This window comes from Rhodococcus sp. OK302 (genome assembly GCF_002245895.1).
Classification (GTDB): domain Bacteria; phylum Actinomycetota; class Actinomycetes; order Mycobacteriales; family Mycobacteriaceae; genus Rhodococcus_F.
Genome location: NZ_NPJZ01000001.1, coordinates 740,880 through 798,550, shown reverse-complemented (window position 1 = coordinate 798,550; position 57,671 = coordinate 740,880). Strand labels below are relative to the sequence as shown.

Below are 57,671 nucleotides of genomic sequence, written 5' to 3'. Positions count from 1 at the left end.
GGTCGCGGTCCGGTAGACGTAGTAGCCGTCAGGCTCGACTCCGTCGTAGCCGGGTGGCAGGAACAGGTACTTTCCGCCCTCTCCCTTGTCCGGCCCGGCGATCCCCATATCCGCGACATAGCGGAACCAGAAATCGTCGACGACGCACAGTGAGTTCGTCGGCGGCTCGATGACCACTGGGCCGTCGTGGAGATCGATGAACATTGTCCCGTAGGCAGTTTCGGTATTCGGCGTCAGGAAGTAGCTGTTCGAGTTCGCGCGTGGATCGGTGAGGCCGAGAACATTGAGCCCGTCTACCCCGACACTGCGGAATCCGCGTCGCATCGCGACCAGGGATGCTCCCGGAACGGCATTGAGAAACACGTCGACGCCGCGTATGAAGTCCAGACCGTCGTACAGCTTGCGTGTGGTCTCGGGTAGAGGTACACCGTCGAAGAAATCGAATGTTCCGAGAGGCGTTGTAATCTGATCGGGGATTCCGATTCCCGCTGGGCTGTCGCTCATGCTGGCACTCCTATTCCGATGGTGAGTTCCAGCATCACTCGTGCGCATCGCAGACGCTTCACCTGTCAGGGATGAATCTGTTGCGCTCACGACTTTCATCCCTTTCGTGTGAGGCCTGATCGGACACCTCTCCCTATTGTCTAGCGGGAGAGAAAGAGGCACGCATGGGTTCTGTCATCGGCGATCTACTGCCACTTGCTGTGGGTGTTGCAGTTTCACCCATACCGATTATCGCAGCCATTTTGATGCTCTTGTCGAAGCGAGCTGGCAGTACCAGCATTGGTTTCGCATTGGGATGGGTGCTCGGAATTGTTGTCGCAACAGTGATATTCGTATTGCTGTCCAGTAGTTTGCAAAAATCCGACGACGAGCCATCTGTGGTCGTTTCATGGATCAAACTCGCGTTGGGCGTCTTGCTCCTGGTGTTCGGCGCCATCCAATGGCGCGGCCGCGGTGGTGAACACGCAACTCCGAAGTGGATGCAGGCCATCGACGATATGACGGCGGCCAAGGGATTCGGCCTCGGGTTTGCCTTGGCTGCGATCAATCCGAAGAACCTGATGATGTGTATCGCTGCCGGCATTTCAATCGGTTCAGCGACACTGCCGACGGGGCAGGTAGTCGTTGCCATCGCAATCTTTGCCGTCATTGCGGCATCGACGGTGTGTGTGCCCGTGATCGGATATCTGGTTGCTGCAGATCGTCTGCGTACTCCGTTGGCCCAGTTGAAGGTTTGGCTTCAGAGCAACAACACGACGGTGATGAGCGTACTGATCTTGGTTATCGGAGTTGTGCTGATCGGCAAAGGAATCGGCGGTCTCTGACCGGAGGAGGTAGGAATGGGATCGCTTTTATTGCAACAGATTCCGCTAGCGCTCGGAATTATCATGAGCCCTTTGGCCGTTGTTGCCGTTGTTGCCGTGCTGTTTTCGGATCGCGCTCGGATCAACAGCATTGCGTATCTTCTCGGCTGGTTTCTCGGGATCATTGTGTCGCTGGCGGTTTCATTTGCAGTGTTGACGGCGTTGCAAGTTCGTCAACGCAATGAACCGCCACTGTGGGTGCCCATACTGCACTTGATACTCGGTGCGGTTCTCCTTACCGGAGCCTGGTTCGTGTACACCCGCAGTCGTAAGAGAGTGCTGGCGATGGCAGCTGCGTCCGGTCCCGGTGATGTAGCAGCGGCAGCACCGCAATTACCCAAGATTTTGGAGTCGGTGGAACATTTCACGCCGGCGCGGTCCGGTGTTCTGGGCTTCGGTCTTTTCGTTCTCAATCCCATCGACATGTCCTGTGCCATTGCGGCGGCAATGAACTTTCGGTTGAGTAGTGCGTCCCCGTCCGCGGAGTGGTCCGCCGCTGCTGTGTTCGCGCTGGTATCGGCCAGCTCGGTAGCGATTCCGGTGGCACTGCTCCTGATCAAGAAAGAGAAGGCAGCGGAGCCGCTCCAAAAGATTCGCACCTGGATAGCAACCAACACTCACTTGCTGAACGTCGGACTCCTCGTCCTGATTGCGGCGATGCAGATCAGTAAAGGAATCCAGGGGCTATGAGCCCGCAACATGCCCGCAGTCCGTTGGTGTTCGGCTCGTTGGCCGGATATCAACGATCGTGGCTTCGGCCGGACATCATTGCTGGTCTCACGGTGTGGGCCGTCCTGGTCCCGGAGGCATTGGCCTACGCCACCATCGCGGGAGTTCCTCCTGTTATCGGACTGTATGCAGCTGTGCCGGCGCTCATCCTGTATGCCGCTGCGGGTAGTTCGCGCCATCTGATCGTCGGTCCGATGTCCGCCACAGCGGCATTGTCCGCTGCGATGATCGCTCCCCTTGCTGGAGGCGATGATTCACGATTCCTCTCACTGTCCGTGGCGCTGGCGATCGTCACCGGACTAGTGGGGCTGTTCGCCGGATTTATTCGGATGGGGTTCATTGCGTCGTTCATCTCCGAGCCGGTGCTCAAAGGATTCATTGTCGGCTTGGCCCTGACCATCATCATCGGGCAGGTACCCAAGTTGCTCGGAGTGGAGAAGGGGGAAGGGAACTTCTTCGTTCAGGCCTGGTCGGTGCTGCGCGAGTTGGGGAACGCTGACGGTCTCACGGTATTCGTCGGATTGCTCAGCTTGGCAGCTGTTTTGGCGGTCAAGCGCTGGCTTCCGCTGGTACCTGGCTCATTGCTCGTTGTCTTGTTGGGCATCGCTGCTGTTGCATTGTTCGGCCTCGACGATCGGGGAATCGACATCGTCGGACACATCGATGCCGGTCTGCCGAGCGTCGGGCTTCCGTCGGGGGTGCGCGCCGAGGACTATCTGGATTTGATCGGGCCCGCGGTCGGTGTGTTGCTCATCGGCTTTGCCGAAGGCCTGGGTGCAGCAAAGACTTACGCAGCAAAAGCCGGATACACGGTGGACGCCAACCGGGAGTTGACTGGGTTGGGTGCTGCGAATCTGGGGGCGGGCCTCTGTTCAGGCATGGTTGTCAACGGAAGCCTTTCCAAGACAGCGGTCAACGGCGGTGCGGGCGCAAAGACTCAGGTCAGCGGCTTGGTGGTTGCGGTACTGACGGTGGTGACACTGCTGTTTCTCACTGGTCTATTCGAAAAACTTCCGGAAGCGACGCTCTCAGCTGTGGTGATCGCCGCAGTGATAGAACTTGTCGATTTTTCTTCTCTCGCAGCGCTGTACCGGGTCTGGACGCGGCGATTGGGCAGCATCTACGGGTTGGCGGCTCGCGCAGATTTTGCCGCTGCCATTGCGGCGATGTTCGGCGTACTGCTCTTCGATACGTTGCCCGGGTTGATCATCGGTATCGCGGTATCGATGTTGTTGCTTCTCTACCGTGTGTCCAAACCCCACGTGGCAGCACTGGCGAAGGAGGGCACACGTTGGGTGGATATCAGCAGTCATCCCGAGTTGAAACCTGCCGACGGCGTGATCGTGGTGCGGGTGGAAGCGGGCTTGTTCTTTGCCAACGCAGACCATGTTCGGGATCAGATCGACGCCCTCGTGACCGAGGATACGAGCATGATCATCCTCGACGCCGAGACATCACCGTTCATCGATGTGAGCGGGGCTCAGATGTTGGCGCAGCTGCGCGATTCGTTGGAGCGCAAGAACATCACGTTCCGCGTGGCCCGTGATGTGGGACAGTTTCGGGATGTTCTCGCGGGAGCTGCCGGCGGCGTGAAAGTTGACGTGTACCCGAGCGTCGCAGAAGCTATGGCAGATCCGTCACCCGCGTAGCCAGATTCCCAACGGTCCATCGTCTTTGGCGACGGAGCTCACGATCACGCTCGCCACCACGATGATGCCGGAGAAAATGAACAGCCAACTGATGAGTGTGAACATCACACCGAGAAGGCCGAATTGGTCCTGAGAAGTATGGGTGATTCGGGGAGGAAGAGGGTGCTGGCGACATGTAAGGCACTGAGGCCTGTGGCCGTCAAAAGTCCGGAGCCGATACACATTCGGGTGGTCATCCGGTTTGCGGTCAGTAGCATGGGTACCGCAGTCCAGGCCAGCCCCCACACAACGTAGGTGGACGCGAACTCGAGAAGGCGACCCGCCGCGGGAAGCGTTTTCAACTGATGGCAGATCACCGCTGCGGCAACCGAAGTGGCAATCACGAGGACCACCGCCAGCCAGCGCCAGGCCTGTCGAAGTGTAGCAATTGGTACATGCCAGATTCGTCCGTACATTCGTCCTAGTGCTCGGGCGTAGGACGTGGAACTCACCAGCAACATCAGTAGCCCGAGAACTCCGAAAGCTGCTGTGGTGCCGACACTCGCGGAATCGGTCGGCGGCAGGTCTATACCCAGATCGTCTCGGGCAGTCGCTGCGAGCGGTTGCAATCGTTGGAACGTCGATGCCGCAATCATGACCGGTAGTAGCGAAGTGAAAGCCTGGGCCGCGAGAGTCATTGCGCTGTCTACCAACCCGACTTCGAGGATATCCAACGAGATTCGAGATGCCAGGCGTCGCCGCGGAGTGATGGTCACCCACACCTTCATGCGGTCCCTTGTATCGCTGTAAATCCGCGGCGGCAACTGTGGGCGCATCAGGTACGTCGGCTCAGATGAGCCCGCCGCGCCGCGCGGCTTTGAGGGCGTCACGGCGATTGCTGACGTCGAGTTTCCGGTAGATCCCGCGAAGGTGCGTCTTGATGGTGTTGACGGACAGGAACAAAGTTTCGGCAATTGATTCCGTCGTATCGCCCGTGGCGAGTTCACGTAGGACGGTGTATTCACCCGGCGTCAGAATGGGCGCGCTGACCAGTTCCTGCGGGTGCAGTTGCGATCGTACGCGTTCGGCAAATGGTTCCTGATCTCCGAAGTGGCCACTGAAATCGTCGAGAATTCGCCGCAACGAATGGCCGTAGTCGAGGAAAGGGCGTAACAAATTTTCGTGTTCGGCAATGCGTAAGGCGTTGTGCAGTGATTGAAAAGCCTTGCGGGGTTGCCGGTTTGCAGAGTGAATGCAGGATTGTACGACTGATGTGTAAATGTGGTGGCCGAGTAGTGGCCGGTGAGGTTCGTGCGTGACGGCTTCCAGTTCGATCTGTGCCTCGGTGTTTCTGTTGCCCGCAAGCCGTAGTGATGCACGGGCCAGATGCACTTCGGGGATCTCTCCGAGTTGGCGGGATGCGTCATGGATCAGTCGGCTTGCCCAGTCCAGTTCGCCCACGGAGAGGCAAGCGTTGACCACTGCGGGGAGGAGAGCCGAACTTGCTATCGAAAAGGTGCCCGATTCAACGGCATTGAGCATCGCGTCGCGAATCTCTGCAACTGTAGACCGGCGATCATCGGCAGTGTCGAGTCGCTGTAATCCGAAGGTGATGACGGTATGCCATCCGAACGCGGGGATGCTGACGCCGAGAACATCTGCTTGGCGACAGTTCTGGGCAGTCGGGATCGTGTAGGGGAGATCCGTTGTGTTGCAGAGATATGCAGCCAGAGCGGCGACGGAGGTCGACAGCTCGTATTCTGCGGTCCCCACGAGGTGATGTTTGAGTGCGTAGTCGAGGGCGTACGTCGAATGCGCGGTCATTGCCAGAGCATTGCCGTCCATGGCGGCGGCAAACCCGAGACCGGTCAAGGATTTCAAGACCAGGCGGGTGCGTCCCCGGAGCATTCCCAGCGCAGCTGCCTGGGTGTATTCGTTTGTTGCTCTGTCGAAATCGCAGTCCAGGAAGTATCCGGTCGCGAGTTGAAGGTGTGCGTAGGCTTCGACATCGGAATTTGTGCTGTGCTGTCGTTCTGCGAGCGAGCAGAGTGTGGCGTCGTGTCGAGAATCGGCAGTTACATAGAGAGATTCGAGGGTCAGTGCGCAGTACAGTGCATCTTCGTTCAGAAGGGATGCGTCGCCCAGAAAGTTCAGATACGTGCGGGCGGTTGTCGCGTCTCCGCAATGCAGTGCCGAAGCTGCAAGAAGCATTCGCGTACAAGGTGACTCGGCAACCGGAATCGGCGCTGACTCGAGTATTCGAACCAGATCGCTGCCGTATCCGTCCAGTACGATTCCTAGTCCGCAACGGTCGAGAAATGCGAGAATCCTTGCTGTGTCACCGATCCCGACCTCGAGCTCGAGCGCTTCCACTTCGTACTGATGAGTCTCGAGCCAGCCGGCCGCCTGTTGGTTGGCCAGGAGTCGTCCGCCGGGATCGACGCGCCGGAACTCAGCCCGGAGATGTTCACGCAATAGCGGGTGGTAGCGCAGCCAGGTTGTGTGATCGGCCGAATCGGTGCGTGTGAGCGGCAGATTGAACTGGATCAGCGAGTCGATTTCGGTTCCGGCATCGTTGTCGGTGAGGGCTTCGGCCAGATCGATGGAGAACGCGTCGACAACCGAAGTGCGAAGCATGAACGTCGTGAGACGCGGGGGGAGTGTGGCCAACACCTCGTCGACAAGGAAATCGGCGACAGGTCGTGGGGTGTGCGTGAATTCCTCGACGGCATGAGCCTTGTCGCCGCGTCCGCACAGGTAGGCGCCCGCCAATCGGACTACCGCGCCCCAGCCCTTGGTGAATGATTCGATGATCGCCAGCTGGTCCGCGGTCAGGCTGATGCCGTATTCGGCCAACAGCGTCGTGATTTCGGTGCTGTTGAAGGCGAGATTGCTCGTTTCGAATCGACTCAGCCGACCCTCGAGTGCTAGCCGATGCCAGGTTAAAGGGGGTTCGTACCGGGCCGCGAGAACAATCGACAGGTTTGGCGGGGCATTCGAGAGAACGTGATCGAGCGTCGAAATCGAGATGGGATCGTGCAGTGCATGAACGTCGTCGAGAATCAGCGTGATCGGGCGTTCACTGGCTGCGATTGCGTCCATGAAGCCGGAGAGCCAGAACTGCGGGGGCGCACCGCGCGCGTTGGGTTCGACATGCTGGGACAGGGCCTCACTCAGCGAGGTGCACAGGACGCGGGCATTGTTGTCGCGCTCAGCCAGAGTCAGCCAGCAAATCGCTGAATGGGATTGCTCGCGGGCCCAGTCGGCCAGTAGGAGCGTTTTGCCTGCGCCGGCCGGTGCGCACAGCAGGCTCACTGTGTTTGAGTGCGTGGACGCGGAGAGTTGCCGATGCAGGCGTGGCCTCGGTATTGCATGTGCAATAGCTGACGGTGGCCGGAACCTGCTCTGATGTTCACCCTCGGCCGCCATTCCACCTGGTTCGGGCGCTGGCACTGCCGATACACGAACCGAGCTTTTCATCGGACTCCTGGCGTCTGGGGAGTGGCACTATGAAATTACCCAATTCGGGCATTGCTTAATCAGCGTTTCGTCGGATCAGCCGTTTCCCCCTGTAGGTATCGGGTATTCGTGCCAGGGAATTCTGTGCTTGAAGAGGAGTTGAAATGCCAAAGGTTCGACGTTGCCGAACTGGTTTCGGGTGCGAAGCTCAAGGTGTACCCGGGTGGGTCGCACGGACTTGTGGGTGAGTACGAAGAGGCCTTGAGCGCGGACCTTCTCGATTTCATCCGGAAATGACAGCTCCGGCGGTGACGTGCACCGCCGGAGCCGTCATGACGTAAACCAGTGTCAGGCAGTGTGGCCCGCCCAGAAGTCGACTAGTACCTTCGTCAGCTCCTCGGGCTTCTCCTCGTTGGGGGTGTGGGAGGCCCCGGCAATAATCTCGAACTTCACGCCGAGACGCGCCGCGGCGTCAGCCTGGGCGTCCAGCGGAATGACGTCGTTCTCGCCGGCGGCGACGAGGATCGGCACGCCGGTCGCGCCCAACTCCTCGACGCGATCCGGCTCGGCGCTCATGGTGAGGGCGATCCCGGCGATGTTCGCGGTCTTGGTCGCCATGATCCGGCCTCGCAGGAACTCCTTGACCGGTGCCGGGAAGATGTCCTCGAAGGCGCCGAACATGGCCTGCCACAACGCCTCGTTGCCGCCCGCCCACAGCAGTTCCGGGATCTGGCCCATGTCGACCGCTCCGCCCAGATCCTGACCGTTCGGCGGCGAGTCGAGGATTACGTAGTCCAGGAATCGCGCCGGGTCGTTCAGCACGGCCGCGCGGGTGACGAGCCCGCCGAAGCTGTGGCCGAGGAGGTGGACCTTCTCGCCGGGCGCAAGTGCGTCGAGCACCTCGGCGAGGTCCAGGGCGAACTTGGCGATCGTGTACTCGCCGACCGCATCCCGTCCGTCCGGGCCATCCGAATCGTATTGTCCGAGCTGCGAGTACGAGATCAGGCGGTAGCCGGCGGCGGTGACGAACGGTGCCATCGGGAGGAAATCCTCCCGGGAGCCGGTGAAGCCGGGGACCATGACGACGGTGCCCTTGACGTCGGTGCCGGCGTCGGGTGTCGCCTCGAAGTAGGACAGCTCGCCGCGCGAGATCTTGATGCGGGACAAATTCACGGTCATGTCGCGTTCTCCTTGTTGGTGTTCACAAGCTTTTCGGTCGATAGGTAGGGCGTCATCAGCCACCACAGCACGAGGGTAGTGCCGCCTCCGAGAAACAGGCCGCCGATTGTGTCCGAGAACCAGTGGGCGCCGAGATATGTACGGTCCCAGATCATTACCGCGGTGGCTAGTACCGCGAGAATGACACCGAGCTGCCGCCGGCCCGGGACGCTCAGCAGTGCGATCAGCATGATGGCGGTACTGACGACGAACACGGTGTGTCCGGAGGGAAAGGACCCGTGGTCGACCCTCACTAGTGGCTCGAGTGGTCGAGGTCGGTCGACGACTTTCTTCACGACCTGGGCGACGACGCTGGTTGCCACAGTTCCGACGGCAATGAAGACTGCCGCGCGCGGCCGCTTGCGATACAGGAATGCACCGATCAGCAGCAGGAGGATCACGATGCTGCCGATCGGCCCGCCCAGGAAGTCGACGACCTTGGCGAAGCCGGTGAGCGCGCCTTCGCGACTGCTCTCCATGGTCCGTCGCCAGGAGTCGTCCAAGCTCTTCCATGGCGGTGTGATCACGTTCGACATGATGATCGCGGCCTCGACGATGCCGAGAATCAGCAGGACGACGCCCGAGATCAGCAGCCCCGGCGGCCGTGTGGCGGGGACCGGCCCGGAAGTGTTCCGAGCGGTCTCCGGCGGGCTGTTCACAAAAAGACTCCTTCGTGCCGTCGCGTGACTGGGTCTTTCGGCCACCGGGTCGAGGCTAGTCCCCAATACCGAGTGCCTACTAGGTTTGTTATCGCGATGTTATCCCCGACCTCTTAAGGTGAGACCGTGGACACCGGAGAGAAGGGCCGAAATATGACCGTCCGACCCCGGAAGGGCGGCAGTTACGCCGTCGGTCGGGCCCGACGAACCCGGATCCTGCACGTCGCAATGGAGGAGTTCGCCGAGAACGGCTACCGCGGTGCCTCGCTCGCCCGGATAGCCGAGCGTGCGGAACTCTCCCAGCCTGGCCTGCTGCACCACTTCCGCACCAAAGAAGAGTTGCTGGCGGCCACGCTGGACATGCGTGACGACATGGACGTAGAGCGCTTCACCGACGCGGACGGCGCGCGGCTCACCGGGATCCCTGCGATGGAGGCCCTCGCAGACCTCGTCGAGCGCAACCAGCGCATCCCCGGCCTCGTCCAGCTTTTCACCGTCCTGAGCGCCGAGTCCGTCACCGTCGATCATCCGGCCCACACCTGGGCCCACAACCGCTATCGGCGTATTCGAGCGTTCATCGCGGACGGTATCCGCGCCGGGATCGCGTCCGGAGAGTTCCGGGCCGATATCGATCCCGAGGCCCACGCGTTCCGGCTGGTTGCCATGATGGACGGACTCCAGCAGCAGTGGCTGGTGGATGCCGAGGCGGTGGACATGGCGGCGGTGTTCCGGATGTATCTGTACGAGACACTCGACGCGATGCGAGCCCGGTAGGCCTGGTCTTTCCAAAACAAAACCGCGCGGGGTGTGTGTCACACCCCGCGCGGTTTCGAATAATCGGACTCAGGCGGAAACGATCACCGATGAGCCGTGGCCGAAGAGGCCCTGGTTTGCGGTGATGCCGATGCGAGCGCCTTCGACCTGACGGCCTTCAGCTTGCCCTCGCAGCTGCCAGGTGAGCTCGCAGACCTGCGCAAGTGCCTGTGCGGGAACAGCTTCGCCGAAGCAGGCGAGGCCACCGGACGGGTTGACCGGGATGCGGCCACCGATGGTGGTGTCGCCGGCGCGCAGGAGGTGTTCGGCCTCGCCGCGCTTGCAAAGTGCGAGGTCTTCGATCCAGTCGAGCTCGACGGACGTAGCGAGGTCGTAGACCTCGGCCACGTCGACGTCCTCAGGCGAGATGCCGGCTTCTTCGTAAGCGGCGTAGCCGATGGATTCCTTGAACGTGCGCTCCGGTGCAGGCACGGCGGAGCTGGAATCGGTGGAGAAGTTCGGCATGTCCATGATCGTCTGCGGGAACGTCGGCGTGACCGTCGAAATCGCCTTGATGCGAACAGGTTCCGCGATACCCATCTTGCGGGCGTATTCCATCGACGTCAGCAGGATGGCTGCTCCGCCGTCGGAGGTAGCGCAGATGTCGAGGAGGTGCAGCGGGTTGGAGACCACGGGGGAAGCCAACACGTTTTCGACGGTGACCTCCTTGCGGTATCGCGCATTCGGGTTGTTCAGACCGTGCTTGGCATTCTTGACCTTCACGTTGGCGAAGTCCTCGGACGTTGCGCCGTAGAGATCGATGCGTCGACGCGCATTGAGCGCGAAGTACGCCGGGTTCGTCATGCCCATGAGGCGGAAACGCAGCCAGTCCGGATCGTCCCAACGCTCACCGGCGACGGGAGCGAGGAAACCCTTGGGGGTGGTGTCGGCACCGACGACCAACGCGACCTCACTGAGGCCGGCGAGGATGCGGGCGCGAGCCGTATCGAGTGCCTGGGCGCCCGTTGCGCACGCGGCGTACGACGTGGCGACGCGAGCGCCGTTCCAGCCGAGGGCCTGAGCGAAGGTGGCTCCGGCGACGTATCCGCCGTATCCGTTGCGGACGGTCTCGCCGCCGACGATGAAGTCGACGTCTTTCCAGTCGACACCGGAATCAGCGAGTGCGGCGCGAGCGGCGGCGACGCCGTACTTCACGAACGACTGGCCCCACTTGCCCCACGGGTGCATACCTACACCGAGTACTGCGACGTCTTTGCTCATGACTGCGACTCCTGTACTGCTGCTGCGACGGGCTTCCAGCGCCACGTCGTGCGGACTCCGGTTTCGTCGGTGTACAGCGGCTCGACAACCAGTTCGACGGTGTTGCCGACCTTGAGATCGTCGACGCCGTAACCGTCGGCCACCTGGCCGAGGATGACGAGGCCTTCGGGCAGCTCGACGGCTGCGAGGGCGAACGGCACGTACGGGTCGGAGCTGGGGATGTACGGCGGTGGCGGCTGGTACTGCGCGTCGGTGTACGACCAGACCGTGCCGCGACGCGAGAGCTCGGTGTCGGCGAATTCTTCACCTGAGCAGCTCGGGTTCTTGCAGAACGTGGTCTCGCGGGGGAAGGAAATGGTGCCGCAGGATTGGCACTTGGTGCCGATCAGAGCCGGTTCAGCGCCGGTCGTGAACCAGCCCTCAACTGCCGGCGTTGCAGTCTCGCTCATGCATACCTCATCTGTGGGCGTACCTGATCCGGAGATCGAGGCCGCTGTAGCCGCTTACTGAAACAAGTTGCAGTATTACACGATATGCAGCGCAGATGGGTCGAATTTTTCGGTCAGTGGGACGCCTTCCAGAGCCTGCGACGCGCTGATTTTGCCTGAGCTGCGGCGTTGATGATCGATAACGCCTCAGCCTGATCGAGGATCTTCTCGCGAATCCGTCCGTGGGCGGCCCCGCGTTCACGTTCTGCTTTGTCGATGGCGTGCCAACCGGCGCGATCGACGACGGCTGATTGCCGTGACCGGACCAATCGATCCAGGGCGGTTGCGTCGGCCGAGGGGCTGGTCAGGTTGCCGTTGTTGAAGTCGTCCACGAGCTTGCCGACGGTTTCCTGGGCGCAGGATTTGTTGGTGCCGATGAAGCCGCTGGGGCCACGCTTGATCCAGCCCGTTGCGTAGACACCGGGCGCTTCGAGGACACGGCCTCCGTCGTTGGGAATCACCGAGGCCCGCTCGTCGAACGGGACACCGGTGAGGGGGACGCCGCGATAGCCGATGGACGTGAGTACCAAGCCGGTGTCGATGGTTTCGGTGTCGCCGGTGGGTTCGATACCGGCGGCGCCGTCGCCGTCGACGAGTGTGTTGCGGTCGAACTCGACGCCGGTGACGTGGTCCTCGCCGGTGATGGCAGTCGGTGTGAGCAGGTAGCGCAAGGTGATTCGTTTGCTACCGACATCGACGTGATCGCGGTTCTTCAACGCCTCGAGGAGTTTGAGTTTCTGCTCGACGGCATGCGGCAGTGCGTCTGCGTGTTCGGTGGCCGGATCGAGAATCATGTCGTCGGGGCCGACGGACAGTTCGATGTCCGGCAGGGCCATCAGGCCCGTGAACTCGGGAACGGTGAAGGCGGACTGCGCGATTCCGCGTCGGCCGACGATGACTACCTCTTCGACGAGGCTCTTCCGCAGCGCTGCGAGCGCGTGGGCGGAGATGTCGGTGGCTGCGAGCTTCTCCGGGTCTGCCGTCAAGATGCGAGCGACGTCGAGTGCGACGTTGCCGTTTCCGATGATGACGGCGCGTTGATGCGAGAGGTCGAAGACGTCGTCGGCATGATCGGGGTGGCCGTTGTACCACGCCACAAAGTCTGTGGCCGAAGCTGTTCCGGGCAGATCGGCACCCGGGATGTCCAGGCCGCGATCGGACGAAGCGCCTACCGCGTAGAGGACAGCGTGATGGTTTTCAAGAAGTTCGTTGTGGGAGAGGTGATTACCGATCTCCACGTTCAGGTAGAACTCGAAACCCTTTTGTGCGGCGATCTTGTCGAACAGGCGGGTGACCTGCTTGGTCTTCTGATGATCGGGAGCTACGCCGGCGCGAACCAGGCCGTAGGGCACGGGAAGTCGATCGAAGACGTTGACCTGCACATCGGGCTGAGTCAGCAACTCGTCGGCCGCATACATCGCCGACGGACCGGAACCGACGATCGCAACACGCAGCGGTGGACGCCCCTGATCGACGGTGGTGGCCGGAATCACCTTGGCGAGCAGTGGCCGCGGCCGCTCCTCTTTGTAGAAATCCGCATTAATCTGCAAGAAAACACGTTGCGGGTCAGTCAGTTTCGACTCAGGCACAATCGCATCGACCGGGCAGGCCGATACGCACGCCCCGCAGTCGACGCAGGCCTGCGGGTCGATGTGCAGCATCTCGGCGGTGAGGAAATCCGGCTCGTCCGGCGTCGGATGGATGCAGTTGACCGGGCAGGCGTAGACGCAGGAGGCGTCGCTGCAGCAGGACTGTGTGACTACGTGTGACATGGCGGCAAAGTTCCGATCTAGGCTGCGGCGTTGTGTGTGCTGCGATGGGGCTCGCTGCGGAAACGTGATGCGCGGCCATCCATCTTGCAGGCCTTCCACACCAGGCGCGACGCGCGATTCATCAGGCCGGTTTCTGTGGCGAGCATGCGAACGTCACCGAAGTAGTTGCGCAGAGTCTGACGCGATTCGGGGAGTTCCCAGAACAGGTCCTTCTTCACGGATGCCGGGATGTCGAACTGCTTCCAGAAGGTCTTCGGCGGAATCACGATGGCGTCGCACAGGATTCGCATGACCAAGGGGAAGAGAAGTGACAGCACAAAGCGGCTGGGGCGGGACATCAGTGGGATGCGTCGGCTCAGGAGCTTGTGCGCAAACGAGATATGACGTGCTTCCTCGGCAACGTGAATTGCCATGACGGACGCCATGATCGGGTGAATATCACCGCCGGCGCGCAGGATGCTCTTCTGAATGTGATCGATCGGTTCCTCGCCGGCCAAGACGCCTACGAAGAAGATTTCGGGAAGTGGTCCGGCAGCGAGGGGGATGAACGGTGCCAGCATGCGCATCGGGCGGCTCATGCCGGGAGCGTCGACGCCGATGCGGTTCACCATTTCCTGGAACATCATGGTGTGGTTGCACTCTTCGACGGATTCGTGGGTGCAGTAGCGGGCCTCGGCCGACTGATTGGGCAGCGAGAAGACGTACTGCATCATGCCGCGGATCAGGATGTTCTCGAATTGGAGGCCGACCTTCGCGACGTTGGCCTGCCGCCACATCCCGATCTCGATCTGCCTGGCCTCGCTCTGCGCCTGGTACCAGGGGTGGGCGCCCAGCGGGTCTGTCTCGGCCGGGAGGATCCAGCGGGGGTCGTTGGGGGTAACCGCGAGTTCGGGGGAGTCCCAGTCAATATCGAGGTAGGGGTCGAAGCGCTTGTGTACCGATCCCTCGGACAGGAGGCGGAGTGTCTCGTTGTACGAGTCGTCGGAGGCTTCCGCGTTCTTGTCGAACGCCGTCGTGAGCGTCATATTCGTCTCCCTCTTCGGTGGTATCGAGGGCCGGTTCGTGTGATCGCAGGCACTCGGTCTGCGTTTAATGTAACCGCAGGTATCAGGAAAAGCTAGCCCTCTTCGGCCTGGTGGGGCTGGGCCGCATAACTTACTGTTGAGTAGCTTCATGAACCCGCAGACAGGACCGGTACTGACGTGATCAGAAGTCTTTTCAGCAATTTTGTGTTGAGTCCGCCGACGCGACTCCGTTCGCTACTTCCGGCGCCTCCTGTTGGCTTCTCGGACAAGACCATCGTGCTGACCGGGGCGTCGTCCGGAATCGGTGAGGCAACCGCGCGCACGTTGGCCGCCCGGGGTGCCGAGTTGATTCTGATCGCCCGCGGCGTCGAAGAACTCGAGCGAGTGCAGCGCGGCATCCAACGGGAGGGTGGATTGGCGCACGTCTTGCCGGCGGATCTCTCGAAAGGCGAGAGCGTCGACGAACTTGCCGACGCCATTGCCGATCAATTCGGGGCCGTCGATGTTTTGATCAACAACGCGGGCCGCTCGATCCGCCGGACTGCTGCCGACTCAGTGGAGCGGTTCCATGATTATGAGCGCACGATGGCGCTCAACTACTTTGGGCCGGCGCGGTTGACGTTGCGGCTGTTGCCCTCGATGCTCGAAGCTCATTCCGGGCACATCGTCAATGTGGGGACGTGGGGTGTGAGCGCCGGTGTGATGCCCAGGTTCAGCGCCTATCACGCGTCGAAATCGGCGCTCAGTGCTTTCGGCCGCAGCCTTGGAGCTGAATGTCATGGCACGGGTGTCGACGTCAGTACGGTGCAGTTTCCGCTTATCCGTACGCCGATGATTGCGCCTACCTCCGACTACGTGAGTCAGCCGGCTTTGACGGCGGATCAAGCGGCGTCGTGGATAGTGAGGGCTATCGAGACTCGGCCGATCGAGTTGTATCCGCGTTATGCCGGGCTGTTGCGGATGCTTGGTGCGGTATCTCCTTCTGCGACAGATGCTTTGGTGCGTAGAGCGGGAATCTGAGGTCTTCGAGTATTCGCGAGCAGAGACGTCAATCCAGCGCACAGCAGCATCAGTGCAGTTTCGATGGCTTGGAACTGCCAGTACCGACTCTGCGGATGGGAGAGGATTTCGTAGTGGTCGATGCCTTGCTGCCTGAGGCAGTAGTCGAATTCCAAGATCCGTTCCGCATACTCGATCTGCGCGCGGGCACGGTCCTTGTGGGTAGTTCCGCCAGCTCGGACATTGGCGTAATCCGTGCTCTCGCAGAGTGAATTGTCCGCCGTGATCATGTTGCCGTCGCGATCGGTGAATCCAGCTCCGACAACCCAACTCGCGTCGACGGTGTAATAGGGGGACGGCGCGTACTCGGACGCTCGGGCGTAGCCGCTAATGGACTGCACCTTCGTGTCCGGTTCTGCGTAGTGAGGCCGGAGCAGTGCTGTCAACACCACGGGTGCGATCAGGAACATGACGAGTGTGGCGACCATTGCGCAGACTGTGTTGCGCCCACATGATGTGAGTGCGGCATTGTCGCCAGGTCACCAAGATCATGGGACGGCCCGAACAACCGAGAGAAAGGCAGTCTTCATGGTCAGGACGCTACCGTTCGTGTGCGAGAAATTCGGGGTGTCGGCATTGAATAGGATTGACCAGAATTATTAGTTCGGTTGAGATTCGATAATTATCCTCCAAAAGTACTAGTGCATTCGCATGTATTCTGGTAATGCCCATAGATTTGTTGTTTGCATGCGAATATGAGCTTAATTCGCGGGAGTGTGGATGCGAAAATTTCGACCGTCCGTCACACAAGGGGGAGATGGCAAGTGGTGACCATTCGTCAGCAACCTTCGTTGCTCGCGAAGATTTCGCTGGAAGCTCGAGAGCTTCTATCGCGGAATCCGGCTGTGTTGGCGACTATTGCCGGAATCCTTAGCGCGGTCTGGGTTTTCGGTGCAACATGTAGTCTATTCGGCGGCAAGGGGTACTCAGGAGGCCAGAGTCTTGCCAACCCGGGGGTTCTCGCAGGGACAGCGACAATCCTGGTGGCATTGACAGTCGTTGCATGCTTCCGTCGTAGGTACCCAGTGTGGATGTATTTGTTGACGCTCGCCGGAACGGTGGCGCTCGGACTCCTACTGGAGGACCGCGGAGTGGCTGCTACTCCGCTGTATTGGTGTGCGATTGTTTACTTGGCTGGGAAGGCCAGCGGAAGTCGCTTGGCGTTGCTGGTGATGCTCGGGATGACAGCGGATCTATTGCTGACAACCAAACTCAAGTTGGTCGGCGAGGGTATGACGCTCTCTCAGGTTCCGATCGGGGATTTGCCGATTCTGCTGTTCGCGCCGGTTGTGAACATCGCGAGTAGCTACGCAGTCATGATCACGATCGGGATGGTTGTCTCGAGACACCGATCTCAAACTTCCGCGAGTTCCATGGCTATGGAGCAAATGCAGTTGAATCACGAAGCGCGACTGAGTGACGCAATCGCAGAGGAGCGCCAGAACATGGCGCGTGAACTGCACGATGTTGCCGCACATCACCTCACCGGAATGCTCATCCAAGCGAAGTCGGCAGACAAGTTGTTGTTGTCCAATCCGGATCAGGCGAAGGCATTGCTCGGGGGCGTGATCGACCATGGCGACCGCGCGTTGAACAGTTTGCGCCAGACTGTGGGGATTCTGCGTATCGGTGGGACGGATCCCAGGTATCCACAGCCGATGATCGCCGATATTCCGCAACTGGTCGAGGGCTGTCGGGCGTCTATTCCGCTGTTGGAACTCGATCTGGAGGATGCTTTCGAGGAAATCGATAGCGCAGTCCAACTGTCTTCCTATCGTGTTGTGCAGGAAGCATTGTCGAATGTTCTCCGCCATGCGCCGCAGAGTTCCGCGAAGGTGAGTGTGCGATGCGAGAGTGACTCAATCCGCCTCGACATCACCAATAGTGCGGGTATGGGTGCTGCTGCTACCGACGGTCAGAGCTTGGGGATTTCAGGAATGCGGGAACGAGTAACGCTGTTGGGCGGCACACTCCTCGCCGGACCCCTCGGCAACGGCTGGACAGTAAAAGCAGTCATCCCTACGGCCGGCCGAATTGTTGGATGATCCCTCCCGCGTTGTCGGCGCAGTCGAGCCGTGCCTCGGGATGTTTGAGATCTGTTGTGACTGAATCAGGCGAATTCATCTTGGGTGTCTGTCCGATTTGATAGCTTGAGTCCGCTACCGGGATCAACAATTCGCGGAGGGACGTGACGGTGACCTACTCCACCGCAATCGACGAACCAGAGAACGATGAGGCAGAGCCGAAAGCTGAGTGGGGTTGGTGGGGGAGCAGTCAAGGCTCACAACTCTCGAAAACGGGTCGCGTAGGTGTTCTATTTGTCGGCGTACTGAGTGTTGTGTTTATGGTTGTCGCGACGTTGATCGGAGATACTTTTCCGAAAGATTCCGATTCTCAACTCGATTATGGGCAACTTCTCGGTCCGATACTGGTTATTGCAATCAATACGGTTGCACTGGTGAGGGCGAGATGGCACCCAGTCGCGCTTTTTGCTGTAAGTGTTTTTGCGATGGTTGTGCTGGCACTGGTTCTTGGCAATCGTGGTCCGGCAGTGACTCCTTTATATTGGGTTTCGATTCTGATGCTTTCAATTAGAACAGAAGGGCGCACATTCTATCTGGCAGTCCTGGCCGGACTCAGTGCTGACATTCTCGTCAGCGTCAATCTTCGAATCAATGATCTAAATTTGCCACTCTCATCCGGCGCATTCGGAGATTTGTTGTTCTCACCAGTAATGAATGTTCTGATGAGCTATGGAATTTTTATTGCACTGGGGAAGGTTGTGCGGAATCAGCGGCGTCACAAGTTGGTCGATGAGGTGCAGATTCGGCAGTTGAAGCAGGAGCGAGATGTGGATGTTCAGAATGCTTTGGCTGATGAGAGAGCGCGTATGGCTCGTGAGCTTCATGATGTCTCAGCGCACCATCTGACGGCTGTAATAATACAAGGCAAAGCGGCAGCCGAGATCTTTGAGACTGCGCCAGGAGAGGTGAAGGATTTACTCTTCGGGGTTGTTGATCAGGGTGAACGTGCTCTTCGGAGCCTTCGTCAACTTGTTGAGGTCCTGCGGATTGGACCTACCGAATCGCAAAGCCCCCAGCCGAACATTCAATCGGTTATGAGTCTGGTTGATGGATGTCAAAGATCGGGCCTTACAATCACGGTCGATATTGGTAGTGACCTGTCGGATATTGATAGTGCTATACAGGTATCTTGCTATCGAATAGTGCAAGAAAGCCTGTCGAATGTCCTTCGGCACGCGTATGGAAGCCGCGTTGCTGTGGCGATAAGACGAGATTCGGGAAGTCTGAAAATAATGGTCGAAAACGATGTGGGAGTGTCGCTTGACCGCGACATGCATGGGCAGGGGCTCGGACTGGTCGGACTCAGGGAACGCACCGAGTATCTGGGCGGTGTCTTCCATGCCGGACCTTCGGAAGAGGGTCGTTGGAAAGTGCAAGCAAAAATCCCACTCGAAGGGTTTATCTACCAATGATCACGGTCCTTATAGTCGACGATCAGCCTATAGTTCGGCGCGGATTAAGGCTGTTTTTGACAAACTATGAAGATATAGTTGTAGTTGGAGAGGCGAACTCCGGACCGGATGCTGTATATCAGTCCGGTCAGCTCAACCCGGATGTCATTCTCATGGATATTCGAATGCCGGACGGTGATGGACTGGCTGCAGCGAAGATTATTCTCTCGAATCATTCAATGCAAAAGATAATAATCATCACCACATTCGGGCACGATGACTATTTGTATTCGGCGATCGATCTGGGTGTTTCGGGATTCATCCTGAAAGATGCCGGTCCAAGTGAGTTGGCGCAGGCTATCTACAATGCGCACAAAGGTGGTACTACTATCAGTCCTACGTTGCTTGGTAGTTTGACGCGCGAATTCGGGCGCCGATCAGTGGTGCAGGTGAAGGATGTGCAACCAGTTGAAAGTGATTCGATCCTATTGACCGCTCGGGAAGCAGAGATTGTTCACTGTCTTGCCCGGGGTCTGAGCAACGACGAGATCTCAGTAGAACTAAGCATCGAGGTTAGTACCATTAAGTCTCACCTTGGGCGCATATCGAACAAGGTGGGAACGAAGAGTCGACTTCAAACCGCGATCTGGGCCTACAGGTCAGGTCTGGTTGATGCTCGATCTCAGGAGTGACGGAGATGGCCAGTGTTCTGCAGCTAAGAATTCTTTCGGAGTTCCGTCGAGGATGCTGTGCAATTGGCGTTGCGGAAAACTGGCTGTTCCGGATCCGGAGTGCATGAACTCGATTTCCGGTGATCCGAGCAGACACAAGATGTAGAGGCATACAGAGGGTCCTGGGATGTGAGGATGAAGGTTCCTACACCGAATCCGAACACACCACAGGACCCATGAACCAGACTACTAACCTCGTCGCCGACACCATCTGCCGAACCGTCGAACTCGGCGTCACCATCACCGGCGCCGCCATCGCCGAACGCTTCACCCACATCGAATGCAGACCCGTCGAACACGACCCGACGTGCCCGTCCTGCGGCAAACCTGGCCGACTCCGCGACCACGTCACCCGCACCCTCGCCGACCTCCCCGTCGTCGGTCATCCCACCCGCCTTCACATCCGGCTACCCCGATTCACCTGCGGCAACGATGCCTGCGAGGTGGCGGTGTTCCGTCAACGCATCGACACGGTGGCCGCCTCGAAAGCCTGCACCACCCGCCGGACCGCCGGCTGGATCCTCGGACGCCTCGCCTGCGACAAGATGCCGGTTTCGGCGGTGGCCACGGCGTTGGGGTTGAGTTGGGACGTGGTGAACTCCCTCGCCCTGTCCACGGTCCGGCACCTGGTCTACGACCAGCCCGGCCACCTCGACAGAGTTCGGGTCCTGGGTGTGGACGAACACAAGTGGAAACATGTACGCGGGCAAGGTGATCCGAGCTTTGTGACGGTGATCGTGGACCTGACTCCGGTCATCGACGGTACCGGCCCGGCCCGGTTGCTCGACATGGTTCCCGGCCGTTCCGCTGCGGCGCTCAAGGACTGGCTGCGTGAGCGTGATCAGGTGTTTCGGGACCGGGTGAAGATCGTGTCGATGGATGGGTTCGCCGGCTACCACTCGGCCGCCAAAGACGTATTGTCGCAGGCCAGGACGGTGATGGATCCCTTCCACGTAGTGCACTTGGCTGCGGAGAAGTTGACCGTGTGTCGGCAGCGGGTCCAGCAGGTCACGCTCGGTCACCGCGGCCGGTCCGGTGACCCGTTGTACGGCATCAAACGGGTGCTGCTGACCCGAGAGACGTTGCGTACCGACAAACAGAATGCGCGACTTGAGGCGGTGTTCGCGGACGAGGAACACATCGATGTCGAGGTCACCGAACGCGTCTACCAGGAACTTGTTGCCGCGTACGATGATTCGGACAAGCGGGCGGGGAAGTTGGCGATGTACAAGGTCCTCAATCGCATCAAATCCGGTGTCCCGAAGGAACTTGCGGAGTTGGCTCAGCTCGGTCGCAGTCTCTGGAAACGGCGGAAGGAGATCCTGGCCTACTTCGATACCGGTGCATCGAATGGTCCTGTCGAGGCGATCAACGGCCGGCTCGAGTATCTACGAGGTATCGCGCTGGGTTTCCGCAATCTCGATCACTACATCTTGCGGTCACTGATTCACTCGGGTCAGCTCCGGGAATCAATCAATGCACTCTAGAAACGGAAGAGCCGGAAAACTGTGCGAAACCGGCAGGTTGAAAACCCGCGAGCAGTTGGTCGTCGATCGGCGATCAACTGCTCGCGGGTCGGTCTCATGGATGAACCTTTATCGAAGTGTGATTCGGTAACGCTGTGCGCCAAGCGATTCACCTCGGAAGCTTCGGTCGCATCCGTGCAATCGCTGTGAGATCGGGGTTTATTAATTACTGGACCCCTCGGGTGTGACCATTCTCTGTGGCGAAAGACGTTGATCAAATCCAGCCGAAAGTGAACTGTGAATCCTTCAAATAAAGAGTTAGCAGAATATCGTGCTTAAGCCGCTCCAGGAATAAGGTCCGTCGTCGATTTGGTGCTTCTGGTTTCCTGATTCAGCGATCTCCTGAAATTGGAGTACAGACTTCATTCTGAATATCCTTTCATATCACTAACTTGGGATCGATCCTCATCCATGTCGGACAAGGTCGGTGATGCAGTACTTCGCTGGGGAAGTGTCCTTCTTGCTTCATCCTTTCTCTGTTGGACTCCTCTCCGTTAACCCTCGACGGGTTGTCTAGGCGACTGAACGCTCGGCGTTCAGTTTCGGGGGGTGCAATGGAATCTCCATTCCGAGGAACGGGGCAGTAGCTTCATGTGTTCCTCGGAGGCTGTCGGCGTAGAGGCCAAGCATGTTGGAAACGCCGGCCGAACCGGTTGCCCAGTCCGTGGACAGTCGGAGTAACTGTTCGCCAGGAAAGTGGATTCCAGCCCCGTGTGGAATCGCGTGCAGTTGCAAGCGTCTGACCTGAGCGTCGAGGTGCTCGCGCGTCTGGCCGTAGTCCCGACCACTTTCGAGGAGTTTGAGTAGGTAGTAGATGAATCCAGCGCGCCCGTTGAACAGATTGGACTGGATGCAGAATTCTGCGGTCGCGGCATTGCTGATCTTCACGAGCAAGTCCTCGTACCGAGGCTCCGGGCTGTGTGACGCTACGCGCATGATCGCTAGCCCGACTCCGGTAGACCCACTGGCGATATATGGCAGTCGTCGCCATCCTTCGTTCAGCTGGAGTGATCCGTCGGGACAGTCGATGAGCAGCGAAATATCTTGTTCGAGTGCTTCTTTGGCGTCGTCAAGATCTTGTTTGTGCCCGAGGACTTCGTACGCGCGTATCCAGAAGAGTGACTGTCCGCTCGCTCCATGCATGAGGCCACCCTTTCCGGTGGCGACGTGCAATTGCCCATTTTCGGATTGAATGGAACTGTTGGGGACTTGTAGACGGTCGTGCATGACCTGTCGGATGCGATTGGCCGCGTCGAGTGAGGCAGGGTCACCATTCCGGTGGTGCCGTTCTAGAAGGTAGAGCCCGATGCCGGCGAGTCCACTGAAGAGCTCGGACGGGAGCAGTTCGAACGGAGCTCGATAGATTCTCTCGGCCCACATATCGGCGGTGCTGTGCAGCCCGAGGCGTTCGAAGGTGCTTGCAGCACCGGCTAATCCGTCGTACAAACCCACGCTGACGTTCGGGGTGCGCTGAATCGTGTGGTCAACCCATTCCGTCGCGAGGCGCTTATCTTCCTCGCTCATGGCGGTAGTCAGGAGATTTCCGCACGGTCCGTGAGCGATGCTCAAGGAATCTCCCGAGAACTGTGCGATGTCCCCGGGGTAAAGGCGATCTGAGCGCGAGAGTTGCCGCGACTCACGGATGCCAAGGTCGATCAGTGACTGGATCTTTTCAGCGCCGTCCGCGTCGTGGACACTCCATTGCTGGATAGACTCCATAGCTCGGAGGGTATGGATGCCAGCGTTATTCGCGTTTAGTCGCGGACGAAGTACCTCGAGAATGCTCTGGCAGTAGCTATCGGGGAGTTCGAAAAGTTCGTGTGCTTCCGCGACCAGTTGCTCAATTTTTTCGGCGCTGAGATCGAGCAACACGGTGAGTGGCAAGAATATCGAAATTTTCAGGCAGGCAAGAGAGTACAGATCTGCCGACAACCCGGTTCGTCCGTCCACAGGTGTGAAACCAGGAGCGCCCATCGGCTGCACTATCTCGTCTTGCCCTTCGACGTAGGACATCTCGAAATCGATGATCTTGATCGAGTTGTCCGGCAGGACCAGGATATTGTTGGGGTGGAGGTCACCGAACACGATCCGCTGACTGTGCAGGTGCTCGATGGCAGATTGAACCTCGTTGACGATGCCAAGAGCCCAATCGCGGTATGTCGCTCGGTCCAGCTGTGTTTCGTTGGCGCGCACCAGCGGATTACGTTCGACCAGTTCTTTATTGAGAGTCGTGCCGTGAACGTATTCCTGCACCAAGAAGTGGTGGCTCGAATGCTCGAAATAGTCGAGTATGCCTGCAAAATACGGTGATTCGTTCAGCATCTGCAAAATATCTCGTTCACGCTGGAGGCGCGAAACTGCGTCGCGGCCATCCGGTGTGATTCCGGCGAACGGCCGTGCCTCCTTGACGACGATCTCGGCACCATTGCCGTTGAGGGCTTTGTACACGCCGCCGCCGTTGGAGAAATGGAGAGCGTCGATCATTTTGTACGGGAACGTCTGGTGGTCGCCGTCCGCGTGGAGAAGTTCCTTTTGTTTCGCGATGAAGTCCGGAACTTCTACCCAAGTGGGCGGCCGGAATGCGGGCTGGCGGAGGTCAGGGACGAGACGGCCGTCGGGATCGGTGATCGCAGGCACGAGTTCGTCGTACTGGTCACGAACGTATTTGAGCGCGAATCCCCCGTACCTGACGTAGAGGGGACCATCCTGCCATCGGAGGTCGGAGAGGATGTATGGTCCGTCGAATCCTTGAAGGAGCTCGTTCAGTTCATTGAGGAGGCTCTCGCACGTCTCTGTATCGGGAGGGTAGATGGTGATGAATTTTCCGCTGCCTCCACGGTGTGCGTACTTCATATTGGAACGGAGCATCGCTGCAGAGTTGGGCAGGAATTTGAACGAGTAGTGCCGTTCGATGCAGTACTTGGATGTTATGTCCAAGATTGCCTGGGCATTCTGCAAAGTTGCCGAACAGTGGATCTTCCACCCTTGATCCGGAAGTTTCACTGACAACGACGGCTGATGATGTTGCCATCCATGGGATTCCACGGATTTCCACTCGACATCCGATTCGAGGTCAGTCAGTTCGTATCGTCGGACGTTGGCACTGAGACGCTGCGTCTGATCTTGGTGGGGTCGATCGTAGAATCGCCTGTCAGCCAGGGCGTATTCGAGATACTTCGTATCCATTGACTTCACCTCCCCTGATCGGCGACCGGAATGCGTCCCAGCCTCTGTGTGGTTTGTTAACTAGGAGCCAGAGGTTCCCAGATTTTGAACTCACGCCGTGAGATACCTCGTGAGGTGGGAAACGGACTTGTGGATCATGCGCCGGTCTTTATCGGCTCATGTGGATCAGGATAGGGCAAATCCATTGTGCAGTGGTCGATTTGGGAAAATTTGTCAACGAAATTTCGAAGCAATTCTTTTGGACACTGCAGTGTGTTGAATCAAGGACATTCACCTGCGAGCAGATAGGTTGCTTCTTCTTGACGCGCCGAACCGAATGCCCTGGTGGATGGCACCTCATCAGGGCATTCGGTTGTCGGTTGTTCGTCTGAAATCTGTTTCAGCCCAGCATTTCTACTCGACTGATCAGGGGAGAAGCTGGTTCAGGAAGGTGTTGCTGAATACCTTGTGCGGATCGAGCTGGTTGAACGCCGCGTTGGCGGTGTCCCAGTTGTTGTTGACGGGGACACCGTCACGGTAGGTCTGCGGCAGGTCGTGTTCGATGATCTGGGCGTCCTTGTACGGTAGTTCGCTGCTGAACGCCCAGCCCTTGGACCATTCGGGGCGGAAGGTCGCGTTCTCGTCGTTGAAGTGGCTGCGCATCCACTGTTCCATTTCGCGGTAGAACGCGAACATGCCGGGCGTGCCGGGAACGCCGAGGACGTTGAGCCAGATCGCGGTGTCCCATTCCGGGTGGTCGGGGCGGGGGCGCATCGCGGAGATGGTGGGGGCGCCGGCGGAGGGGACCTGGACGTCGGCGTCTTGGTCGAGGCCGCAGCAGCGGATTTCGACGGGGCCGTTGAGGGGGAACTGGCCGAGGGAGCGGTAGTGCTCGATGCGGCCGTTGTACCACTGGGTGAAGTCGTGGATGACCTGGCCGATGTTGGCGCGGGAGGTGATGACGGCGCCGCCGCCTTCGGTCAACCGGAGGGTGGTGGCTTTGATGTAGAACTGAACGTCTTTGGACCAGCCCCAGATGTCGCTGGCGTTGGTGACGGCGAGGCCGGCGACGGTGGTGGTGTACATCATCTGCCCGAATGCGGGTGCAATACCGGGGTTTCCGGCGTTGATCGCGGCGATCATGTCCGTCAGCGGTTCGGGGAGGTTGTCGGAGAAGACGTAGTTGTAGGGGCCGGTGACTTCACGGGAGGTGGCGGGTTTGGTGGGTTCGAGGGACCACACCTTCATCCACGGCTTCTCGGTGAAGGGGTACCAGATGGCTTCGGCGCGGCCGTTCTCGCGGACGAAGTTTTCGAAGGTGCGTCCGGGGGTGCCCTTGGCGGCGAAGAGTTCCTGCCAGCCGATGTCGGTGTAGCTGACGCAGCGTTGGCGGTAGTTCGGGGAGGCCTGCAATGTGACGGCGGTGATGAAGGTGCGGCCGAGGTTGGTCAGCAGCGGGCGGATCGCGGTGTCGGCGCGGTCGTAGGTCTTCAATGCGTATTCGGTGCCGTTCCAGACCACTGCAGTCAGGGAGGTGACGAGGTTGGAGAGGGAACCGAAGGTTTGTCCGGGGACGTGGGCTTCGCCTTCGGCGGGCAGGGCTGCGCCGTGGGCGTCGACGGCGAGGCAGCCGGCGATGGAGAGCACGCCCGGGGCGGGGAGGTTCGCGAAGCCGAGGCCTTGAGCCTGCAACGCGGTGGTGATGGCGTCGAGGGTGGCGCCGGGTCCGGCGGTGACGGTGGGGACGGGTCCGCCGGCGTCGACGTTGACCCAGTTCAAATGCACCATGGTGTCAGCCAAAATGACTTTGTCGCGGGGGGCGCCGTTGACGATGGTCAGGGGGGTCCAGCCGTGCATGGCTCCGCGGGGGCGGATGGTGTAGCCGTTGGCGTGGCCCCAGTTAGCCAATCGGACTGCGTCTTCGGGGGTTTTGGGGGCGCAGGTCCAGATGGTGTCGAGCATGATTTCTTTGGACCAGTTTTGGTAGGCCTGTTGGTAGAGGGCGATGCCTTCGGGGAATGCGGGGGGTGTGGGGAGGGTGGGGACGGGGCCGGCGGATCCGAGGCTGCTGCTTCCGGCGGGGATGGCGTAGGCGGGGGTCCAGGTGCCGGTGAGGGTGGTGGCGGCGACTGCGCTGGCTCCGGCGGCTGCGGCGATGAATCCGCGGCGGGTCAGTCGGGTTGTTTCGTTGTGGGCTGTCATGGTGGGGCTACTCCATCAGGGTCGGAAACTCTGGGTACAGATTTACCGTGGCTACGGTTGTGCCGATCGCTGTGATTCCTCGACCACGAAGGGTGTCAGGTAGAGGTTTACTGTTCGAGCGTTGAAAACGTGCGTCCACCAGCATGTTTGAAGGCTTGCTTAGAGTGGGGGTGCATCATGCGGTCAAATATAGAACACGTCTCATTTTTGGGGATGAAAACGCCAATCTAAATTGAGGATCAGTGAATATTCGGTTAGCGCAGTGAGGGGATTGAGGTGGAACTTCTGGCCCAAGTGCGACGCGCTGAATTAATACTAAAGTACTAGTAATTCTCCTCCGTGGGCCTTCTATTGCGACTTTAGTACTGGGTATTTTCGTAAATAATTCTCAATATTAATACTTTAGTAGTAGTAATCCGTCTGCAGATTTTCCTGGGAAGGTGCCGGATTTGAGAATGCCACTGTGTTGCGGCGCGCTTCAGGCGTCGGGCACGTGCGGAGGCGATCGGCATTGACTCCGGCGCCGCCGGCATGGTAGCTATTTAACGAGCGCTAAGTCAGTGATTGGGCTTCGCGTTCACGATCACGGTCCGGTGCCTGATGCAGGCATCTCGGGTGCCGGACTGTCTCACGTGCACGTCCTCGAAGGGAACGCAGATGACCAAGGCAGTAATCGTCGATGTAGTCCGGATTGCATCCGGCAAGGGCAAGCCCGGTGGGGCGCTGTCCGGAACCCACCCCGTGGAACTGATGGCGCACGTCCTGCGGTCCATCGTCGAGCGCAACGGCCTCGATCCCGCCCTGGTGGACGACGTCATCGGTGGTTGCGTCGGCCAGGCCGGCGAGCAGGCACTCAACATCACTCGCAGTGCCGTCCTCTCCGCAGGCTTCCCCGATTCGGTACCGGCCACCACCATCGACCGCCAGTGCGGATCAAGCCAGCAGGCAGCGCACTTCGCAGCCCAGGGCATCATCGCCGGCGCCTATGACATCGTCATCGCCGCTGGTGTCGAATCCATGAGCCGTGTCCCCATGGGCTTCACGTCGGTGGGCAAGGACCCTTCCGGCCCCGGCATCGCCGCTCGCTACCCCGAAGGCCTGATCAACCAGGGTATCTCCGCAGAACTGATCACCTCCAAGTGGAAGCTCGACCGCGAAGCGCTCGACGCATTTGCCGCACAGTCTCACCAGCGCGCCGCCGCAGCGGCAGCGGCCGGGCTGTTCGACAAGGAGATCATTCCCATCTCGGTGACCAACGCCGCCGGAGAGACTGTTTCGCATACCGTCGACGAGACCGTGCGCGCATCGACCACCGCCGAAGGCCTGGCCGGGTTGAAGCCGTCGTTCTACTCCGAGAAGTACGCGGAACGTTTCCCGCAGGCACAATGGGCTATCACCCCCGGTAACTCCTCGCCCCTCACCGACGGTGCGTCGGCCGCTCTGATCATGAGCGAAGAGATGGCGTCGAAGCTGGGCCTGACGCCCCGTGCCCGCTTCCATTCCTTCTCAGTCGTCGGCGACGACCCGTTGCTCATGCTCACCGCACCCATCCCCGCGACGCACAAGGTATTGGCTCGCGCCGGCCTGAGCATCGACGACATGGACACCTACGAGGTCAACGAAGCATTCGCTCCCGTCCCGCTGGCCTGGGCGCACGAGTTCGGGGCCGACCCGGCGAAGCTCAACCCGTGGGGCGGCGCCATCTCGCTCGGCCACGCACTCGGATCCTCGGGCACCCGATTGCTCGCCACAATGGTCAACCACCTCGAAGCCACCGGTGGACGCTACGGCTTGCAGACCATGTGCGAGGGTGCAGGCATGGCAAACGCCACGATTATCGAACGTATCTAAAATCTCTCACCGTTCTCGAAAGGAATACACATGATCGTCAACGACAGCGTCGCCGTCGTCACCGGTGGAGCCTCCGGCCTCGGCCTGGCAACCGTCAAAGCCCTTCTCGCAGACGGGGCTAGCGTCGTCATCATCGACCTGCCTTCGTCCAATGGTGAGGTCATTGCCAAGGAGCTCGGCGACCGCGTCCGCTTCGCCGCTGCCGACGTCACCGACGAGGCTGCCGTCACGGCCGCACTCGACCTGGCCGAGACCCTCGGGCCCATCCGCGTTGCAGTCAACTGCGCCGGAATCGGCAATGCCATCAAGACCGTCAGCAAGAAGGGTGCCTTCCCGCTCGACGCGTTCAAGAAGATCATCGATGTCAACCTGATCGGCACGTTCAACGTGCTTCGCCTTGCTGCGGAGCGTATTTCGACGACCGAGCCCATCGACGGTGAGCGCGGCGTCATCATCAACACTGCCTCGGTTGCTGCGTACGACGGTCAGATCGGTCAGGCTGCCTACTCCGCATCGAAGGGTGGCGTTGTCGGCATGACCCTGCCCATCGCCCGCGATCTGGCGTCGCTGCTCATCCGCGTCAACACCATCGCTCCGGGCCTGTTCAAGACCCCGCTGCTCGGAAGCTTGCCGGAAGCAGCTCAGGCGTCGCTCGGCCAGCAGGTTCCGCACCCCTCCCGTTTGGGTGATCCCAGCGAGTACGGAGCTTTGGCTGCGCATATCGTCTCCAACCCCATGCTCAACGGTGAGACCATCCGTCTCGACGGTGCAATCCGTATGGCACCGCGCTAATTTCGACCAAAACATGACTAGCGAAGTGGAAAATGCGAATTTGGTAGCGGTGGGGTGGCGATCCTTCCCGCCGCTGCCGATGAGCGACATCCTACGTAATTCGCTGGAGTTGTTCGACGAGAACGGTTACCACGGCACAACGGTGCGGCAGATCGCCAACCGTGTCGGGGTAACCGTTCCCGCGCTCTACTACCACCATGCGAGCAAAGAAGCCGTCCTGGTCGCGTTGTTCGAAGTGTCGATGGACGAGCTGAACACCAGAACCGAAGCGGCAGTGGAAGAAGCGGGCGAAGATCCCGTGACGCGATTCTCGCTACTGGTTGAAGCCATAGTTCTGTACATGACACATCGATCCCATCACGCAGCACTCGACACGGAGATTCGCCATGTCTCCCCGGAAAGTCGAAGTCGCTATGCAGCCAGTCGGAAGCGGCTCGAGCTCCTGATGCGCAAGATCGTCAATGACGGTGTGGCGTCAGGAAGTTTCTCGGTCACCGACACCGACGAGACTGTCCGGGCCATCCTCGGAATGTGCCAGTCACTGCCGCGGTGGTTCCAAACTGGTGGACCGATGACGCCGTCGCAATTGGCGGAGAAGTACGTCGATATCGCGCTGCATACTGTCGGGCATCGCTCGTAATTGAAGGCGGGCAACAGGTTTAACCTGTTGCCCGCCTTCAATGCCTAGTGGATGTCAGAGACGCGTGACCGTCAGTCCGCCATCGTGGTAATCGGACCGCAGGCGCTTCTTGTCGAACTTGCCGACGCTGGTCTTCGGAACTTCCTGCACCACAGCCCAGTTCTCGGGGAGCTGCCACTTCGCGACCTTGCCTGAAAGGTATTCCTGCAGTTCGGACATCGTCGCTGTCGAGCCTGCTCGCAAGACGACAGCAACCAACGGGCGCTCGTCCCACTTCTCGTCCGGGACACCGATAACGGCGGCTTCGGTGACATCCGGGTGCCCCATCACAGCATTCTCGAGGTCGACGGAGGAAATCCATTCGCCACCCGATTTGATGATGTCCTTGGAGCGGTCCGAGAGGCTGAGGAAGCCGTCGGCGGTGATAGATCCGACGTCGCCGGTCTTGAGCCAGCCCTCATTGAACTTGTCGGCTGCGTCGACGCCGTAGTAAGCGCCGGTGATCCACGGTCCGCGAACTTCAAGCTCGCCGACGGAAACACCATCGTGTGCAACAGTTTTGCCGTCGTCGTCGATCAGGCGCGCTTCGACGGAAGCGGGGAAACGACCCTGTGAGTACCGGTACTTCCACATTGCATCACCGGTGACGCCGACCGGGGGACGGGCAACCGATCCCAGCGGGGAGGTTTCCGTCATGCCCCACGCATGCAGGACGCTGACGTTGTGCTGCTCTTCGAAAGCATGCATCAGTGAGGGAGGAACGGCGGAGCCGCCGATCAGAACCTCACGGATGAACGAGATGTCCTGCGGGTTCTGCTCGAGGTAGAGGTGCAGTCCTTGCCAGATGGTGGGCACTGCGGCCGCGAACGTCGGCTTCTCGCTGGCGATGATCGCAGCCATCGGAGCGGGCTGCAGGAAGCGGTCGGGCATGATCAGTGACGCGCCGATCATGAAGGCGGCGTAGGGAAGTCCCCACGACATTGCATGGAACTGCGGAACAACTGCCAGCGCGCGGTCGCCCTGTCGGAGGTTGGGGCCATCGCTCATGCAGACCTGCATGGAATGCAAGTAGATCGAACGATGTGAGTACACAACACCTTTGGGGTCTCCGGTGGTGCCGGAGGTGTAACACATCGCAGCGGCGCTGCGCTCGTCAACCTCGGGCCACGCAAACTCCGTCGGCTGCTCGGCGATCAAGCCCTCGTACGTGTGAACCTCGACGCCCGCGGGAGCCTCGAGGCCCGCTGTGGAGGAGCCTGTCACGATGATGTGCTTGACCGTCGTGAGCGACGGCAACTGCGGGGCGAGCAACGGGATGATGGACGGATCGACGATGATCACATGATCTTCGGCGTGATTGGCAACGTGGATCAGCTGCTCCGGGAACAATCGGATGTTGAGCGTGTGGAGCACGGCGCCCATCGAAGGGATAGTCAGGTATGCCTCGAGGTGCTCAGAGTTGTTCCACATGAACGTGGCAACGCGCTGGTCTCCGTCGACGCCCAATCCGCGCAGAGCGTGAGCGAGCTGAGCGCAGCGCTTCCCGACCTCGGCATAGGTCAATCGGCGAGGGCCGGCTTCAGTCCAGGTCACAACCTCGGCATCGCTGTGCACCGTGGCGCCGTGGCGCAGAATTTGAGCAATGGAGAGTGGGGCGTCTTGCATCGTGCTCAGCATGGGCTGCTCCTGGTTGTCATGCGATCCTGTGCTTTCCAGACAGGTCGCAAACGACGTGCGTGTGATGCCAGATTAACCACACTTCTTTAACTGATGTTTAGTGACCCGCCCCACACTCGAAGAACCAGGCAATTACCAGCGCGCCCGGATCGATCACCCCGCGCGCAGCCTCGCCCACGTAACTTGCGCGGCCTCGATTGGCGACCATCGCTTCAGTTGATTCGGCGCCGGCGTGAGCGGCATTTGCAGCCTGACGCAGAGCGGTGTCGTACGTGGTGCCGGACCGAACTGCCTCCTCGAGCGCCTCGACGGCGGGGACTATCGCATCGACCATCGTCTTGTCGCCGGGGCGTGCGCCGCCGAGCGTGGTGATGTTGTCGAGGCCGGCTCGCGCAGCGGTAGTGACGGCCGCGAGATCGAACCTCCCGTTGCCCGCTGCGCGGTAGAAGTGCCGGAACCAGATGCCGAACAATGCGCCGGACGTCCCGCCGGCGTGCCCGAGGTATGCCTGCGAAAGTGCATCGAATGCGGTTGATGTGGAATAGGAATCCCTCATTGCCGTGAGGTCCAACTGTTCGAGGGCCGCCACCATGTTGGTTCCGAAGTCGCCGTCGCCGGCTCGGCGGTCCAAGTCGGTGAGCGCTGGTTCCTGATCGAGTACCTTCTGAGCCCAATCGGCTACCCACGCTGTTCCGTCGTCGGCTTGGGTCGTGGGAAGGGTGTACGTAGGGCCGAAGGATTCGCTCGGGCCCACTGCCGAGTACGTTCTTGCCGGCGAATTGGGCCATGCCGGAGCACTGCACGGAGCGTCCCATAATTCGAGGACTTGGTCGTCGACCCGCACCAGCGTGATGGAAGCTCCCGCCATGGTCAGTGCCGTGACAAAAGTTCCGACCAGTGGGCGCTCGATGCGAATTCCCTTCTGGTCCAGATATTCTCCGAGTTCCGCGAACAACAACTGCAATTCCAACGGATGGGTGGCGCCCAAGCCGTTGACTACTGCGATGACACGATCGCCGCTGACAAGTTGGAGTGAGTCGACGATCGGATCAGTCAGTCGTCGTACCAATTCAGGTGCAGGCAGAGCGTCGACGCGTTCGGTTCCGCGCTCGCCGTGGATTCCGATCCCCAGTTCCATCTGGCCCGCCGGCAGGTCGAACGACGGCTCCGTTGCGCCCGGGAGCGTGCACGGTGCCAGCGCGACGGCCATGCTGCGTGCGGATTCCGCTACTTGTCGGCCGATGCTGACCACCTCCGCCAAACTGTCACCGCGCTCGGCCGCTGCACCGCATACCTTTTCGACTACGACGGTGGCTGCAGTGCCTCGACGCCCGGGGCCGCTGCCGTCAGCTCGTTCCGAGGCCACATCGTCGTCGACCAGGACAATATCGGCGTCAATCACGTCCTCACGCAGTAACTCTCGTGCGATACCGAAATTCATGACATCGCCGGTGTAGTTCTTTACAATATGGAGGACACCGCCGCCGACGTCGATGGTTTTGGATGCCTCGTGAATCTGGAGCGCGTTGGGTGAGGTGAAGATCAGACCGGGGCAGACGGCAGTCAGCATGCCCGCGCCGATAAATCCGGCATGCAGAGGTTCATGTCCTGATCCGCCGCCGGACACGATGGCGACTTGCCCGCGCGGAAGAGGGTGCGCCCGCGTGAGGTATCCGGGGTCGGGATTCCAGGAAATATCATCGGTGGACGCGATCAGTCCACGAAGTGCATCGGGGACAAATGTCTTTGCGCTGCGCATGAACATGGTTCCAGCGTAGGTCTATCGCCGCGTTCAGGTACTGATTGCACTCACTCGATCCAGTACGGACTCGATATCGTCGGTGCTCACATCCCGGTGAGTCACAAACCGCACCTTGCCGGCCACAGTCACTGCGCCGACACCCACAGTGGCGAGGCGTGAAACAACGGCGCTCGGGTCGGTGACGTCGGCGAGAACGATATTTGTTTCGGGTTCTGTTGTGTTCCATCCACGTTCACGCAGTCCGCGTGCGAGTAGTTGTGCATTGGCGTGGTCGTCGACCAGTCGGTGACGCGAGGCCAACGCAACGATGCCGGCCGCGGCCAGCACTCCGCCTTGACGGATCCCTCCACCGAGCATCTTTCGGATGCGCCGCGCTTCAGCGATTCGCTCGGTGGACGCAGCCAACACCGATCCCACCGGCGCGCCCAACCCCTTGCTCAGGCACACCTGAACTGTATCGGCTCCCAGAGTCAACTCGTCGAGCGAAACATGCAGCGCTGCTGCGGCATTCCACAACCGGGCGCCGTCGAGGTGGATGAGCAGATTGGTTGATCGTGCGGCCTCGACCAGTGCCGTCCATTGAACAGTCGTCATGACTGCTCCGCCCGCGAAGTTGTGCGAGTTCTCCAGGCACAGCAACGTGGTATTCAGCGTGTAGTACGGACCGCCGGGCCCGACTGCTCGGCGAACCGTATCGGGAGTGGGCTGCCCGGGTCCACCGTCGTGGGGCAAGGCCATCGGCATGCCCTGAGCCAGCCATGCCGCGGTTCCCAACTCCGAACCGAGTACGTGTGAGTGCTCGGGTGCCAGAAACTGGTCGCCGCGACGCAGATGCATCATCAACGCGATGAGATTGCCCATCGAACCACTGGGCACCCACAGGGCAGCAGGAAACCCGAGTAGATCCGCCACTTGTTCCTCGAGTGCGGCCATCGTCGGATCGTGATCGAGGACGTCGTCACCGACTTCTGCGTCGGCCATGGCCTTGCGCATCTCCGAGTCAGGGGTGGTGACGGTGTCCGAGCGTAGATCGATATAGGTCGACGTCATGACTCATTCGATCAAGTTCGCTGCTTAACGGTCAACTGAACGCGATCAGGTACCCACAATCACCTGAAGCACCACAAACGCTGCGACCGCAAAGATCAAGTACGCAAACCACTTTTGCAAACGAGCCTTGTCGATGTGTTGACCGAACCGGCCGGCTACCACTGACCCGGCGATTGCGGTGACGGTGAACGCCGCGACCAATCCCCAATCGAGCGTGAGATCCCCGAGGTAAGCGATCAAACCCGAACCGGAGTTGGCGGTCACGATCACCAGTGAGGTACCAACCGCGACGGACATCTCGACACCCAGCAGCAGTACCAGGGCCGGAACGATGAGAAAGCCGCCGCCAACGCCGAAGAGTCCCGTCAGGAAGCCGACGCCCAGGCCGGCGGGGATGGCGCGTGAGGTGCACCGACGCCAGTTGATGCCCGCCCCCTCGATGCGGCACGCGGTCCCGACGTTGGATGTCTCCGACAGCATCCGGATCCCCGCGACAACCATGACTACGGCAAAGCCTGTCATCGTGACCGCGGGAGGAAGGATCCGGTTAACGGCACTGCCCGCGAATGCCGCGAGAAGTCCGGTGGCGGCAAAGACTGCCGCCAGACGCCATTGAACTTGTCTCGCGGCAACTTTGGGGATGGCGCCGAACAGTGACGCGATGCCGACAACCAACAATGACATCGGCACTGCCTGCTCGAGCGGAATGCCCAAGGCGTAGACCAGGACCGGAACCGCGAGTATTGATCCGCCGCCGCCGAGTAGCCCCAGCAGGATCCCGATGACGGAACCCAGTGCCAGGGTCAGGGCGAGCGTCATTTACCTACCGCCGGAACAAGTTTTTGAAGAAGCCACTCGGGCGCTCGCACGTACAACGCTGGGCGGTGGGAACCGACCTCATGACGTCGTCGACATGCTGGCCGCAACCGCTCCAGGTGGTTTTCGAGCAGGTCGAGCAGGTGACGGGGGAACACATAATTTTCTCCTTGAAATGGTGGACGGTTATGCAGCGAGCCAGGCGTTGTAACCGCCGGCCAGGTCAGTGACATGTTCGAGGCCCTGTGCACGCAGCAATGAAGCGGCGACGCTGGATCGCCACCCGCCGGCGCAGTGGACGATCACGGGACGATCCTTCGGCAATTCGTCTATCCGAGAACGCAACTGCGCGAGGGGTATGGACACAGCACCGGCAATCGTGCCGAACTCTCGCTCGCCAGGGTTGCGAATGTCGACGAGGGTGACGGCGTCATCGGCGAGTAATTGTGCCAACTCCGACACGGTGGTGCGTGGCGCAGTCCGCACGAGGTCGATCAACTCCGCCGGAAAGGTGCCGCCGGAGTTGACGAAGCCGATAACGTTGTCGGATCCGATGCGTGCCAAGCGTTTAGCGGCTTCCTGCTGTTCGCCGGGGTAGGTGATAAGGACGATCCGATCGCCGATCTCGGCCACCATTCCGCCGGTCTCTGCGAAGCGGCCGTCGAAGCCGACGTTGACAGTTCCGGCAAGGTGGCCGGCCGCGAAGTCCTCGACACTACGAGCGTCGAGGATTGCTGTGCCTGAAGACATTTCCGCACGAAGATCCGCGAAACTCAACTGCGGAACAACCCGCGCGGGATCGAGTAGCGTGCGGGCACTTTTGTTCAGCGCCACGTCGGTAGCGAAGTACGACGGCACGGAAGGCTGTCCGGCGGTGATCATGTCGACAAAGCTGCCTTCGCTCATCGGAGCGACGGACGGATTGGTGCGTCGTTGCTCGCCGATGGTAGAGGTCAGCTGGTCCGACATGTTCTTGCCACAGGAAGAACCGGCGCCGTGGGCGGGCATGACGGTCACGGAATCCGGCAGTGCGAGAAGGACATTGTGGATGGTCCGGTACATCGCTTGTGCCAGATCGGTATTGGTTCCATCTCCGAGATTGGCCAGATCTGGGCGTCCGACGTCGCCGATGAACAGTGAATCGCCTGTCAGTACTGCTGTCGGTACGGCGTCGGCGTATTCGCGGATCAACAGACTGATCGATTCCCAGGTGTGACCCGGCGTCGAGAGTACTTCGATATCGACGTCGCCGAGTGAGATGCGCTCGCCGTGAGTGAGTCGTTTGATGGGGTACTCGGTTTCAGCGGACTCGCCGAATGCGATCCAGGCATCGGTGGCATCGCGCAGTTCGAGATGGCCGGAGACGAAGTCGGCATGGAAGTGAGTGTTGACGACGCCCACGATCTTCAGGCCGTAGCGCTGCGCGTCCTCGAGGTATCCGTCGACGTCGCGGCGAGGGTCCACGACGATGGCCGTTCCGCTGCTCTCGTCGCCGATCAGGTATGAGGCGTGCGAGAGGCATTCGATGTAGTACTGCTCGAGAATCATCTGTGCGCTCCTGGTCTGCTGGGTTCGAACTCCAGGATGCCAGATACCCCCAGGGGTATGCATTGATCCGTGACGAACACCACCGAAGTGCAGAAATGTCAGATACCGGTTTCGGCAGCGATTCTGCCACTGGTTACAGCTTTGCGTAGCTCTTCGTGATCGCGTTCCGTCTGGTCGGCGTACAGCCGTGCGAAGCGGGCGAGGGCGGTGTCGACCACGTCGGAGGAGCCCAGGTATCCCGAGATCAATGACGCACCACTGGTCCGGGCATGGCCTTTGGCCAACAGTCGACCGCAGATTGCAACATAATCGGTGAGCGCCGACGCGTCGATGGTGTTGAGATCCACCGAACCCTTCATGTTGCGGAACTGGCGGACGTAATACTGGCGATCGTCGACCGTGCACCAGCCGAGCAGGGGATCGCTGACGGTTTGAAGTGCTTGCTGATACTCGGCGACGCGTCGGCCCTGGTGATCGTGCCACGCGGACTTGCCGTGAACGAACGGAGCGACGACGGATCGGCGAGCCTGCTTGAGTTGCAGGAATAGGACGTCGTCCGGGATGCTGCCCTCGCAGAGTGCAACATAGGCGCGGAGTGCCACACTACCGACGCCCACGACGCGGTGTGCGACGTCAACGACGTTGTAGCCCGAAACCACTCGACGCCAGTGTGGCGCAAGGGTTTCGAGGTACTCGTCCAGTCCTTGTAGTAAAAAGTCGGCGTCCTGGTCGGTGAGATGAGTAGTCAGCGGCGGGTTTTCGAGCAGTTTTCGCTGTCCGCCTTCTTGGACGGTGAAGCGGGAAAGCGCGTGATCGCTGGTGCGTTTGCGGGCGCGATCGGCCGCACGCGCGATCTCGGCCTGCAGTCCGGGATCGGTGATGTGGGCGGTGAGGCCGTCGAGATTGACGCGGTCGAACGATCGGCCGAAGAGTGGGCGTTCTGCAAGTGTGGCCAGGTGGTTGCGATATGCCGAGGTGCACGAGACTGTTGCACTCTCGCACTGGCTTTCAGTGAAGCCGTTCTGGCGGCCGGCCACCCAGATGCTCGCGACCAGCCGTCGTAGATCCCATTCCCAGGGGCCGGGATGAGCTTCGTCGAAATCGTTGAGGTCGATGACCAGTTCACGTTCGGGGGAGCCGTAGAAACCGAAATTACCGACATGCGCGTCGCCGCAGATGACGGGATTGATGCCGGTAGACGGCAATGTCGAAAGGTCCTCGGCCATCAAACCCGCTGTGCCGCGAAGGAATCCGTACGGCGACGCAACCATCCGTCCGACCCGGATGGGAACCAGCCAGTCGAGTCGACCCTCGTGGGCGGTATTTACCTGATCGACCGGATCGCGACGAGTGATCGGGGGAGACCAATCTCCGAGCGCGGACCGCGGCACCTGCTTGCGGAGGTTCTTGCCGATCGCGCGGCGCTCACTTCGAGGAGTCTGCCGAGCGCGCAGCGTCGCTTTGCCGTCCGGTTCGACCTCGATGTCGGCGATCTGGCCGACAGGCCTGGGGGACGGGTCCATGTCGGTCTCCTTCGTCGGGCGTGCGAACTCGCGCTCGATAGTATGCCCGCGCGGTCAGGCGCCGATGAGGAGAGTCAGTCTGTGGCCCGCGCTATCAACTCGACTGCCCGGTCGGCGCACACAAAGGGATCGGGCATGCGGCCGAGCCCGAGGCATTCGATGACCGAGAACGACGAGTTCGGGGTGTCTTCGACGCCGAGAGCCCAACCGAAATAGTGATTCCACGCCAAGACCGCTCGGTGGCCACTGTGAGGCGGAAGCTCGCCCGGTAATACGAGCACTGCATCGAACGCCGGACAATCGCACCAGACAACGGATTCGGCAAATACCGAGGCGGCGACTGCGACGACATAACGTTGGCACGTCGACGCACTGGGTAACGCGATGTGAGCGGTCATGATTCGGTCCTCCGGTCAGGTGCCCACTCTGGGGTGCCCCTTCCGTACGAAGAGAAAACCCGATTCAGGCCCTGACGTCGAGGCTCATGTGCCTGAGTCTGTTTGATCTACGGCAAGACAAAGCTGGGGCCGTACACGGAAATCGTGGACGGCCCCAGCTTTTGTTTTTCGGAAGGATCAGGCGCTGACGAGGTGGCGATGAAAGTGATCGCTGCGACGCTGGGTCTGGCTCAGGTTCCGGATCTCGCGAAGCCAGAAATGTGCAGCCAGAGTAGACGCGCTTTCGGACATCGAGTTCGACGACGAATCGTCGATGAGTGCAACCAGGGCCTTGGCCAGGTTGGAGACCTTGATGTGGTTGGTTTGTGAATGCTCGACCAGCAGCGCAGCGGCTTCGTCGGTGGTGCATCGGTACAGCGTGCAGACGATTTCGAGTGCGCGCACACGGGTTTGATCCGTGGTCTTGTGTTGGTCGGTATGAATCATGGTGTTGTGCATGGATATTCCTCTTGAACCGCGCGAGCTGAGAGCTCACGCGGTAGGTAGCGCTAGTTGATACTGGTGCAGTCGGTACGCGATTGGCGGCGGACCCGATGGATCTCAGCGGGGTCTTCGGCCTGGTCAACAATCTGCGGGACTGATGAAAATGCGTAGTGATCAGAGGTGCGGATTTACCGAACTGGATGCTTGCCCTTGGTGGTTTTAACCTGGGCGAGCGACCGGCTGCCAGACTGACGGCGACCCTCTGATAATCCCACCATACGTCATCGCTGCGATTTCAGCTAATTCTTTGCGATCGGCGTGTTTGAAATCGAGCGCTTTTACCTGCTCACTTGCTCGCGACGTGCTCGAGAATTGCTTGCTTGGAAATAGCCCAGGCGGGAGATTCGGCGTTGCCGAATTCGCCGTGCCCGACGTTCGGAAGCTCGATCAGGTCGACATTGTCGCCCGCTGCGCGGGCGGCATCGAAGTATCGCCGACTCTGCTCGATGGAGACAACTCGGTCGTTGCTTCCATGTAGTGCTGTGATGGGGATTCCGGTCGGAAGATGCTCGATCGGTGAGGCAATGCGGTATCGATCAGGAAATTCAGTTGGCATGCCGCCCAATAGATTTCGAACAAATCTGTCCTTGCCGACTGTGGCCGCGAGTTCCATGTCGAACACCCCGGCCATGACGGTTGCCGAGCGGATCGGCACCTCTAGTTTCGGTTCGGGAGTGTCGGCCCCCTGGCTTGACCTCGACGCTGCCCAAGCTGCCAGCTGCCCGCCCGCCGAGTAGCCGGCGATATGAACACGATTCAAATCCAGTCGGCCCCCGGACCTTTCCTGTACGACGGTAGCCAAGGCGTTGGTGGCCGAGACCGTGTCGGACAATGTGGTGGGCCAACCTCCGTGCCCGCCGACGCGTCGATACTCGATGTTCCACACTGCAATTCCGTACGGCGTCAACGTTCGAGCCCATGCGCCCGCGTATTCGAGGTTGCTTTTCTGTGCCCAACCGCCGCCGTGAACCAGGATTACGACGGGCAGTGAACCGCCGTCGCCGGGGGGAAGATACAGATCGCCGAATGTATCGGCGTCGGCTGCGTAGGAAATACGAACGGGGCTGACCGTTGCGTCGGTACCCGCTGCGCTGGAGACGGAAATGACGAGGGTGAACATGCAGACAACCAAGACTGCGATGTACCGAATCGAGCGGTGCGCGATGGCCGGAATCCTCTCGTCACGCAGGGGCTTTTTGGTCGATTCGGAGTCTAATAGCGCCTAATGAATTTTAGGGGGCGACGTTTTACTGGGTGGTCAGTCGCACGATCAGATCTGCGCGAGAGCGAACTGCTTCGATCGCGTTGGCGTTCGGTTGGTCCACATCGCGCACCCATCGCTCGGCTACATCGGGACTGCTTCCGAACCCACAATGTCGACGCACGAGACGGTCTGTCCGCGTCCCCGCGGGGACGTCGAGGTACCACACCTCGTCGACGGCCTTTCTCGCTACCGGCCACTGTCCTTCGGTGAGCAGGAGGTAGTTGCCTTCGGTGACGATCAGCGTGGTTTCCGGCCCGATCGGGACCGCACTGCCGATCGACTCGTCGAGAGTGCGGTCGAAGGTGGGAGCGTAGATCGCGTTATCCGGCGTTCTCAGTCGATGAAGGAGTGCTGCATATCCATCGGCGTCGAAGGTGTCCGGAGCGCCCTTGCGGTGGCGGAGGCCCAGTCTTTCCAGTTCGCGATTGGCGAGATGGAATCCGTCCATCTCGACAAGTGCGGAGCGAGGGCCGAGCATTCGGGTCAAGGTGCTCGCCACTGTGGACTTCCCGGAACCGGGCGGACCGGTGATTCCGAGGATGTAGCGACGATCGGTGTTCATCAGCGCCGCCGCGCGTAAGACAAGTGCGTCGAGCGGCAGTGTGACGGTGGGTGGTCCGGGATTCACAGGCGCTCCGTTCGAGTCGGGATGTGCATACCATGTCTCGATAATTCTGTCTTGATAATCCCGATAATTTGTCTGGGCGGGCCCTGTTTATCCTGTTGGCGTGACTTTCTCATTGGGTGAGCCCACCGTCTCCGGCCGTATTCGCAGCTCTGCATTTGCTTCGAAAGTAACGTCCGCTGCCGAGGCAGTGAAGTTCATTCACCCCGGCGATACGGTCGCGATCAGCGGTTTTGCCAGCGCCGGCACCCCCAAAGTCATCATTCCCGCCTTGGCGGAACGCATCCATCACACCCGCGGTGAGGGGGCGAACTTCACGATCAACCTCCTGACCGGCGCATCCGTGTCCACCGAGACGGAACGTCTGCTCGCAGAGGTAGACGGCATCGCCCTCCGGATGCCGTATCAGTCGGAGGCAACGGCCCGAAAGCGCATCAACGACGGCCGGATGGACTACGTCGACATACATCTCTCCCACGTGGCCCAGCAAGTATGGGAGGGGTACTACGGCAATGTCGACGTTGCCGTGGTCGAGGTAGCCGGTATCACCGAATCAGGTGAGTTGATCCCGTCCGCGTCGATCGGCAACAACAAGACGTGGCTCGACGTCGCCGACAAGGTCATTCTCGAGGTCAACTCGTGGGTGCCCGAGGCGATGGAGGGCATCCACGACGTCTACTACGGCACCGCGCTGCCGCCGAACCGCAAGCCGCTCGACATCGTCCGCGTCGAGGACCGGATCGGGCAGACCACGTTCCGCGTCGACCCGGCCAAGGTTGTCGCAGTCGTCGAAACCAACTGCCGAGACAGTGCGAGTCCGTTGACCGCGCCCGACGCGGTCAGTGAGGCTATCGCCGATCACGTTCTGGACTTCTTCGGCCATGAGGTTCGCGCGGGCCGGATGCCGGCCGACACGCTCCTGCCCTTGCAAGCTGGGATCGGCAACGTCGCCAACGCGGTGCTCGGTGGCCTCGACCGTGGATCGTACAAAGGCCTGACCTGCTACTCCGAGGTCATTCAGGATGGCATGCTGAAGCTGATCAAGGACGGAACCGTCGCCCATGCGTCGTCGACGGCCTTGGCGCTCACCGAAGCGGGCATCGAGGAACTGACCGCGAATGTCGATTTCTACCGCAACCACATCACGCTGCGTCCGCAGGAAATCAGCAACCACCCCGAGGTGGTCCGTCGGCTCGGCATCATCGCGATGAACGGCATGCTCGAAGCCGATATTTACGGAAACGTGAACTCGACACACGTCATGGGCACGCAGATCATGAATGGTATCGGCGGCTCGGGCGACTTCGCTCGCAACGGTTACGTATCCATGTTCCTGAGTCCGTCGACGGCCCGCGGTGGCGCGATCTCGGCGATAGTCCCGATGGTTCCGCACGTCGACCACACCGAGCACGACACCCAGGTGATCGTCACCGAACAGGGATTGGCCGATCTGCGCGGGCTCTCACCGCGTCGACGAGCCCGATTGATCATCGACAAGTGTGCGCACCCCGAGTTCCGGCCGATACTCAGCGATTACGTCGCTCGCGCCGACGCACAGCCCGGCGCGGGGCAGACTCCGCACATTTTGGGCGAGGCTTTCTCGTTCCATCAGCGCTACCTCGATACTGGCTCGATGCGTCTGTCCTGACGCTCCGCAGTGAGAGAATGCGGGGGTGAACGGAACCGGTGTGCCCACAGATGTACTTCGGCGGGTAGCCGTCGCAGGGGCAGACGACGCCGGTGGCCTGCCCGTCGAGCTGCTGGGCGACTTCCTCGAAGTGCTCAGTGTCGCGGTCTGTGAGGGTAAGCCGCTACAGCGTCGGGCTCTCCATCGTTTCCGCGCGCGGGGGGAAGAAGCCGCGGGCCAGGGCGTCGCACTCCGGGCCCTGCTTGATCTGTACCTGTCCTCGGCGTGGCGTCTGTGGCGTGAGTTGCCCGCTGTTATTGCCGCACAATCGGATCCGAATGCAGTAGTTGCTGCCGGTGAGGTGATGTTGCGCGCCGTGGACGACGCGGTGGCCGAACTGGCAGAGGGATACCAGCTCGCCCGACGCACACTCGTGCGTTCGCAGGTGTCTGCTCGACGCGAATTCGTGGACGACTTATTGACCGGTGGCGCGGATGTTGTCGGATTGCTTGGTCGCGCTTCAGGATTCGGTCTCCACCTCACCGGACCCCACGCTGTGGCTGTAGTAACGGCCGACCGTGATTTCACCGACGACAGTTCCTTGGTCAAGGCCGTCGAGCGCGCAGTCCTCGGCAGCAAGGGTGACTCGGATGCTCTGGTCGCCAGTAAGAGTGGCAATCTCGTGGTGGTCTTCGCCGCTCCCGATCGGGACGCTATGGACCATGTGCTGCACGGCATTCGGTCGGCTCTCGGTCCCAGAACCAGTGACGACGGACGAGTGCAGTTGCAACGACGAACGATGGACGGAGCTTGGCAGATAGCCGTCGGACGGCCGCGCACCACAGCGGCCGGGGTGGTGGCGTCGTACCGCGAAGCGCTTGACGCCCATGACCTGGCTCAGCGGCTGTCCTTGAATTCCCCGGTGATCGACGCCCGCGATCTTCTGGTCTACCGCGTTCTGGTCAATGACCGACCGGCAGTCACCGATCTGATCTCGACACTCCTCACTCCGCTGCTCGAAGCGCGGGGAGGGGCAGCGCCGATGGTGGATACCTTGCTCGCCTACTTCGCGGCCGGAAGAAACACCGCGAAGACTGCCCGTGATCTGCATCTATCGGTGCGCGCGGTGACGTATCGGCTGGACCGCATCCGCGAGCTCACCGGTCAGAACGTTAACGACCCCAACGACAGTTTTGCGCTGCACGCAGCAGTGCTCGGGGCAAAGCTGCTCGATTGGCCCGCTACGCCGCTCAGCTGATGTCCGGCAGTCCCGGAAGTGAGTAGCCCGATTCGTCATCCCAGTCGACAGGCGTGTCGTCGAGGGAGACGTCCCAGGTTGCGTCGGGCAGTGCTCGTCGCAGCTCGGTCAGGGCATTGAACCAGTAGACGAGTGAAGGGACGATCTCGGTCGGGTCGTTCGAGATCTTGGTGGATCCGTTCACCACTGTGTTCGGGATGTCCGAGGAGTACAGGTCCAGGACTTCGGCATCGAAGGGGAACTCGTCGTTGTGTACTGCGATCAGGCGGTCGATTTCGGTCCTCTCGTCAGCGGACAACGGCTGCGGGCGAACGGCTGAGTAGTACAGCGAAGTGCTCATAACTCCAGGGTAGAACGCGCGCAAATTCTCAAAAATTGTTCAAACTTGCCGGAATCCGGCAAGTTTTACGTGAAAAGTCATCGCTATTTGGACCGTGATGGATTGAAGTCGGCAAGGAACACTGGTGAAGACGGCAAAACGGCCGTTCAGAATCAGCGAAGGAGAACCCGTGACCGTTCCCATCTGGGCGTGGGCTGCGTTTGCCGCAGTCATCGTCGTCATGCTGCTCATCGACCTGCTTGCTCACCGCGGCGCGAACGTCATCGGGTTCAAGGAAGCGGCCTGGTGGAGCGCGCTCTGGGTCAGCCTGTCGCTGATCTTTGCGGTGGTAGTCACCCTGACCTTGGGGGTGGACTCGGGCGTCGACTTCACCACGGCCTGGCTACTGGAGAAGAGCCTCTCCGTTGACAACCTCTTCGTGTTCGCCCTGATCTTCGGTTACTTCAAGGTGCCGCGTGAGTACCAGCACCGGGTCTTGTTCTTCGGTGTCATCGGTGCCCTGATCTTCCGCGGCATCTTCCTCGCCGCCGGCGTTGCGATCGTCAGCAAGTTCACCGCCGTTCTCTTCGTGTTTGCCGCGATCCTGCTCTACAGCGCATACAAGCTGCTCAAGGACGATGACGAGAGCTTCGATCCCGGCACATCCGTGGCAGTTCGCTTGCTGCGCAAGATCATGCCGGTTCGTGACGAGTACGCCGGCACCAAGTTCTTCGTGAAGGAAGCCGGAAAGCGAGTCGCCACACCGTTGTTCGCGGTTGTCGTCGCTATCGAAGCTGCCGACCTCGTATTCGCAGTCGACAGCGTTCCCGCCGTTCTGGCAGTGAGTGATGATCCGTTCATCGTGTACTCCAGCAACGCATTTGCGATCCTGGGTCTGCGTGCGCTGTACTTCCTGCTCTCCGGGCTGCTCGAGAAGTTCCACTACCTCTCGAAGGGTCTCTCGATCATCCTCGCCTTCATCGGCGTCAAGCTGATCCTGCAGGCCAGCCACAAGGTGATCAGCACGTCCATCCCCGAGATTCCGTCGCTGGTCAGCCTTGCCGTAATCATCGTGGTGTTGGCAGGCTCGATCATCCTGAGCCTCAAGAAGCCGCTGCCGGCAGATCCTGATGCGGAAGTAGTCGAAACCGGTGATGTGCCGATCGACCTCGAGAAGTCAGGCACCGATTCCGAGATCGGGCTCGCTGAGGACAGCAAGGTGGATGTAAACAGCAAGACCTAGCCCCGAACGCGCGGTCCGGCCCTGTGATTGTGAAGGATTTTGTTCGCTGAGCGAGTGAAATCCTTCAGGATCAGGGCCGGATCGCGTCTTTTAGTGCGTCAATCAGATCATTGAACTCCGGCGGATGTGCGGTACCGCTGCGTGTCACACCCGATACGGGGATTCGTAAGCGTCCGTGAGACTCTCGCATGAAAATGATGCCCGCCCGAGGGGATTCGCCGGCCGTGATGGAATACAGCAACGTCCACGCGTTCGGGTTGGTGATCACGTCCAGGGTGGCGGTGTGATCACTCGGAATTGCCGGACCCAACTGCACCCGGCGGTCGATCTCCCGGAATGCGTCCTCCACAACCTGGTGAATCAACACCTGGCTTTGGCGCGGCGGCAGGAGCAGGGGATATGCGGCCAGATCGTTGAGATCGACGCTCTGCTGACCGGCCAGCGGGTGACGGCTCGACATGACGATCAGTAGATCCTCGACGCCGAGGTCGATGGGTTCCAGACCTGGGCGATCAACACTGCCGCGAATGAGCGCGATGTCCGCGTCGCCCGACGCAACCGCGTCCATCCGGTGCGCAAAACTCTTGATCACGAATTCCACGTCCAAGTCCGGATGGCGCTCGCGAACGTGGGCGATGGCGTCCAAGGTCTGACCCGCAAAACTCATGTTTCCGGTGATCCGGATACGCGCGCTCGGGTCGCGAGCCACGGAGTACGCCATGGTCTCCAGGCTGAGGACTTGCTGCGCGATGGGCACCAGACGCGACCCGGCCGGGGCCAGTCGCACGGAGCGGGTGGACCGTTCGAAGAGCGTCGCGCCGAGCTCCTTTTCCAGCCGTGCCACCTGATGGCTGATCGCAGACTGCGAGATGAAGCAGCGCTCGGCAGCCCGGCTGAAGCTGAGTTCCTCGCTCACGACGAGAAAGTACTTGAGTTGGCGAAAGTCCATAGCGATAGCTTACTTATGAGCAATCGAGATAACAGTCTTGCGAATACCGCAGCTAGCTGGACCTGACCCATGACCGTTCCATACGGTAATAGTCATACTTTCAATTTGCTTGAGGAGTTTGTTGTGGATAGAACTGCTGCGGGCCGCGCCGATATCGATGCGGCTGGACACGAGAAGACTCAGGTCGTGATCGTGGGCTCGGGATTCGGAGCCCTTGCTGCCGCGAAGACGCTCGCGAAGTCCAAGACGCCGTTCGTCCTCATCTCCGCGACCACCGAGCACCTGTTCCAGCCGCTGCTCTACCAGGTGGCGACTGGCGTTCTGTCGGCCGGCGAGGTCGCTCCTCCCATCCGCACGATCCTGCAGAAGTGCCCCAACGCCGACGTTCGCCTCGGCCGCGTCGTCGAGGTCAATGCCGAAGACAACACCATCGTCTACGAGGCTTCGGGAACGCGGCATACGCTCGGATACCGCTCACTCATCGCAGCCACCGGCGCCACGCAGGCGTACTTCGGCCGTGACGAGTTCGAGAAGGTCACATACAAGCTCAAGACCGTCGAAGATGCCGAGATCCTGCGCAAGCAGATCCTGCGTTGCTTCGAAGAAGCTCACACCACCAACGACGCTCTGATGCGCAAGAACCTGCTCAGCTTCGTCGTCGTGGGTGCCGGTGCCACTGGTGTCGAACTCGCCGGACAGATCAAGGAACTGGCGCGACGCTACTTCGCGAAGGCCATCAACAACATCAGTGCCGACGAAGTCACCGTCACCATGGTCGAAGGCGCCGGCGTCGCGTTGCCGGCCTTCGGAGGCAAGCTCAGTGAGTACACCCAGAACTCGCTCGAGAAGTCGGGTGTCGAGGTAGTTCTCAACACAATGGTCACCGCCATCGACGAGCACGGTGTCACCGTCTCCTCGGCAAAGACCAAGGAAGAGAAGCGCATCGACGCCGAGACCGTCATCTGGTCCGCCGGCGTTCGGGCCAACGATTTTGCCGCAGTACTCGGCGAGGCAACCGGTTGCGAGTCCGACCGCGCCGGTCGACTCCTCATCAACCCTGACCTCACGGTCGGCGGTTTCGCCAACGTCTACGCCATCGGCGACATGACCTCGCTCAACGGCCTTCCGGGGCAGTCGCCCGTCGCGATGCAGGGTGGCCGTCACGCAGCCAAGATCGTCAACGGAAAGCGGAAGGCCGGAACGCCTTTCAAGTACCGCGACAAGGGCAGCATGTCGATCATCAGCCGCTTCAGCGCTGTTGTTCGTGTCGGCAAGATCGAACTCAAGGGCACCATCGCCTGGTTCATGTGGTTGGCAGTGCACGTGATGTACCTGGTGGGCTTCCGCAACCGGTACGTGGCAGTCATGTCATGGTTCGGATCCTTCCTCGGACACCGGCGCCCGCACTTCCATTACACACAGGAGCCGATGAAGATCGCGGCCGTGCAACCAGTGGTCGAACGCGAACCTGAATTGGCCCGCTCCGCATAAAGATCGAGACAAAAGTGACCGCCCCCGACATTCTCCGGGGGCGGTCACTTTTGTGTGGCCAGCATCCGTTCTCGCAAGCTGTCGTAGATCGGGGCTGAACCTGTCAACGTCGCGACGAGGACTGCAGCAGCAGTTGCCGCGAGCATCGGCACAAGCGCCGACGTTACTGTCGTCATCTCCATCACGATCACGATGCCCGTGAATGGTGCTCGCACCACAGCGCCGAAGAATGCGGCCATGCCGACGAGTGGCAGTGCAATGGCGAGTCCGCCACCTACTCCGGGAATGAAGCTCGACAGCCCGGCGAAGAGTGATCCCCACAGAGCTCCGACGGCGAGCAGAGGAGCAAACAGGCCACCGGGAGTTCCGGCGGCGTAGGACAACGGGCCGGTGAAAAACCGAACAACCAAGTACAGCAGCAGGATCGGCAGCACAAATGTGCGTCCTCCGACAATCAACTGCGAAAGTGGGTCGCCACCTCCACCGGCCAGCGGGTCGATGAAGAGTGTGATACCGATGACGGCACCGATTGCAGCTCCGACAACGGTCGGGGGGATACGTCGCAGGCGTGCAACGGCATTGAGCATTCCCAGGATCATGCGATTGTAAGCAATCCCGAGCAGGCCGGTGAGGAGTCCGAAGACGACGAACAGTGGCAAGAGTGCGAGCTGGGGAGTTGGGACGGCGTTGACGGCAAAATCAGGCCGATCACCGATGACAAGCCGTGAACATCCCACTGCCACCGCTACTCCGAACATGGTGGGGAGGACTGTGCGGAGTTTGAAGGAGTGTGTCACTTCCTCGCACACGAACAGGGCACCGCCGATCGGGGCGTTGAAGGCAACGGCGAGTCCGGCCCCGGACATCGACGTCTGCAACAGGCGCACATCGGCTTCGGGGAGACGGGACCGTCGACCGGTCTCGGCTCCGATTGCCGCACCCATGTGCACGGTAGGGCCCTCACGGCCGAGTACCAATCCTGAACCGATTGCCAACAGCCCGCCGACGAATCTGGCCGGGACCAGAATCAGTCCCGGTGGTTTCGCTTCACCTCGCGCAACAGCCTCGACATGCTGAATGCCGCTTCCCGCTGCGAGTGGCACCCGACGCACTATCAGGATGGCAAGCACTGTGCACAACGCCACCAACGCGACGGGGACCAGCCACCCGACGTACGGAATCTGATGCGACCAGTCCAGGATCGTCTGGCGAAGGTCGTCGGCTCTGCGCAAACACCACCGAAATGCTCCACCGATAAATCCGACGAAGACACCCGCAACGACTGCGAGCAGACAAAGTAACAGCAATCCGCGGTTCGGCTCGTCCTCGACTTTGTTCTCGGTCATCGCTATCAGTCCTGCCCGATGGTCACAACTGCCTCGGGCCTACGTTACGCATCGCACTCACAATTCGGTGAGCAAACTGATCAATGATCCTTCGGTGCAAACCTGGTCCTTCAGGGCCGGGATAGCCGAACCTGTCGGTGGCCGCCGCTAGTCTCTCGGTTATGGCTACGGGGGTGGTGAAGCGGGCATACAAGTACCGCTTCTATCCGAGCGACGAACAGGCTGAGCAGCTTGCCCGCACGTTCGGGTGCACCCGTTACGTCTACAACCGGGCGCTCGCGGAGCGATCGCAGGCGTGGCAGCAGGAGAAACGCCGCGTCAGCTACGGTGACACCTCGAAGATGCTGACCGGCTGGAAACGTGAGCCGGACACGACGTGGTTGGCGGAACCGTCGAAAGGCCCACTGCAGGAAGCCTTGCGACAGTTGCAGGGCGCGTTCGACAAGTTCTGGCGTAAGCAGACCCGGTATCCGAAGTTTAAGAAGAAGGGTGTTTCGAAGGATTCGGCGACGTATTTTTCGAACTGCTTCACCTACCGGTGCGGTGTCATTCGGTTGGCGAAACAGGCGGAGCCGTTGGACATCCGGTGGTCGCGTCCGTTGCCGGACGGCGTGGTGCCTTCTCAGGTGACGGTGTCCCGTAATTCTCGTGGTCAGTACCATATTTCGATTCTGGTCGAGACCGAGATCGCCGCACTGCCGTCGACGGAACAGACGGTGGGCGTCGATGCGGGGATCACGAGCCTGTTCACGCTGTCGTCGGGGGAGAAGATCGACAACCCGCGTCATGCGGCGAAGGATCGTGTCCGGTTGGCGAGAGCGCAGCGGGCGCTGGCGAAGAAGGAGAAAGGTTCCGCGAACCGGGCGAAGGCCCGGTTGAAGGTCGCGAAAATCTATGGGCGCGTTGCTGATCGGCGACGCGATCATCTGCACACACTCTCCACTCGGCTGGTGCGCGAAAACCAAGTGATCGCCGTCGAGACGTTGGCTGTGCAGAACATGCTGAAGAACCGTAGTTTGTCTCGGGCGATTTCGGATGCGGCGTGGTCGGAGTTCCGGTCGATGCTCGAGTACAAAGCGGGTTGGTACGGGCGGCGGGTGGTGGCGATCGACAGGTTTTATCCGTCGTCGAAGACCTGCTCGGTGTGTGGGGTTGTGGTGGAGTCGTTGCCGTTGGACGTTCGGGTGTGGACGTGCCGGTGCGGAGCGCATCACGATCGGGATAGCAATGCTGCGATCAACATTTTGGCCGTCGGACTGGCGGTTTCAGCCTGTGGAGATGGTGTGAGTCCTCTGCTCGCGTAAGCGTGTAGAGGCAACTGTCTGTGAAACAGGAACCCTGGGACGCGAGTTTCAGGGGCAACTGCGGGGTGTGAGTCCTGTAGGGAATCTCGGTCGGTTCACGGCCGAGAGGAAGTCAATCCCAGAACTGTCATCATCACGGCAATAAGCGCGTCCAGGATTCGCCAGGCATTGGGTTTGGCAAAGAGTGGAGTCAACAGGCGCGCTCCGTACCCGAGGCCGCTGAACCATACGACGCTCGCGGTGATTGCCCCGGTAGCAAACCGACAACGTCCGATCTCGCCGCGGCCGTTGGCAATTGAACCCATCAGGGGCTGTTGCTGCTCGCGCGAACGAGCTACTTCATCAGGTGCTCCCCCTGAGTTTGTGCTCGGAGCACAAAGAAATCGGGCAAGTTGAGCCCCGTGGACCGTTTCTTTGGTCCCGTAGCGCCGATAGTGTTCTGAGTCACAGGAAAAGGAAAGGTGCTGACTCTCGTGACGGACATCGGATATCTGGCTTGGGATCTGGCGAAAGAGCATGGCGATGTGCCGTGCCTCCGCGACGACCAGGTTGAACTCACGTACACCGAGTTTGCAGAACGTACGGAAGCCGTTGCAGCGCAACTGGCAAGCGAGGGTATCGGTGCGGGTGACGTTGTCGCGATCATGCTTCCCAATCGGGTTGAATTGCTGATTGCGATCATGGCTGCCTGGCGCCTGGGTGCCGCCGCAACACCCATCAATCCGATGTTCACGGCCAACGAGGCGGACTACCAGATCTCGGATTCCGGTGCTCGACTGGTGATTACGGGTGGGTTGGATGCGCCCAGCGGTGGTCGGCCGGCGCTCTGTGTCGACGACCTCGCAGAGAGCCCACCCGATCTGGCCCTGCCCGGTATCGAACTGGCTGCCGATGATCTCGCGCTCCTGATCTACACCAGCGGATCCACTGGCAGGCCCAAGGGCGTCATGCTCACGCACGCCAACCTTCAGTTCATGGCGTCGTCGATGGGGCAGAGCATCGGCATCACCGGTGCAGATCACTGCCTCTTGATCCTCCCTCTCTTCCACGTCAATGCAATTTGTGTGAGTGTCCTGACGCCATTGATCGTCGGTGGGCAGGTAAGTATCACCGGGAAGTTCTCGGTATCAAGGTTCTTCGACGACGTTGCGCGATTGCGTCCGACGTACTTCTCCGCTGTCCCGGCGATCTATGCCATGCTGACGTCGCAGTCCGAGGACGCGTCGATCGATACGTCCTCTCTGAGGTTCGCCGTGTGCGGCGCTGCCCCGATCAGCAAGGAACTTCTCGAACGAGCCGAGGAGCGATTCGGCTTCGAGATCGTCGAGGGGTACGGGCTGACCGAGGGAACATGTGCGTCGGCGTGTAATCCGGTCGGCGGAATACGGAAACTCGGAACCGTCGGCCCGGCTCTGCCCGGGCAGCAGATCGAGATCCTTGCTGAGGATGGGACTTTCGCGCCGATCGGCATCCGCGGTGAAGTAGTTATCAAGGGCGGAAACGTCATGTACGGCTACCTGAACAGGCCTGAGGAAACTGCCAAAACTGTTGTGGACGGTTGGCTGCACACGGGCGACGTCGGAGTGCTGGACAAGGACGGCTATCTGACGTTGGTCGACCGCATCAAGGACATGATTATCCGCGGGGGAGAGAACATCTACCCCAAGGAGATCGAAAACTCGCTCGCCACACATCCTTCCGTGCTGGAAGCTGCCGTCATCGGCGCCCCCCACGATGTCTACGGAGAGGTTCCTGTCGCCTATGTCGTTGCCTATCCAGATGCCCCCGTCACCGAAGGCGAATTGCTCGACCATGTCACGGCCTTGCTCACCCGAGTGAAGGTGCCAGTGGCGATTTATGTTGTCGACGCGCTACCCCGAAACCCGGTGGGAAAGATCGACAAACCTGGAATGAGACGAGCCTTGAGCGCCACTTCCGCTCGCTAGCAGTCTTTTCCGTGTCAGCGCAATAACTCGATTGCATACGTCGAGTTGATCCGTCATGCCTACTTCTCGTATTTCAGGAGCACATCATGGGATTCAAAGAAGGAAACTTCCCTCCCGTCGACCCCGCCACATTCATGGACAAGCCCTTCCTCGAGCGATTGCGTGACATGTCCACGCACTGGGTGGATCACGGGTTCGGCACGCCGAAGATGGTTCATACCGTCTATATCATGAAGCTGCTATTCCTCTATCTCATCGCCGGAACCGCAATTGCAACACTGACTTCGGGCCTCTCTTGGGTAGATCCGGCGTCATGGTGGAACCAGCCCATCGTTTACCAGAAGCTCATTCTGTGGACGATGATGCTCGAAATGCTCGGTCTGGCAGGCTCATGGGGTCCGCTGGCCGGCCACTTCAAGCCGATGACGGGTGGTGTTCTCTACTGGATTCGTCCCGGAACAATTCGCTTGCCACCGTGGCCGGGTAAAGTCCCGCTCACGTCCGGCGATACCCGCACGGTCTTCGATGTGGTCATCTACGTCGCTGCTGTTATCAATCTTCTTGTTGCGGCGGTACTTCCGGGTGTTCACACAACCGGCGTCGACGCCGCCATTGCGGATAACGCCGGACTGGTACGTCCTGCCGTGCTGTACTCGTTCCTGGCGCTGATGCTGATTCTCGGTCTGCGCGACAAGGTTCCGTTCATTGCCGCTCGTAGCGAGCAGTACCTCCCCGCAATTATCTTCTTCACGTTCCTTCCGTTCGTGGACATGATCCTGGCACTCAAATTGCTGATCGTCATGGTGTGGATCGGTGCCGGTATCTCGAAGTTCGGTCGCCACTTCTCGCTGGTGGTACCGCCGATGATCAGCAATACGCCGTGGATTCCATCGAAGAAGATCAAGCGTGCGCATTACCGTAATTTCCCCGAGGATTTGCGTCCGTCTCGCCTGGGCGGCGGCGTCGCGCACGTGGCCGGAACGATGGTCGAGATCGTCACTCCGTTGATTTTGCTGTTCTCAACCAACAAAACGCTCACAATCCTTGCCGTTCTCCTCATGGTCGGATTCCACCTCTTTATCGCGTCGACCTTCCCGTTGGCAGTGCCACTGGAATGGAATCTGTTGTTCGCGTACGCCGCGGTATTCCTCTTCCTCGGTTTCCCGGCGTGGGACGGGTACGGAATCGGCGCAATGTCCTCGCCGTGGATCACTGCGGGAATTGTTGCAGCACTGGCATTTTTCCCGATCCTGGGCAATCTGCGACCCGATTTGGTGTCGTTCCTTCCGTCCATGCGCCAGTATGCGGGCAACTGGGCATCGGCGACGTGGGCCTTTGCTCCGGGTGCTGAAGCCAAGATCGACGAGAACATCAAGCGGCCGTCGCAGGACACACGCAAGCAGTTGATGACCATGTACCCCGAGGACGTCTCGGACGTCGTGCTGCACCAACTGCTGGGTTGGCGCTCGATGCACAGTCAGGGACGTGCGCTGTTCTCCCTGATGATCCGGCACCTCGGTGAGGACATCAATACGTACTCCCTGCGTGAGGCCGAATTCAGTTGCAACTCCATCGTCGCTTTCAACTTCGGTGACGGCCACCTGCACGACGAGAAACTGATTGCCGCGATCCAGCGTCGTTGCAACTTCGCACCCGGAGAGTTCCTGGTGACCTGGATCGAATCGCAGCCCATTCACAAGGCAACACAGGAGTACAAGGTGATCGACGCGGCCCTCGGTGTCATCGAACGAGGCACGTTCAAGGTCGCCGACGCAGTTGCCGAGCAGCCTTGGTTGCCGAATGGGCCCATTCCGTTCGATGTTCAGTGGACACTGGACGTACGCGCTGACCGGGCGGTGACGGATCCGAACGTTGTCACCGAGCCGAAGATGCGCACCAAGGAAGGCAACAACCGAGAGGTGAATCAGTGACCAAAGCCGTAGTTGTCGGCAGCGGGCCCAACGGGCTCGCTGCCGCGGTACACCTTGCACGTAGTGGCGTCGACGTGCAGGTGCTCGAGGCTGCCGACCAGATCGGTGGGGGTACCCGATCCGGTCCCATCGACGTCCCCGGATTGATCCATGATCACTGCTCGGCATTTCACCCGATGGGTATCGGTTCGCCGTACCTGTCCAAGCTGGACCTCGAGCGATACGGGTTGAACTGGCGCTGGGCCGAAGCCGATTGTGCGCATCCGCTCGACAACGGCGATGCGGGCGTTCTGTACCGCTCACTCGAGCGGACGGCGGCGGAACTCGGCGCAGATGGTCAGAGATGGCATCGCATGTTCAACGACCTGTCGACGGGTTTCGACGCCTTGGCTTCGGACCTGATGCGTCCGATTGTCAACATTCCGCGGCATCCGTTGCGGCTGGCGGCTTTTGGCCCGCGGGCACTGCTGCCCGCCACGGTCACTGCCAAGCTGTGGAAGACAGAGAAGGGTAGAGCGCTGTTCGGTGGGGTTGCGGCACACGCGTATTACCGACTGAACCGACCAGCGACGTCGGCCGTGGGTTTGATGATTATCGGCGCCGGCCACCGCTACGGCTGGCCGGTGGCCGAGGGCGGGTCGCGATCGATTACCGACGCGATGTCGGCGATGCTCCTCGATCACGGCGGAAAGATCGATACCGGCGTGCGAGTACGTAGCGCCCGGGAACTGCCCGACGCGGATGTTGTTCTACTGGATGTGAATCCGAGTGGAGCGCTCGAGATTCTGGGTGATCGACTCCCGTCGCGCGTGGCGAAGGCGTATCGAAAGTTCAAGCAAGCACCCGGAGCCTTCAAAGTCGATTTCGCGATCGAAGGTCACGTTCCGTGGACCAATCCCGATTGCGGACGTGCCGGAACAGTCCACCTGGCGGGCGGTTTCGAGGAGATCGTGGCGGGTGAGCGTGCGACGAATTCTGGCCGCATGCCGGAGCGGCCGTTTGTTCTGATCGGTCAGCAGTACCTGGCAGATCCCACCCGTTCGTCCGGAAACATCCACCCGTTGTATGCCTACGCCCATGTGCCGCATGGATATTCCGGGGACGCAACGGAGGCGATCATTCGTCAGATCGAACGTTTTGCTCCGGGATTTCGGGAACAGATCATCGCTACGTCAAGCCGCGGTACCGCCGACCTGGCGCGAGACAATCCTAATCAGGTGGGCGGCGATATTGTCGGCGGCGCCAATTCCGAACTGCAAGTGGTAATGCGCCCGCGCATCGCAGTTGATCCGTACAGCACGGGGATCGCGGGCACCTACCTGTGCTCGGCGTCTACGCCACCCGGCGCCGGCGCACACGGAATGTGTGGATACAACGCGGCGGAGTCGGCGCTGAAGTACCTACGACGTCAGGGCGCGGAGGTTTTGTGAGCAGTCCCACGAACAAGGATCGAGGCGCCGGCGCGAAGCGGCGTCTCGCCCGAGTTCCTGCCAGTGCCGAGCCGGAAGTGCTGGCCGTGGTTGCGGAATTAGCGGGTCGCCTCGACGTGCGCAGTGCTGACATTGCCCGCGAGATGGCTGTCATGATGGCTCACGAGATCGATCAACTGGACGATGACGCCAACCTGATCGAAATGCTCGAGGCCAGCGTTCAGGGAAACGTCACGACTATCATTCACGTACTCGCCAATGATATTCCGATCGATCATCTGCAACCGACCACTGCGGCGGTTGAATATGCTCTACGCCTCGCCCAGCGAGATGTTCCGTCCAACTCGTTGGTCCGTGCCTACCACATGGGCCAAGGTGATCTGATGCGTATCTGTCACGACGAGGTCAGCACTCTCGATATCTCGGCGCGGCTCACTCTTGCAGTGTTGAAACATGTTTCGGACGTTGTGTACAGCTATATCGACTGGATCACGCTCTACGTCTTCGATGCCTACGAGCAGGAGCGGAGTCGGTGGATCAACGCGCAAGGCAACCTGCACTCGGCCGCGATCCATGCTCTCCTCTCGGGAAGTGGAGGGGACACCGTAACTTTCGAAGCCGAAACCGGGTATCGACTCGATCAGAATCATCTGGCCGTCGTTGCCTGGTCGACGTCGGACGCGGATGTGTTGGGATTTAATGCCCTCGACCGCCTGGTGCGTGATCTCGGTGCCGCTGCCGGTGCGGACAAATCCGTGATCGTGACCGCCATCGACCGTCGTACGGTCTGGGCGTGGCTGCCTTTCGGTCGACGAGTCCCGGCGCCGGATCTCGAAAGTCTGGCCGCGTCCGTGCCGCTCGACGGTGGCAGTCGGGTAGCCATCGGCCTCCCGGGTTCGGGAGTCGACGGATTCAAACGCTCTCACCAGCAGGCGCGCGCCGCGTATTCGGTTGCTGCGGTGCCTGATACGCCGTCGCGTCCTGTTGTCAGTTTCGGAGATCGAGGTGTCGCGGTGGTGTCACTTCTGTCGGAAAATCTCGAGTCGACAAAATCCTGGGTGTGGGAAGTGTTGGGACCGCTGGCCGACGACACGTCGTCGGCCGCAATCCTGCGCACGACGTTGAGTGTTTACTTTGCCCACGGTGAAAGCCACTTGCATACCGCCAATTATATGAATTTGCACCGCAATACGGTGAAGTATCGCGTCAACAAGGCGCTGGCTGATCCAGTGACAGCCGGTCGGGACAAGCTGGATCTGGCCTTGGCTCTGCAGGTGTGCGAGTTGTTGGGTAGATCGGTACTGCGTCCGATTGGCTGATGCGGCGGGGTTTCGATCTCAGGATTTTGCCAACTCGGAGACTACGTCCTCGAAATCCCGGGTCCCGTTGAATACCGACGCGCAGGCCTCGTCGAGCGGTTGGGTCCTCAGTCTCTGGGCGAAAATCAACTCTGCTTCTCGGACGAGTTCTCGGCGAAGTCGGCGAACCGTTCCATTGCCGCGTTCGGCTTTGTCGACAGCCGAGATGAGGTCTTCGATACCGGTTTCGTCGACGACGCTGGTGCTGATCACGGGTGGTCGAACCGCGTCGGCCCGCCGTAGTGCGAGCATCCGTTCAAGCTGGCGCGCAGTGTTTTTCGCCCCAGGGAGATCGGCCTTGTTCACGACCAGGACGTCCGCAAGCTCGAGTACGCCGGCTTTGATCGCTTGGAGATCGTCGCCCAAACCCGGAACTGATACGAGGACGGCGATGTCGGCGAACTCCGTGATCTCCACGTCGGACTGACCGCTTCCCACCGTCT

At 60.3% G+C, this 57,671-nt stretch carries 48 protein-coding genes (2 of these 48 cut by a window edge); 21 read left to right on the top strand and 27 right to left on the bottom strand.

What is annotated here, in order from left to right:
* Nucleotides 1-504, bottom strand: partial view of a DUF1254 domain-containing protein gene (locus BDB13_RS03655; RefSeq protein ID WP_176459517.1) — the beginning only. Its footprint begins 900 nt before the window's first position; the window shows 504 of its 1,404 coding nt (coding positions 1-504); it begins with the start codon at nucleotides 502-504; the stop codon falls past the left edge of the window.
* Between the two features lie 164 nt (nucleotides 505-668).
* On the opposite strand from BDB13_RS03655, the gene BDB13_RS03650 reads away from it, so the two are divergent.
* The 3 genes from BDB13_RS03650 to BDB13_RS03640 are packed head-to-tail and all read left to right on the top strand — an operon-like array spanning nucleotide 669 to nucleotide 3,745.
* Nucleotides 669-1,328 (top strand): GAP family protein, encoded by a 660-nt coding sequence (locus BDB13_RS03650; RefSeq protein WP_094270453.1) that lies wholly within the window; start codon nucleotides 669-671, stop codon nucleotides 1,326-1,328.
* A gap of 15 nt (nucleotides 1,329-1,343) precedes the next feature.
* Nucleotides 1,344-2,057, top strand: coding sequence for a GAP family protein (locus tag BDB13_RS03645; protein WP_094270452.1), 714 nt, complete (start codon nucleotides 1,344-1,346; stop codon nucleotides 2,055-2,057).
* Complete coding sequence (locus BDB13_RS03640) at nucleotides 2,054-3,745, top strand: SulP family inorganic anion transporter (RefSeq protein ID WP_094270451.1); 1,692 nt, start codon at nucleotides 2,054-2,056, stop codon at nucleotides 3,743-3,745. Before BDB13_RS03645 ends, BDB13_RS03640 begins: the two co-directional genes overlap by 4 nt.
* A 104-nt stretch (nucleotides 3,746-3,849) precedes the next feature.
* Here the strand turns inward: BDB13_RS03640 and BDB13_RS03635 are convergent, their stop codons facing one another.
* From BDB13_RS03635 to BDB13_RS03620, 4 genes are all read right to left on the bottom strand, one after another.
* Nucleotides 3,850-4,512: a hypothetical protein gene (locus tag BDB13_RS03635; RefSeq protein ID WP_254922695.1), complete on the bottom strand. Its 663-nt coding sequence runs from the start codon at nucleotides 4,510-4,512 to the stop codon at nucleotides 3,850-3,852.
* Between the two features lie 61 nt (nucleotides 4,513-4,573).
* Nucleotides 4,574-7,039 carry a helix-turn-helix transcriptional regulator gene (locus BDB13_RS03630; RefSeq protein ID WP_254922694.1) on the bottom strand — a complete coding sequence of 822 codons (2,466 nt, stop codon included), beginning with the start codon at nucleotides 7,037-7,039 and terminating at the stop codon, nucleotides 4,574-4,576.
* Nucleotides 7,040-7,531: 492 nt separating this feature from the next.
* Nucleotides 7,532-8,362, bottom strand: coding sequence for an alpha/beta fold hydrolase (locus BDB13_RS03625; RefSeq protein WP_094270449.1), 831 nt, complete (start codon nucleotides 8,360-8,362; stop codon nucleotides 7,532-7,534).
* Nucleotides 8,359-9,060 carry a phosphatase PAP2 family protein gene (locus BDB13_RS03620; RefSeq protein WP_094270448.1) on the bottom strand — a complete coding sequence of 234 codons (702 nt, stop codon included), beginning with the start codon at nucleotides 9,058-9,060 and terminating at the stop codon, nucleotides 8,359-8,361. The genes BDB13_RS03625 and BDB13_RS03620 overlap by 4 nt, the downstream gene beginning before the upstream one ends.
* A gap of 126 nt (nucleotides 9,061-9,186) precedes the next feature.
* Here BDB13_RS03620 and BDB13_RS03615 point away from each other — a divergent pair, with 126 nt between their 5' ends.
* Nucleotides 9,187-9,834 (top strand): TetR/AcrR family transcriptional regulator, encoded by a 648-nt coding sequence (locus BDB13_RS03615; protein ID WP_206042758.1) that lies wholly within the window; start codon nucleotides 9,187-9,189, stop codon nucleotides 9,832-9,834.
* Between the two features lie 69 nt (nucleotides 9,835-9,903).
* Here BDB13_RS03615 and BDB13_RS03610 read toward each other — a convergent pair whose 3' ends face one another.
* The 4 genes from BDB13_RS03610 to BDB13_RS03595 form a co-directional block, all read right to left on the bottom strand.
* Nucleotides 9,904-11,094, bottom strand: a complete 1,191-nt coding sequence (locus BDB13_RS03610) for a lipid-transfer protein (RefSeq protein ID WP_094270446.1) — start codon at nucleotides 11,092-11,094, stop codon at nucleotides 9,904-9,906.
* A complete protein-coding gene (locus tag BDB13_RS03605; RefSeq protein ID WP_094270445.1) occupies nucleotides 11,091-11,543 on the bottom strand; it encodes a Zn-ribbon domain-containing OB-fold protein in 453 nt (150 codons plus the stop codon). The genes BDB13_RS03610 and BDB13_RS03605 overlap by 4 nt, the downstream gene beginning before the upstream one ends.
* A gap of 113 nt (nucleotides 11,544-11,656) precedes the next feature.
* Nucleotides 11,657-13,354 carry an FAD-dependent oxidoreductase gene (locus BDB13_RS03600; protein ID WP_094270444.1) on the bottom strand — a complete coding sequence of 566 codons (1,698 nt, stop codon included), beginning with the start codon at nucleotides 13,352-13,354 and terminating at the stop codon, nucleotides 11,657-11,659.
* A gap of 17 nt (nucleotides 13,355-13,371) precedes the next feature.
* Nucleotides 13,372-14,379 carry an AurF N-oxygenase family protein gene (locus BDB13_RS03595; RefSeq protein WP_094270443.1) on the bottom strand — a complete coding sequence of 336 codons (1,008 nt, stop codon included), beginning with the start codon at nucleotides 14,377-14,379 and terminating at the stop codon, nucleotides 13,372-13,374.
* A gap of 177 nt (nucleotides 14,380-14,556) precedes the next feature.
* Between BDB13_RS03595 and BDB13_RS03590 the strand changes: the two genes are divergently transcribed.
* Nucleotides 14,557-15,399 (top strand): SDR family oxidoreductase, encoded by an 843-nt coding sequence (locus BDB13_RS03590; protein WP_094270442.1) that lies wholly within the window; start codon nucleotides 14,557-14,559, stop codon nucleotides 15,397-15,399.
* On the opposite strand, the gene BDB13_RS03585 is transcribed toward BDB13_RS03590, so the two are convergent.
* Entirely contained in the window at nucleotides 15,321-15,866 is a 546-nt protein-coding gene (locus BDB13_RS03585; protein WP_094270441.1) for a hypothetical protein, read from the bottom strand. The genes BDB13_RS03590 and BDB13_RS03585 overlap by 79 nt on opposite strands.
* Before the next feature lie 603 nt (nucleotides 15,867-16,469).
* Here BDB13_RS03585 and BDB13_RS03580 point away from each other — a divergent pair.
* From BDB13_RS03580 to BDB13_RS03565, 4 genes are all read left to right on the top strand, one after another.
* On the top strand, nucleotides 16,470-17,483 hold the full coding sequence (locus BDB13_RS03580; protein ID WP_176459516.1) for a sensor histidine kinase: 1,014 nt from the start codon (nucleotides 16,470-16,472) through the stop codon (nucleotides 17,481-17,483).
* A 143-nt stretch (nucleotides 17,484-17,626) separates the two neighbouring features.
* Nucleotides 17,627-18,934 carry a sensor histidine kinase gene (locus BDB13_RS03575; RefSeq protein WP_094270439.1) on the top strand — a complete coding sequence of 436 codons (1,308 nt, stop codon included), beginning with the start codon at nucleotides 17,627-17,629 and terminating at the stop codon, nucleotides 18,932-18,934.
* Nucleotides 18,931-19,605: a response regulator gene (locus BDB13_RS03570; protein WP_094270438.1), complete on the top strand. Its 675-nt coding sequence runs from the start codon at nucleotides 18,931-18,933 to the stop codon at nucleotides 19,603-19,605. The genes BDB13_RS03575 and BDB13_RS03570 overlap by 4 nt, the downstream gene beginning before the upstream one ends.
* Nucleotides 19,606-19,820: 215 nt before the next feature.
* The gene (locus tag BDB13_RS03565) at nucleotides 19,821-21,131 is read left to right on the top strand and encodes an ISL3 family transposase (protein WP_094270437.1); all 1,311 of its coding nucleotides are present in this window, start codon (nucleotides 19,821-19,823) and stop codon (nucleotides 21,129-21,131) included.
* A 552-nt stretch (nucleotides 21,132-21,683) separates the two neighbouring features.
* On the opposite strand, the gene lanKC is transcribed toward BDB13_RS03565, so the two are convergent.
* Together lanKC and BDB13_RS03555 are read right to left on the bottom strand one after the other, a co-directional pair.
* Nucleotides 21,684-24,356, bottom strand: a complete 2,673-nt coding sequence (gene lanKC, locus BDB13_RS03560) for a class III lanthionine synthetase LanKC (RefSeq protein WP_094270436.1) — start codon at nucleotides 24,354-24,356, stop codon at nucleotides 21,684-21,686.
* Nucleotides 24,357-24,761: 405 nt separating this feature from the next.
* Nucleotides 24,762-26,537, bottom strand: coding sequence for a cholesterol oxidase substrate-binding domain-containing protein (locus tag BDB13_RS03555; protein WP_094270435.1), 1,776 nt, complete (start codon nucleotides 26,535-26,537; stop codon nucleotides 24,762-24,764).
* 657 nt (nucleotides 26,538-27,194) lie between these two features.
* On the opposite strand from BDB13_RS03555, the gene BDB13_RS03550 reads away from it, so the two are divergent.
* From BDB13_RS03550 to BDB13_RS03540, 3 genes are read left to right on the top strand one after another with little or no spacing between them, the layout of a single operon-like run.
* Complete coding sequence (locus BDB13_RS03550) at nucleotides 27,195-28,388, top strand: thiolase family protein (protein WP_094270434.1); 1,194 nt, start codon at nucleotides 27,195-27,197, stop codon at nucleotides 28,386-28,388.
* Nucleotides 28,389-28,418: 30 nt separating this feature from the next.
* Nucleotides 28,419-29,180, top strand: coding sequence for a 3-hydroxyacyl-CoA dehydrogenase (locus BDB13_RS03545; protein ID WP_094270433.1), 762 nt, complete (start codon nucleotides 28,419-28,421; stop codon nucleotides 29,178-29,180).
* 13 nt (nucleotides 29,181-29,193) lie between these two features.
* Nucleotides 29,194-29,820: a TetR/AcrR family transcriptional regulator gene (locus BDB13_RS03540; RefSeq protein WP_094270432.1), complete on the top strand. Its 627-nt coding sequence runs from the start codon at nucleotides 29,194-29,196 to the stop codon at nucleotides 29,818-29,820.
* A gap of 54 nt (nucleotides 29,821-29,874) precedes the next feature.
* Here BDB13_RS03540 and BDB13_RS03535 read toward each other — a convergent pair whose 3' ends face one another.
* The 10 genes from BDB13_RS03535 to BDB13_RS03485 form a co-directional block, all read right to left on the bottom strand.
* Nucleotides 29,875-31,497 carry a long-chain fatty acid--CoA ligase gene (locus tag BDB13_RS03535; RefSeq protein WP_094270431.1) on the bottom strand — a complete coding sequence of 541 codons (1,623 nt, stop codon included), beginning with the start codon at nucleotides 31,495-31,497 and terminating at the stop codon, nucleotides 29,875-29,877.
* A gap of 97 nt (nucleotides 31,498-31,594) precedes the next feature.
* Entirely contained in the window at nucleotides 31,595-33,262 is a 1,668-nt protein-coding gene (locus tag BDB13_RS03530) for a dihydroxyacetone kinase family protein (RefSeq protein ID WP_094270430.1), read from the bottom strand.
* 27 nt (nucleotides 33,263-33,289) lie between these two features.
* Nucleotides 33,290-34,309, bottom strand: coding sequence for a threonine aldolase family protein (locus BDB13_RS03525; RefSeq protein ID WP_094270429.1), 1,020 nt, complete (start codon nucleotides 34,307-34,309; stop codon nucleotides 33,290-33,292).
* Nucleotides 34,310-34,354: 45 nt separating this feature from the next.
* Nucleotides 34,355-35,128 (bottom strand): sulfite exporter TauE/SafE family protein, encoded by a 774-nt coding sequence (locus BDB13_RS03520; RefSeq protein WP_094270428.1) that lies wholly within the window; start codon nucleotides 35,126-35,128, stop codon nucleotides 34,355-34,357.
* A gap of 183 nt (nucleotides 35,129-35,311) precedes the next feature.
* Nucleotides 35,312-36,673 carry an MBL fold metallo-hydrolase gene (locus BDB13_RS03510; RefSeq protein WP_094270426.1) on the bottom strand — a complete coding sequence of 454 codons (1,362 nt, stop codon included), beginning with the start codon at nucleotides 36,671-36,673 and terminating at the stop codon, nucleotides 35,312-35,314.
* A gap of 98 nt (nucleotides 36,674-36,771) precedes the next feature.
* Entirely contained in the window at nucleotides 36,772-38,196 is a 1,425-nt protein-coding gene (locus BDB13_RS03505; protein WP_094270425.1) for a DUF2252 domain-containing protein, read from the bottom strand.
* A 74-nt stretch (nucleotides 38,197-38,270) separates the two neighbouring features.
* Nucleotides 38,271-38,594: a DUF6292 family protein gene (locus tag BDB13_RS03500; RefSeq protein WP_094270424.1), complete on the bottom strand. Its 324-nt coding sequence runs from the start codon at nucleotides 38,592-38,594 to the stop codon at nucleotides 38,271-38,273.
* Nucleotides 38,595-38,771: 177 nt separating this feature from the next.
* Complete coding sequence (locus tag BDB13_RS03495) at nucleotides 38,772-39,092, bottom strand: antar domain protein (protein WP_094270423.1); 321 nt, start codon at nucleotides 39,090-39,092, stop codon at nucleotides 38,772-38,774.
* A gap of 331 nt (nucleotides 39,093-39,423) precedes the next feature.
* Entirely contained in the window at nucleotides 39,424-40,257 is an 834-nt protein-coding gene (locus tag BDB13_RS03490) for an alpha/beta hydrolase family protein (protein WP_254922693.1), read from the bottom strand.
* A gap of 127 nt (nucleotides 40,258-40,384) precedes the next feature.
* Nucleotides 40,385-41,029 (bottom strand): nucleoside/nucleotide kinase family protein, encoded by a 645-nt coding sequence (locus BDB13_RS03485; protein ID WP_094270421.1) that lies wholly within the window; start codon nucleotides 41,027-41,029, stop codon nucleotides 40,385-40,387.
* Nucleotides 41,030-41,129: 100 nt separating this feature from the next.
* Here BDB13_RS03485 and BDB13_RS03480 point away from each other — a divergent pair, with 100 nt between their 5' ends.
* A complete protein-coding gene (locus BDB13_RS03480) occupies nucleotides 41,130-42,674 on the top strand; it encodes an acetyl-CoA hydrolase/transferase family protein (RefSeq protein ID WP_254922692.1) in 1,545 nt (514 codons plus the stop codon).
* Nucleotides 42,675-42,699: 25 nt separating this feature from the next.
* Nucleotides 42,700-43,911, top strand: a complete 1,212-nt coding sequence (locus tag BDB13_RS03475; RefSeq protein WP_094270420.1) for a PucR family transcriptional regulator — start codon at nucleotides 42,700-42,702, stop codon at nucleotides 43,909-43,911.
* Here the strand turns inward: BDB13_RS03475 and BDB13_RS03470 are convergent.
* Nucleotides 43,904-44,251 carry a hypothetical protein gene (locus tag BDB13_RS03470; RefSeq protein WP_094270419.1) on the bottom strand — a complete coding sequence of 116 codons (348 nt, stop codon included), beginning with the start codon at nucleotides 44,249-44,251 and terminating at the stop codon, nucleotides 43,904-43,906. The two genes, BDB13_RS03475 and BDB13_RS03470, sit on opposite strands and share 8 nt — an antisense overlap.
* 169 nt (nucleotides 44,252-44,420) lie before the next feature.
* On the opposite strand from BDB13_RS03470, the gene BDB13_RS03465 reads away from it, so the two are divergent.
* On the top strand, nucleotides 44,421-45,473 hold the full coding sequence (locus tag BDB13_RS03465; RefSeq protein ID WP_094274646.1) for a TerC family protein: 1,053 nt from the start codon (nucleotides 44,421-44,423) through the stop codon (nucleotides 45,471-45,473).
* Between the two features lie 70 nt (nucleotides 45,474-45,543).
* On the opposite strand, the gene BDB13_RS03460 is transcribed toward BDB13_RS03465, so the two are convergent.
* Complete coding sequence (locus BDB13_RS03460; RefSeq protein ID WP_094270418.1) at nucleotides 45,544-46,422, bottom strand: LysR family transcriptional regulator; 879 nt, start codon at nucleotides 46,420-46,422, stop codon at nucleotides 45,544-45,546.
* Between the two features lie 123 nt (nucleotides 46,423-46,545).
* On the opposite strand from BDB13_RS03460, the gene BDB13_RS03455 reads away from it, so the two are divergent.
* On the top strand, nucleotides 46,546-47,913 hold the full coding sequence (locus BDB13_RS03455) for an NAD(P)/FAD-dependent oxidoreductase (RefSeq protein ID WP_094274645.1): 1,368 nt from the start codon (nucleotides 46,546-46,548) through the stop codon (nucleotides 47,911-47,913).
* Between the two features lie 44 nt (nucleotides 47,914-47,957).
* On the opposite strand, the gene BDB13_RS03450 is transcribed toward BDB13_RS03455, so the two are convergent.
* On the bottom strand, nucleotides 47,958-49,259 hold the full coding sequence (locus tag BDB13_RS03450) for a ClC family H(+)/Cl(-) exchange transporter (protein ID WP_094270417.1): 1,302 nt from the start codon (nucleotides 49,257-49,259) through the stop codon (nucleotides 47,958-47,960).
* Nucleotides 49,260-49,420: 161 nt separating this feature from the next.
* Between BDB13_RS03450 and BDB13_RS03445 the strand changes: the two genes are divergently transcribed.
* Entirely contained in the window at nucleotides 49,421-50,563 is a 1,143-nt protein-coding gene (locus tag BDB13_RS03445) for an RNA-guided endonuclease InsQ/TnpB family protein (protein ID WP_094270416.1), read from the top strand.
* A gap of 95 nt (nucleotides 50,564-50,658) precedes the next feature.
* On the opposite strand, the gene BDB13_RS03440 is transcribed toward BDB13_RS03445, so the two are convergent.
* The gene (locus BDB13_RS03440; RefSeq protein ID WP_254922691.1) at nucleotides 50,659-50,868 is read right to left on the bottom strand and encodes a LysE/ArgO family amino acid transporter; all 210 of its coding nucleotides are present in this window, start codon (nucleotides 50,866-50,868) and stop codon (nucleotides 50,659-50,661) included.
* A gap of 168 nt (nucleotides 50,869-51,036) precedes the next feature.
* Here BDB13_RS03440 and BDB13_RS03435 point away from each other — a divergent pair, with 168 nt between their 5' ends.
* The 4 genes from BDB13_RS03435 to BDB13_RS03420 all read left to right on the top strand — a co-directional run bounded on the left by BDB13_RS03435 (nucleotide 51,037) and on the right by BDB13_RS03420 (nucleotide 57,189).
* Nucleotides 51,037-52,509 (top strand): class I adenylate-forming enzyme family protein, encoded by a 1,473-nt coding sequence (locus BDB13_RS03435; RefSeq protein ID WP_176459515.1) that lies wholly within the window; start codon nucleotides 51,037-51,039, stop codon nucleotides 52,507-52,509.
* An 86-nt stretch (nucleotides 52,510-52,595) separates the two neighbouring features.
* Nucleotides 52,596-54,440 (top strand): DUF3556 domain-containing protein, encoded by a 1,845-nt coding sequence (locus BDB13_RS03430; RefSeq protein WP_094270414.1) that lies wholly within the window; start codon nucleotides 52,596-52,598, stop codon nucleotides 54,438-54,440.
* The gene (locus tag BDB13_RS03425) at nucleotides 54,437-55,870 is read left to right on the top strand and encodes a phytoene desaturase family protein (protein WP_094270413.1); all 1,434 of its coding nucleotides are present in this window, start codon (nucleotides 54,437-54,439) and stop codon (nucleotides 55,868-55,870) included. The genes BDB13_RS03430 and BDB13_RS03425 overlap by 4 nt, the downstream gene beginning before the upstream one ends.
* Nucleotides 55,867-57,189, top strand: a complete 1,323-nt coding sequence (locus tag BDB13_RS03420; protein WP_094270412.1) for a PucR family transcriptional regulator — start codon at nucleotides 55,867-55,869, stop codon at nucleotides 57,187-57,189. The genes BDB13_RS03425 and BDB13_RS03420 overlap by 4 nt, the downstream gene beginning before the upstream one ends.
* Nucleotides 57,190-57,207: 18 nt before the next feature.
* Here BDB13_RS03420 and meaB read toward each other — a convergent pair whose 3' ends face one another.
* Nucleotides 57,208-57,671 carry the 3' portion of a methylmalonyl Co-A mutase-associated GTPase MeaB gene (gene meaB / locus BDB13_RS03415; protein WP_094270411.1) on the bottom strand. It continues 439 nt past the right edge of the window, so 464 of the gene's 903 nt are visible here — the last part of the coding sequence; its start codon lies beyond the right edge, outside the window; its stop codon occupies nucleotides 57,208-57,210.

Coding starts and splice junctions, on each gene's coding strand:
- BDB13_RS03650 (WP_094270453.1), top strand. CDS start 669: ATGGGTTCTGTCATCGGCGATCTACTGCCACTTGCTGTGGGTGTTGCA.
- BDB13_RS03645 (WP_094270452.1), top strand. CDS start 1,344: ATGGGATCGCTTTTATTGCAACAGATTCCGCTAGCGCTCGGAATTATC.
- BDB13_RS03640 (WP_094270451.1), top strand. CDS start 2,054: ATGAGCCCGCAACATGCCCGCAGTCCGTTGGTGTTCGGCTCGTTGGCC.
- BDB13_RS03635 (WP_254922695.1), bottom strand. CDS start 4,512: ATGAAGGTGTGGGTGACCATCACTCCGCGGCGACGCCTGGCATCTCGA.
- BDB13_RS03625 (WP_094270449.1), bottom strand. CDS start 8,362: ATGACCGTGAATTTGTCCCGCATCAAGATCTCGCGCGGCGAGCTGTCC.
- BDB13_RS03610 (WP_094270446.1), bottom strand. CDS start 11,094: ATGAGCAAAGACGTCGCAGTACTCGGTGTAGGTATGCACCCGTGGGGC.
- BDB13_RS03605 (WP_094270445.1), bottom strand. CDS start 11,543: ATGAGCGAGACTGCAACGCCGGCAGTTGAGGGCTGGTTCACGACCGGC.
- BDB13_RS03600 (WP_094270444.1), bottom strand. CDS start 13,354: ATGTCACACGTAGTCACACAGTCCTGCTGCAGCGACGCCTCCTGCGTC.
- BDB13_RS03595 (WP_094270443.1), bottom strand. CDS start 14,379: ATGACGCTCACGACGGCGTTCGACAAGAACGCGGAAGCCTCCGACGAC.
- BDB13_RS03585 (WP_094270441.1), bottom strand. CDS start 15,866: ATGGTCGCCACACTCGTCATGTTCCTGATCGCACCCGTGGTGTTGACA.
- BDB13_RS03580 (WP_176459516.1), top strand. CDS start 16,470: ATGTATTTGTTGACGCTCGCCGGAACGGTGGCGCTCGGACTCCTACTG.
- BDB13_RS03570 (WP_094270438.1), top strand. CDS start 18,931: ATGATCACGGTCCTTATAGTCGACGATCAGCCTATAGTTCGGCGCGGA.
- BDB13_RS03565 (WP_094270437.1), top strand. CDS start 19,821: ATGAACCAGACTACTAACCTCGTCGCCGACACCATCTGCCGAACCGTC.
- lanKC (WP_094270436.1), bottom strand. CDS start 24,356: ATGGATACGAAGTATCTCGAATACGCCCTGGCTGACAGGCGATTCTAC.
- BDB13_RS03555 (WP_094270435.1), bottom strand. CDS start 26,537: ATGACAGCCCACAACGAAACAACCCGACTGACCCGCCGCGGATTCATC.
- BDB13_RS03550 (WP_094270434.1), top strand. CDS start 27,195: ATGACCAAGGCAGTAATCGTCGATGTAGTCCGGATTGCATCCGGCAAG.
- BDB13_RS03545 (WP_094270433.1), top strand. CDS start 28,419: ATGATCGTCAACGACAGCGTCGCCGTCGTCACCGGTGGAGCCTCCGGC.
- BDB13_RS03540 (WP_094270432.1), top strand. CDS start 29,194: ATGACTAGCGAAGTGGAAAATGCGAATTTGGTAGCGGTGGGGTGGCGA.
- BDB13_RS03535 (WP_094270431.1), bottom strand. CDS start 31,497: ATGCTGAGCACGATGCAAGACGCCCCACTCTCCATTGCTCAAATTCTG.
- BDB13_RS03530 (WP_094270430.1), bottom strand. CDS start 33,262: ATGTTCATGCGCAGCGCAAAGACATTTGTCCCCGATGCACTTCGTGGA.
- BDB13_RS03525 (WP_094270429.1), bottom strand. CDS start 34,309: ATGACGTCGACCTATATCGATCTACGCTCGGACACCGTCACCACCCCT.
- BDB13_RS03520 (WP_094270428.1), bottom strand. CDS start 35,128: ATGACGCTCGCCCTGACCCTGGCACTGGGTTCCGTCATCGGGATCCTG.
- BDB13_RS03510 (WP_094270426.1), bottom strand. CDS start 36,673: ATGATTCTCGAGCAGTACTACATCGAATGCCTCTCGCACGCCTCATAC.
- BDB13_RS03505 (WP_094270425.1), bottom strand. CDS start 38,196: ATGGACCCGTCCCCCAGGCCTGTCGGCCAGATCGCCGACATCGAGGTC.
- BDB13_RS03500 (WP_094270424.1), bottom strand. CDS start 38,594: ATGACCGCTCACATCGCGTTACCCAGTGCGTCGACGTGCCAACGTTAT.
- BDB13_RS03495 (WP_094270423.1), bottom strand. CDS start 39,092: ATGCACAACACCATGATTCATACCGACCAACACAAGACCACGGATCAA.
- BDB13_RS03490 (WP_254922693.1), bottom strand. CDS start 40,257: ATGTTCACCCTCGTCATTTCCGTCTCCAGCGCAGCGGGTACCGACGCA.
- BDB13_RS03470 (WP_094270419.1), bottom strand. CDS start 44,251: ATGAGCACTTCGCTGTACTACTCAGCCGTTCGCCCGCAGCCGTTGTCC.
- BDB13_RS03460 (WP_094270418.1), bottom strand. CDS start 46,422: ATGGACTTTCGCCAACTCAAGTACTTTCTCGTCGTGAGCGAGGAACTC.
- BDB13_RS03450 (WP_094270417.1), bottom strand. CDS start 49,259: ATGACCGAGAACAAAGTCGAGGACGAGCCGAACCGCGGATTGCTGTTA.
- BDB13_RS03445 (WP_094270416.1), top strand. CDS start 49,421: ATGGCTACGGGGGTGGTGAAGCGGGCATACAAGTACCGCTTCTATCCG.
- BDB13_RS03440 (WP_254922691.1), bottom strand. CDS start 50,868: ATGGGTTCAATTGCCAACGGCCGCGGCGAGATCGGACGTTGTCGGTTT.
- BDB13_RS03430 (WP_094270414.1), top strand. CDS start 52,596: ATGGGATTCAAAGAAGGAAACTTCCCTCCCGTCGACCCCGCCACATTC.